Consider the following 55,888-nt stretch of genomic DNA (forward strand, 5'->3'; position numbering starts at 1 on the left):
ATGCCGGGCAGGTGCCGACCGGGCCGGGTTCCGTTCCTCGCGTCTTCCGTGCACAGGATGTGGACGGTGGGGCGCCGGGCCCGGCGATCGGACACGAGCCGGCCGCCACGCCCGCCCCCGCGGGTTCCCGAGATCGCCTGACTGGCGGTACGGCTCCGCGCGCTGCGGTGGGATCCATGCGGGCAGGTGTGCGGTGGTGCCCCTTGTGGGTTATTCGAGCCCTGTCCATTCGGGGGGAACGTCGGATGATCGACAATGTGAGTCTGATTATTTTCAGCGCTATTTCCCCCGTGGAATGTGTTTGTATTAATCCCCCCTCCGCACCTCGCTCATCATTGGTGCGTGAAATTTCCTGCGTAATATGCGGCAGCGACACACCAGGGCCTCCGAGCGAACGGTTCCGCCCGGTACGCCACGCCCCCACAGGAAATGGCCTCTTGATGAAGCTGAAAATCCAAGCGGCTCAGCGCCGCACTCTGTCCGGCTGGGTGTCCTCGGCCGTCGCCGTAACGGTTGCCGCTGTCATGGTCGCCGGGTTGCCGACGCAGGCCATGGCCATCGCGATTCCCGTACCGCTGGGTACCACCGCCGGCTATTCCGTCCTGTCCGGTCAGGGAGTCACGAACACCGGCAACTCGGTGCTCGACCACGACCTCGGAACGCACCCGAACCCGGCCATCACCGGGTTCCCGCCGGGACTGGTGCTCGGCGCGGTGCACCCCGCGGACGCCGCGGCCGCTCAGGCCAAGAGCGATCTGGTCGTGGCCTACAACCAGGCGGCCGGCCAGTTGGGCGGGCAGGCACCGGACTTCCCGCTCGCGGCGGGAATCGGCGGGGGCCAGGAACTGCTTCCCGGCGTGCACAGGGCCACATCGGGTGTCGGACTCACGGGCGACCTGGTCCTGAACGCCGGGGGGAACCCCAACTCGGTCTGGGTGTTCCAGATTCCCGAAGCCCTGACCACGGCGTCCAGCAGCCGGATCCTCCTCACGAACGGCGCTTCGCCGTGCAACGTGTACTGGCAGATCGGGAGTTCGGCGACCCTCGGCACCACATCCACTTTCGTGGGCACCATCATGGCTCTGACCTCGATCTTCGTGAACCAGGGGGCGAACATCGAGGGCCGGGCACTGGCGCGTAACGGCGAAGTGACGCTCAACAACAACAGGATCTTCCTCGGCGGGTGCGCCACCGGCGGCACGACGACCGGCACGACGACCGGCACCACCACGGGCACCACCACGGGCACCACCACGGGAACGACCACCGGCACCACCACCGGCACCACCACCGGAACGACCGCCGGCACGCCGACCGCCGGCACGACGACCGGCACGACCGTGGGTCTCATCGGTGGTGGCCTCCTGGGCGGACCGATCGTCGACCTCGTGTCCGGCGGCACCTCGGGGAACATCGCCGGCAACACCTCCGGGAACACCGCGGGCAACACGGCCGGGAACACCATCGGTGGGAACGTCACCGGCGGGAACGGCGGCGGGCCCGGCGGACCGGACCACGGCGGGCCCGGCAACGGCGGCCCGGACCACCACGGCCCGGACCACCACGGCCTGGAGCACGGCGGACCGCAGCACGGCGGCCCGGACCACGGCGGCCCGGACCACGGGCACGAGGGGGGACCCGGTAAGCCGGACCACGGCCACGACCACGGCGGGAAGCCCGGCGACCACTACGGCTACGGCAACAAGCCCGCGGGCCACGAGGGCTAGGCGACAGGCTGCCCGAAGCCCGTACATCGGATGAAGGCGCGCGGCGGAATCGTCATCGAATCCGCCGCGCGCCGTCCGTGGGAGTCGCAAAGACCTCAGGCGAACAGCAACATGAGAAAGACCGGGTGGGCGGTGTTGAGCGGAATCGAATCCGCGGGCGTGAAGGAAATCCATCAGTCCGATTCCGGTCCGGACCCCCAGGAGCGCCATGACGCCGCGGTCGGGCCGCCCGAATCAGCCGTGGGTTTTCGTGCGCTGAAAGCGGGGCTGCGCACCGCCGCTGCCCTCTGTCTGGTGACCGCTCTGGTCCACGTCGTCCTGGTCTTCCTTCATGTGGCCCCCTCCAACCCCGTATCGAAGCGGTACAGCTCGCAGGTCAACGGATGGGTGTTCCCGCTCTTCGAGCAGAACTGGCGGCTCTTCGCCCCGGACCCCGATTCCTCCAACCGGAAGATCCTGGCGCGAACCGCACACACCGCCCCCGGGGGATCGATGCGGGTGACCCCCTGGTTCGACCTGGCCGCCGTGGACCACTCGGCGGTCGACCACAACGTATTTCCGAGCCACACGTCCCAGAACCTCCTACGCCGCGCCTGGACCTCTTACGTCGAGACACACGGAGGGAGCGACACGGCACGCTCCGAACGGGCGGTGATGGTGCGGACGTACCTGCGCAACATCGCCGCGGACCGCTTCGCCGCCCACAACGACGGCGGCACTTTCGACTTCGTCCAGCTCCGCGTCGTCACCCTGCCCGTCGCCGGACCCGGCGCACCGGCCGGGAGCCGACCGCCGGCGCCCACCGAGGACCGGCTCCTGCCCTGGTGGAAGGTGACCTCCCATGGGAAATGAGCAGACCGCCCGGCCCGCTCCCGCGGCGGCCACGCCGCACCGACCTGCGGCCCATGAGCCTTCGCTCGCCGCAACGGCCCACCGGTGGCTCCTCGACCGGATCGGCGACCTGTGGGCGCTCCTCACCGACCGGCCGATCTCCCTGTACGCCGCGTCGACCCTGCGCATCGGCTACGGGCTGCTCTACCTGGTCTTCCTGCTGCGCGAGTTCCCGCACCGCGACGAGATCTGGGGCCCCGGCTCCCCCTGGACACCGGCGCTGGCACAACAGCTCTTCGACCAGACGGGCTGGAACAGCTTCCTGATCCTGTCCGACAGCCGCGCCTACTTCGAACTCTGCTACGTGACGGCGCTCCTCACGTCCGCGCTGTTCATGCTGGGTTGGCGGACCCGCGCCACGTCCTTCCTGTTCGCCGTCGTGGTGGCCTCGTTCCATGCCAGGTCGATCTTCATGACGGACGGGGGCGACAACCTGATCCTGCTGATGGCCCTCTACCTCGTCCTCACCGCGTGCGGTCGGCGCTGGTCCCTGGACGCACGCCGAGAGCGGCTCAGGAGGGCTCGCGCGGACGACGCGCCGGAGCCGGTGCGGCGCCCGTACGTACGGCAACTCCTCGACGCCCGAGTCACCTTGACCACGGTGGTGCACAACTGCGGCATCCTCGTCATCGCGGCACAGGTCTGCTTCCTCTACGGATCAGCCGGCCTCTACAAGATCCAGGGTCCCACCTGGGGCGGCGGCACCGCTCTCCACTACGCGCTGAACCTCGAACTCTTCCAGCCCTGGCCCGCACTCTCCCACCTCGTGGACGATTACCCGATGGTGATCGCGATCGCCGGCTACGTGACGGTTCTCCTGCAGGTCGCCTTCCCGTTCGTACTCTTCGGGAAGCTCAAGTACCCCGTTCTGACGGTGCTGTTGGGCATGCACCTCGGTATCGCGGTGCTCCTGGGACTGCCCCTCTTCTCCGGCGCGATGATCATCGCGGACGCCGTCTTCCTTCCCGACCGCTTCTACGCCTTCCTGCCCCACCTGTGGCGACGCGCCGCACGGCGCACGGGGATGTGGCGGCCCGCACCCGGCCGAGCGGCGGAATGCGGATCCGTACCACCGCAGGGCAGGCCGGGCGTCCCCGACGCCGAGCAGCGGGTCGCCCCTGCGCGGAGCGACACCGCGCCGACCACGAGGCTCGCGCCCGACCGGAGTTGAGCGGCCGGACCGCGGCACCGGTCACGGGCCGCACGGCACGGGCGGGAGCGGCCACGCCCCACTGACGGGGCGGCCGTTCGGCGCCGGGAACGCACCCGTCCCCGGCACCGAACGGCCGGCCCGGGCCCTTCCCACACACCGCGTCGGGCACGGGCATCACCCGCGTGCCTCGCCTCGCAGTCGAAATGATGCAGACCGCGACCGTGCGTGTCAGCGTCATCCGGGAGGAACCCGCACCCCACGCACCAAAAGGAGTCGACGTCATGGGCGGTACGCAGGACAAGCCCAAGGAGCCGGGCAAGGGCAGCGAGGCACAGGAGCACCATCGCTCCGGAGATCCCGCTCACCCCCAGCCGGGCAGGTCGTCCCGCGAGCAGGGACAGAAGCAGGGGCAGAAGCAGGGGCAGAAGGAGACCTCGCGCCGCCGCGAGGACGACCTGCTGCGCGAAGAGGACCTGCACGACGAGAACCTCTGACCGGAACGCCGTCGCACGCCCAGGGCCCGGCCACCGGTCCGCGGTCACCCCGGCCGGGCCCTGCCACCCTGTCACCCACCGCGCAGGACGACGGTGCTCACGGGTTCGGCGGGGACGGCGCGCGGGTGTCCGGCGACGGTTCGGGGCCGTCGGCGTACGCCTTGATGACTTCCTCGATGAAGATCCGGGTGCCGTCCGGGCTCAGCGCCTGGGCCTGTAGGTGCGCGTACACGTCGCCGTAGCGTCGTACGTCGGATCGTTTTTCCAGATAGAGGTCGCTGGTGAACCTCTCCAGATACACCACGCTCCCATCGGTGGTCTCGGCGAACTCGAGCAGCGTGAACTGTCCGGAGACACCCGGGTGCGCACCCACGTCGTGGGGAAGGACCTGCACGGTGATGTGGGGTTGGGCGCCGAGGTGGGTCAGATGTTCCAGCTGTTCGCGCATGACCTCGCGGCTGCCCACGACGCGGCACAGCGCCGATGCGTCCAGCACGACCCATACGCGCAGCGGGCTGCCCGGACCGCGCAGCCGGTCCTGGCGCCGCATGCGTACGGCGAGGCGTGTGGCGGCCTGTTCGCCAGTGGCATGAGGGATCGTTCCTGCGATGACCGCCCGCGCGTAGGCGGAGGTCTGCAGCAGACCGGGGACCACGTGGGGCTCGTAGCAGCGGACCGCGGCCGCCTCGGTCTCCAGGCCGATGTAGGCGCCGTACGGGATGTCGTCGTAGGCGTTCCACCAGCCCTGCCGACCCGATTCCCCGGCCATCCTCATCAGATCGTCGACACGCCGCTGATCCCGGACTCCGTACAGCCCGCAGAGATCTCGCACGTCGCGCGGCTTGATGTTGCGGCGGCCGTTCTCCAACAGACTGATCTTGGGTTGGGAAATCAGCAGGCTGGTCGACACCTCCCGCGTCGTCATACCGCTGATCTCCCGGAGCCGACGCAGCTCCGACCCCAGTCGGCGCCTGCTGACGGTGGGATTGACAGTGACACCCACGGGGTGCGTACCTCCACTCCAAGAACCTTGTGCTGGCGAGAAGACTGCCACGGCCGGGGCATGGGGATACGCCTTGGCCCCGCATCATGCACGGCGATTCGCGTCGGATCCGAACTCGTGGGGCAGCGCGCTCTGTTGACCATATTTTCCGGTTGTGGTGAAGGAGGGGTTCCGTGGGGTTCAGGGACGGGAGAAGCGGGTGCTCACCGCGGAGGTCGGGAGGTGGTGCGGGGGGAGTTTGCGGCCGTGGGCGATGAGGAGGAGGTCCTGGGCGGTGGAGTGGAGGGGGGCGCCGGCGCCGAAGGACCAGTCGAGGTCGGTGGCGCGCAGTTCGATCCCGGTGAGGTCCGTACGGAAGAACCTGAGCGTCCGGGCGTCGACGCCGGCGAGCAGGACGCGCAGGCGGTCCTCGGGCACCCGCCGGTCGAGGCCGAGCGCGACCGTGACGTCCAGGCCGTGCACGACGTCGTGGGCCAGCGCCATCGGGAGGCCGCCGACCGGCGGGGTCCAAGGGTGGTGCGCGTTGTCCTTCAGGAACGCGGCCAGTTGCCGGGGCGGGTACGCGGTCGCGTCCCGGCGGGCACAGGCGTCGGTCATCCGGTGGAGGCGTCCGCCCGCCCTGAGGAGTTCCCTCGCCGTCTTCGCGAGGGAGTACCGGAATCCCATCGTCATGTGGGCCGCGACCTCACGCACCCGCCAGCCCGCGCACAGGCTGGGGGCGTCCCAGCTCTCGACCGGGAGACCTGCCAACAGGTCTGCCAGCTCCCTGCGTTCGGCCGCGATGACCGTCCTGAGTTCCGTGGTGTCCACCATGCGTCCAGGGTGATCGCGAGGGACCTCGGAAGTCCAAGAGCCTGTTGTGCTCCCTTCTAGAATCGCTGGTTATGGAGCTCCGGCAGTTGCAGTACTTCGTCGCGGTGGTGGAGGAAGCGGGCTTCACGCGTGCCGCCGCACGACTGCACCTGGCCCAACCGGGCATCAGCGCTCAGATCCGGCAACTGGAACGGGAGCTCGGACAGACGCTGTTGGACCGCTCGGGCCGGTCGGTGACGCCTACGGAGGTGGGGCGGGCCCTGCTGCCGTACGCGCGGGCCGCGCTCGCCGCCGTCGAGGGCGCCCGCGAGGTGGCGGACGAGTTCGGGGGGCTGCTCCGCGGACGGGTCACCATCGGGGTGCTTTCCGGGGCCGCCGTCCACGAGTTCGACCTGGCCGCCGCGCTGGCCGCCTTTCACGCCCGGCACCCGCACATCGAGGTCGCGGTCACGGAGGACTCCTCGGAGCGGATGCTCGACGCGCTGCGGGACGGGGTGCTCGACCTCGCGCTGGTCGGGCTCGCGGACGAGGAACCGCCGGCGGGGGTCGCCCTCCAGGTTCTGATCGACGAGCCGCTGGTCGCCGCCGTCGCCCCCGACGACCCCCTGATCGCGCTCGCGGGCGACACCGGCGGAGGGGGCCTGCCGCTGGAGGCGCTGCGCGACCGGCCGGTGATCAGCCTGCCGCGCGGCACCGGCAGTCGCGGGGTGCTGGAACGCGCCTGCGCACGGGCGGGGTTCCGGCCGCGCGTGGTGTTCGAGGCAGCCGATCCGCGGTTCCTGGCCCAGCTCGCCGCCCGAGGGCTCGGGGTGGCCGCCGTACCGAGGATCGCGGAGGACCGGGCCTCGGCCCTCGGGCTGCGGATCCTGGCCTTCGCCGAACCGCAGCCGCGCGCCCGGGTCGCCCTCGCCTGGCGGACCGCCGGACCGGCCGGACCGGCCGCGACGGCGCTGCTGGGCCGGCTGCGTACCGACCTCGCCGCCGGCGGCTCCCGGGCCCGGCGGCGCTCCCGCCCGGTCGTGTCGGCCGACCCGGCCGACCCGGTCGAGCTCGTTGTGGAATAGTTGATTACCTCCCCATTCGGGTGATTCGGGCCCCCGCGCCCCCGGCCGGGGCGCCGGATCGCCGTGCACGAGGGCGAAGGCTGTGATGCCGGCATGAGGAACTCCCGGGCCGAGGACGAAGCCCCGTACCGCCGACCCGACCGGCCCCACCGGCTCCGGCGGCTCCGACGTCGTACGGCCGTGGTCACGCCGTGCGCCGCCCTGCTGATCGTGGGCTGCGCCCTGCCGGCCGGGGCAACGGGGGCGGCGGACCCGGCCGGTCCGACCGTCGCCACCGCGAGCCCCTCCCTCCCGGCGGACCTGAGGCCCATCGACCCGGCCGCGCTGCGGTCGGCCGTGGAGGCGGCGGCGAAGAAGCTGGGGGTCCCGGGCACGGTCGTGCTGCTCCGTACCCCGCAGGGCACCTTCCGTACGGCCGTCGGCACGACCGAGCTGGGCACCTCCGACCGCCCCACGGCGGCGGACCACTTCCGGATCGCCTCCAACACCAAGACCATGACCGCCGCGCTGATCATGCTGCTGGCGCAGGACGGCAGGTTGAAGCTGACCGATCCGGTGTCCGCGTACGTCGCCGGCGTGCCGAACGGCGAGCACATCACCCTCGCCGACCTGCTGAGGATGCGCAGCGGGCTCTACAACCACACCGACGCGCCCGAGCTCTCGGCGCGGATGGACTCCGAGCCCGGCAAGGCCGTCACACCGCGCGAGATGCTCGACCTCGCGTTCCGGCGCGCCCCGAACTTCGCCCCCGACGCGTCCTACGAGTACAGCAACACCAACTACGTCCTGCTGGGCCTGGTCGCCGAGAAGGCGGGCGGCCGACCGCTGGCCCGTCAGCTCCAAGACCGGCTGTACGCCCCGCTCGGGATGGCGGGGACCTCGCTGCCCGCCGCCGGCGACACCACCTTGCCGAGCCCGTACGCCCACGGCTACATGTACGGCGGATCGGCGTACGCGCTGGTCGACCAGCCCTACCCCGCCGAGCTGGCGGCGGCGGCGCGCTCCGGGAAGCTGAAGCCGGTGGACTACACCCACCAGAACTCGTCCTACGCCTTCGCGGCCGGCGGCGTCGTCTCCACCGCCGACGACCTGAGCACCTGGATCCGTTCCCTGGTCACGGGCAAGGTCCTCGACGCCGCCACCCAGAAGCAGTGGCTCGACAGCCCGCGGGCCGAGAACCCGGCCGCGCCCGACGGGCAGAAGTACGGGTACGGCATCTCCTACCAGCGCTTCGCCCCGAAGGCCGCGATGTACTACCACGGCGGCGAGCTGCCCGGCTTCAACTCCTTCATCGGCCACGACCCGGACAACGACGTCACGCTCGTCGTGTGGACGAACCTGACCCTGTCGCCCGACGGCAGGACGACCACCAACGCCCTGCTGCCCACCGTCCTCAACCAGGTCTACGGCCTCTCGCTGCCCACCGTCACCGACTAGCCGGCTAGGGCTGCGGCACCGGACACGTGGGGCGCGCGTGCACCCGATGGGCCCAACCGGACATGCGCGGGGCGGGGCGGCACGTGCCCAATGGCAGGAGGCGGCATTCCGCCCCAGCCGTTCCCGGGAGTGCCATGACCCTGCCGTCCGACCAGCCCGGCCCGCCCGCGCAGCCCGCGCCGCCGAACCCGCCCGCGGCACGCGAGCCCTCGCGTGCGGGGCGGATCGCGCGGAGCGCCTTCTCGGCGGTCCTGATCACCCTCGCCTGCCTCCTCGTCCCGTTGTCCCTGATCACCGTCTGGGTGCACGACATCGTGCTGGACACCGGCCGCTACGTGTCCACCGTCGCCCCCCTCGCCTCGAACCCGGCGATCGAGGCGGCCGCCGTGCACCGCATCGGCGAGGCGGCGGACGTACGGATCGACGGGGCCCGCATCACCGCCGACCTCGCGAAGTGGCTGGAGGAACAGGGGCTGCCCCCGAGGGTCGGTACGGCCGTCAAGGCGCTCGGACCCTCCCTGGACTCCGCCGCCGACGAGGCGGTCTCGAAGGTCGCCACCCGGTTCGTCGACAGCGACCGGTTCGAGACCGTGTGGACCCGCGCCAACCGCCTCGCCCACGGGGCCGTGGTCCGCGCGCTCACCGGCCACGGCCGGGGCGCGGTGGAGGTCGACGGCGGCACCGTCACCCTCGACCTCGGCACCGCCGTGGAGACGGTCAAGAAGGAACTCGTCGACGCCGGGCTCTCCCCGGCCGAGAAGATCCCGGACGTCGACAAGCAGATGGTCCTCTTCCAGTCCGACGAACTGAAGAAGATCAGGGGCGCCGTCCACCTCCTCGACGTCGTCGGCAACTGGCTGCCCGTGCTGACCGTGGCCCTCGCCGCGGCCGGCGTGCTGCTCGCCCGGCGCCGCCGCCGGGCCCTGGTGACCACCGCCCTCTGCGCGGCCGCCGGCTGCCTGCTGGTCGGCATCGCGCTGGTCGTCGCACGCCGCTACTACCTCGACCACCTGCCCGCGCAGGTCCAGTCCCCGGCGGCAGCGGCGGCGGTCTTCGACACGCTCGTCCGGTTCCTGCGGGTCGCCCTGCGGACCGCCCTGGTGCTCGGGGTCGTCGTGGCGCTGGGCGCGTACCTGACCGGGCCCGGCCGGCTGCCGCGCGGCGTGCGCGGTCGGGCCGAGCGCACCGCCGACTCCACCGCCCGGTGGGGCGCCGCCCACGGGGTGAGCGGCGGGCGCGCGGGCGCCTGGGTGGAGGCCAACCGGCGGTGGGTGACCACGGTGGTGGTGACCGTCCTCGCGGTCGTGTTCGCGCTGTGGAACCACCCGACGGTGCTCACCGTGCTGCTGCTGGTGCTGATCCTGCTCGCCGTCCTCGCCGTACTCGCCCTGCTGGCCGCCGCCGGCCGGGCCGCCGGCGCGACCGCGCCCCGGCACGGGGACGGGGGTGCGGCCCGTGCGGGCCCCTGACCGGCGACGCCGGCGGGGCGCGCTGTTCCAACGCCCGGCGCGCGCGGTCCGCCGGGACCTGTCGCAGCTGATCTGCGCGGTCCTCGGGCTGCTGCTGGGGCTGGTGACGCCGATGGTGCCGGCCGGGCCCCGGATCGACGCCGGACGCGCCGCGAACCTGCTGTTCACCATCGGGTTCGGCGTGATCAGCCTGGTCAGCATCATCTACTCGATGCTGTTCCTGGTCGTGCAGTTCTCGGCCGGCGCCTTCTCCCCGCGCCTGGCCCTGTTCCGGGACGAGCCGATCGTCTGGCGCGCCTTCGCCTTCACCGTCGGCGTGTTCGTCTTCTGCGTCACCTCGGGGCTGTCCATCGGCGCCGACGACGACGTCTCGGCCCTCGTCCCCTCCCTCGCCATGCTGGCCTCGCTGATCGCGATCGGCCTCATGCGGGCGTTGCAGACGAAGGCGTTCGACTCGATCCAACTCGGCCACTCGCTGACCGCCATCTGCCGCCGCGCCCACCGCCTCTTCGACGACCTCTACGACCGTCCGTACGACCCGGACCGGGCGACTCCTCCCCCGCCGGGAGACGGAGCTCCCGTCCGGTGGTCCGGGCCGGCGGCCGTGGTCCAGCGGATCGACGTGCGCGCGCTGGTCGCCCTCGCGGAGCGACACGACTGCACCATCGCGTTCCGCGTCACCCCCGGCATGCCCGTGTGGCGGGGCACGGTGCTCGCCGAGGTCTCGGGCGGCGCCGGGCCGCCCGCGCCGACGCTGCTCGACGCCGTGGCCACCGGGTCCGAGCGCACCCTGGACCAGGACCCCGACCTGCCCTTCCGGCTCCTGGCGGACATCGCGCTACGGGCGCTGTCCCCGGCCGTCAACGACCCGGCGACGGCGGTCGAGAGCATGGACCGTACGGAGGACCTGTTGACCCGGCTGGCCGACCGGGACCTCGGCATCGGCCACTTCCCCGACGGCGCGGGCCGGCCACGCGTGACGCTCCCGGTCCCCGACTGGGAGCAGTACGTCGCCACCGCGATCGACGAGCTCTCCTACGCCGCCGCGGGCTCCCCGATGGCCCTGCGCAGGCTCCGCGACCTGCTGGCCCGGCTGGAGGCCCGCTGCCCCCCGGAGCGGCGCGCGGTCGTACGGGAGCGGCTGCGCCGGGTCGACCGCACGGGCGCCGGGGCCCACCCGTTGGTGTGGGCCGCCCCGACGCCCCCGTAGCGGGTCGCCCGGGTCGCGCGGAACGCGTCGGCACCTTCTCCTGAAGCCATGGAACCCGAGGCGCCCGAGGCATCCGCGGCACCGGACCGGGAGAACGCCGGCCCCCGGCAGCTGCGCCGCATGCTCGTGGCGCCCCTGGCCCGCTCGGTGGCCTCGGCCGGTCTGCTCACCTGGCTGTTCTACGTGGCGCCGCTGGACCACGAGGCCGGGGTCACGACCGTGCTGCTGCTCGTCCTGGGCCTCGGCCTGTTCGGGGCGCTCGTCGTCTGGCAGGTCTTCGCCATCACCCACGCGCAGCACCCGCGGCTACGGGCCGTGGAGGCGCTGGCGACCGCCGTCCCGCTGTTCCTGCTGCTGTTCTCCGTGACGTACTTCCTGCTCTCGGAGAACGAACCGGGGTCGTTCTCCGAGCCGCTGAACCGGACCGACGCCCTCTACTTCACGGTCACCGTGTTCGCGACCGTGGGCTTCGGGGACATCGCGCCGGCCACCCAGACCGGCCGGGTGCTGACCACCGTGCAGATGATCGCCGACCTGATCGTGGTCGGCCTGATCGCCAAGGTGCTGTTCAGCGCGGTCAGGATCGGGGTCGCCCGCCGCGCGGCGGGCGCCACGCGCACGGACGCGGACGCGGACGCGGACGACGGGCCCTGACGGCAGGACCCGGCGGTGGGCGCCCCGACGGGCGGTCCGGGCGGCGGGCGCCGCCACCCGGGTGGACCATCGAGGAAGCGCGAAAGGAAGTGATCCATGGCGGAGCCGCGAACCCCTTCCGAGTCCGCTCCGGACGGCGGACAGCCGCTGGAGGCCGACGTCCTGCGGCACATCCTCCGCACCCCCGGCTACCTGAAGACGCTCGTCCTGTGCGCCCTCATCGGCATCCCGGTGTCCCTGGCCGCGTTCTGGTTCCTGGTGGCCCTGCACGAGCTGGAAAACGTCCTGTGGGCCGACCTCCCCTCGGCCCTGGGCCTGACGCGCCCGCCCTGGTGGTGGCCGTTCCCGCTGCTCCTCGTCGCCGGAACCGGCGTCGGCCTGGTCGCCAAGCACCTGCCCGGCGCGGGCGGCGACGTGCCGGGGGACGGGCTGCACACGGGGGTCGCCTCGTCGGCCGCGCTGCCCGGGATCCTGCTCGCGGCGGCGGCCTGCCTGCCGTTCGGCGCGGTCCTGGGCCCCGAAGCACCGCTGATCGCCCTGGGCGGCGGCCTCGCCCTGCTCTTCCGGGACCTGTCGCGGGCACCGGCGACCCCGCGCGGCATCGCGCTGCTGGGCGCGGCCGGATCCGCCGCCGCCATCTCCGCGATCTTCGGCAACCCGCTCATCGCCGCGGTCCTGCTGATCGAGGTGGCGGGCGTGGGCGGGCCCCAGCTGTTCGCCGTGATGCTGCCCGCCCTGCTGTCCAGCGGCATCGGGTCCCTGGTCTTCACGGGGCTCGGACGCTGGACGGGGCTCGGGACCGGGGACCTGTCCCTCGAGCTGTACGCGCCGCTCCCCCGGCTGGACGCGCCGGACGTGTTCTGGGCGGTGGCCATCGGGGCCGCCTTCGCCGTCGCCCTGCACCCCGTGTCGGTCGGGGCCCGGGCCGTCGCCCGCTACGTCACGGGGCGACCCTTCGTACGGACCGTGCTGTGCGCCCTCGGCGCCGCGGCCTGCGCCGCGCTCTACGCCCTGCTCACCGGCCGGTCCCCCGCCGAGGCCGCGCTGTCCGGGCAGGCCGCCCTCGCCTCGCTGGCGGCTGATCCGTACGCCTGGGGCGTCGGCGCGCTGCTGGCCCTGCTGCTGTTCAAGGGCGTCGCCTACGCGCTGTGCCTCGGCAGCCTGCGCGGCGGCCCCGTCTTTCCCGGACTGTTCCTCGGCGCCGCGGCGGGCGTGCTCCTGGCGCCCCTGCCCGGCCTGGGCATCGCCCCCGCGATGGCCGCCGGGATGGCGGCCGCCACGGCCGCCATGCTGCGGCTGCCGGTGAGCAGCGTGGTCCTCGTCGTCCTGCTGCTCGGCAGCGCCGCGATGATGCCCGTCGTGATCCTGGCGGTCGTGGTCGCCTTCGTCGTCACGGAGCTGCTGCCCTGGGGCGGGAAGGCGCCCGCGCCCGCGCCGGCGGGCGGATGAGGGCGTACGGGCGGGCGGCGGACGACGGCGCACGGATGTCGGCGGGCGGCGCACGGATGACGTGAAGGCCCCGCCCGGTCCTCCGGGCGGGGCCTTCACGCGTGGCGGGAGCGCGGCCTCGTCAGCACTTGAGGCCGGAGGAGGCGGACGTCGTGGCCTCGTCGAGGGTCTGGATCTTCGGCTGGAGCTGGGTGAGCGCGTCCTTGCCGGTGGTGTCGCCCGGGAGGCCCTCGTAGGCCTTCTTGAGGTCCTCGGCGGCGGCCTGCACCGCGGAGCGCTCGGCCTCCTTGAGCGCGGAGGTGTTCTCCTTCACGCCCTCCCAGTCCTTCTGGACGGCGTCGACGGCGTCCTTGACCTGGTCCTTGGTCGCGTTCGCGGGGCTCAGGGCCTTCAGCTTGGCGTTGTCGGCCTTCAGCGCGGCCAGATCGGTACAGAGGGCGGCTGCGGCCTGGGTGGCCTTGCTCGCCTCGTCGGAGGGCGAGTTGTCGCTGTCGTCCGAGCACGCGCTCAGACCGAACACCACGCTGACGCAGAGCACGCCGATCACCGGGAAACGCTTCATGGAGGGGGCCTTCCTCGACCAGACAACAGACAGGGCGGATGCCACGAGACTTATCAGTACATATGCCTGCATCCGTATCGATCGACACGTGACGCACCCGGACACCCTCCGTTCGGAGTCGCCTCCCACCCGCCTCCCACCCACCCGCCGGCGCGACCCGTTCGCCCGCCCGCACACACCCGACGCCGGAGGCGCGCCGCACGCCGCTCGAACCCTCCCTCCGGGGGTCTTCGATATCTGTCACCGCGAAGTGAGAATTAGCGACAAGGCCCGGTAAACATTTCTCACGCATGCGACGGGCCGAAATTATTCACCCCACGGAACCGCCCCCACCGTGCTACTGTCGATACCAGTTGCAGTTGTGGTTCCCAAAACTCCAAGTGCCTCCACCGGATTATTTCGGGTGGAAGCACTTCTGTATTTCCGGTGCGTTTTCCGGACGGGGCGATCATCGCGGCGACACGGAGTCGGCACAGTGCGGACTCCGGGCTTTGCCCCCGAAGGAGATTTAACATGGCATCTGGCACCGTGAAGTGGTTCAACGCCGAAAAGGGTTTCGGTTTCATCGAGCAGGATGGTGGCGGCCCTGACGTGTTCGCCCACTACTCGAACATCGCCTCCCAGGGCTTCCGCGAGCTCCAGGAAGGCCAGAAGGTCAACTTCGACATCGCGCAGGGCCAGAAGGGCCCGACGGCCGAGAACATCGTCTCTGCCTGACGCACGCGTTGGACGAGCCGGGTCCCGCACCTTGGGGTGCGGGCCCCGGCTCGTCCGTTTTTTCACACGGGGGCAGGGCCCACGGCTCCGGAATTGAATTCCGTAAGAGCCTCCGCGGCCCGCCCGGCCGCATCGTTCGGCCCACCCCGTTCCGAATTTTCATCCGGCCCGTTCTCGCTATTCTCCGCGCGGTGCGTTTCGCTGCGGGAATTCCTTGATACGCGCCGCATCAAGGAAGGTTCCCCATGAACCGCACACGTACGAATGAACGATCCTCCCGCGGCCGCTCCGGCGGCGGCTCCTGGTCCTCCTCCACCCGTTCGGGTGCCCCCGCACGCTCCGGCGGCGGTGGCGGCGGCGGTCAGGGGCGGTCGGGTGGCTACGGCCGTCCGAGCGGTGGCTACGGCCGTCGGCCCTCCGCCCCGCAGGGGGAGTTCGCGCTGCCCGAGACGATCACCCCGGCGCTGCCCGCCGTCGAGGCGTTCGCCGACCTCGGCATGCCGGGACCGATCCTCGCGGCCCTCGTGGCCGGGGGCGTGACCGTCCCGTTCCCGATCCAGGCCGCCACCCTGCCGAACACCCTCGCCGGCCGTGACGCGCTCGGCCGCGGACGTACCGGCTCCGGCAAGACCCTCGCCTTCGGCCTCGCGCTGCTCTCCCGTACCGCCGGGCGACGCGCCGAGCCCCGACAGCCGCTCGCGCTGGTCCTCGTACCGACCCGCGAGCTCGCGCAGCAGGTCACCGACGCGCTCACCCCGTACGCCCGCGCCGTGCGGCTGCGGCTGGCGACCGTCGTCGGCGGCATGTCCATCGGCCGGCAGGCCTCCGCGCTGCGCGGCGGCGCCGAGGTCGTCGTCGCGACGCCCGGACGGCTCAAGGACCTGATCGACCGCGGCGACTGCCGGCTCGACCAGGTCGACATCACGGTGCTCGACGAGGCCGACCAGATGGCCGACATGGGCTTCATGCCGCAGGTCACGGCCCTGCTGGACCAGGTCAGCCCGGGCGGGCAGCGGATGCTGTTCTCCGCCACCCTCGACCGCAACGTCGACCTGCTGGTGCGCCGCTACCTGCACGACCCGGTCGTGCACTCCGTCGACCCGTCCGCGGGCGCCGTCACCACGATGGAGCACCACGTGCTGCACGTACACGGCACCGACAAGCAGGCCACGACCACCGAGATCGCCGCCCGCGAGGGCCGCGTGATCATGTTCCTGGACACCAAGCACGCGGTGGACCGACTGACCCAGGACCTGCTCAACAGCGGGGTACGGGCCGCCGCGCTGCACGGCGGGAAGTCGCAGCCGCAGCGCACGCGCACCCTCGCCCAGTTCAAGACCGGTCACGTCACCGTGCTGGTCGCCACGAACGTCGCCGCGCGCGGCATCCACGTCGACAACCTCGACCTGGTCGTCAACGTGGACCCGCCGACCGACCACAAGGACTACCTGCACCGCGGTGGCCGCACCGCGCGCGCCGGCGAGTCCGGCAGCGTCGTCACCCTGGTCACGCCCCAGCAGCGACGCGCCATGACCCGCCTCATGTCGGACGCCGGGATCAGCCCCACGGTCACCCAGGTCCGCTCCGGCGAGGCCGAACTGCAGCGCATCACCGGCGCCCGAACGCCGTCGGGCGTGCCGGTCGTCATCACCGCGCCCCCGGCCGAGCGCTCGTCGCGCAGCGCCACCTCCCGCGGCGGCCGCGGCCGCCCCTCGCAGGCCCGTCGCCGTCCGGCCCGTACGCAGTCGTCGCTCGACGCCGCGGCGTAAGGCCACGACGCCCGACCGCGGTCCGACCGCGGTCCGGCTCGTGGCGTAGGGCCGGCGTACGAAGCCCGCGGTATGAGGCTTCGGGCTCCGGGCCCTACGGTTGAGGCCTGAGGGCCGAGGCTCCAGGTCGGGGCCCGGCCCCGGGCCGGGGTCCGACCACCGGGCCTTCCCCTTCTTCCCCTGCGATTCCCTGTGAGGTCCCATGCGCTGCGTCATCGCCCGCTTCCCGTTCGACCTGACCAAGAGCGGCGTGCTGGAAAAGATGAAGGGCGTCAAGCCCGAGCCGGTGACCGGTGACTCCGTGATCATCGGGCGCCGTACGTACCCCGTGAAGCAGGTCGGCGAGGTCGTCACCCGGCAGGACCGCCGCGACTTCAGCGCCGCCGAGGTCGTCCGGGCCATGACCGCCCTCGGCTTCACCTGCCGCACCCTTCCCGTCGAGCCGGCGCCCGCGCCCGCACCCGCCCTCACCCCCCTCCAGCGGGCCGAGGCGGCACTCGGAACGCCGGTGTCCGCCTGACCCACGGAACCCGCCCGCAGGTGGGGACGCCGGCGTTGCCCCGAGGGTGGGGCGACGACGGAACCTGCGGATGGTGTTGAATTTCCTTCGGGGCCCCGGTGCCGTACGGCGCCGGGGCCCCGTCACGTTCCCCGAGGAGGTGCGGATGACGGCGGACAACCCGCTCGGCGACCGACTGGAAGACGACGACTACCCCGCCTACACGATGGGGAGGGCGGCCGAGATGCTCGGCACCACGCCCGGGTTCCTGCGTGCCATCGGTGAGGCCCGGCTGATCACGCCACTGCGCTCCGAGGGAGGCCACCGCCGCTACTCGCGCTACCAGCTGCGGATCGCCGCCCGGGCCCGGGAACTCGTCGACCAGGGCACTCCGGTCGAAGCGGCCTGCCGCATCGTCATCCTGGAGGACCAGCTGGAAGAGGCCCAGCGCATCAACGCCGAATACCGGCGTGCCGCGGGACGGCCGGACGGCGACACCGGCTGACTCCCTGCGGCGGGTCCGCGCCGCGACGTCCCCCGGAGGCCTCCGGCACCCCCTGACGTCCCGTGCGCGCCCGCCCTGACGTCCCGTGCGCGCCCGGCTCCGGGCGGCCGTTCGGGGAATCCGCGCCACTTGTCGCGCCGATCGCCGGTTACCGTCGCCCGGACGGACCGGCCGGCCGACGGGCCGACCGGGCGACGGATCACCACGGGGGTGTGACCGATGAGCCGGGACGAGCGGAACGCCGAGCACGGCGGGGACGGCCGGGACGGCCGGGACAACCGGGACGGCCGGGACAGCCGGATCGCCCTGCACGGCCGGGCCGACGAGCAGGACCGGAACGGCGGGAGCGGGATGGACGGGGAGAGCATCCGGGCCGATCTTCTGGCACGGCGTTTCGAGGAGCACCGCCCCCACCTGCGGGCGGTGGGCTACCGCATGCTCGGATCGCTCGGCGACGCCGAGGACGCCGTCCAGGAGACGTGGCTCCGGCTGAGCCGGTCCGACACGAGCGGTGTGGCGAACCTCGGCGGCTGGCTGACCACGGTGACCGGGCGGATCTGCCTGGACCTGCTGCGCTCCCGCGCCACCCGGCGCGAGGAGCCGCTGGAGGTGGGCGACCGGCCGGTACGGCTGCCCGACCCGGTCGTCAGCGGCCCCCACCTGGTCGACCCCGAACAGGAAGTGCTGCTCGCCGACTCGGTCGGCATCGCGCTGATGGTCGTGCTGGACGCCCTGTCGCCGGCCGAGCGGCTCGCGTTCGTCCTGCACGACATGTTCGCGGTGACCTTCGAGGAGATCGCGCCGATCCTCGGCCGGACCCCGGCGACGACCCGGCAACTCGCCGCCCGCGCCCGGCGTCGCGTCCAGGGCGCGGCGCCCGCCCCCGACAGTGACCCGGCCCGGCGCCGGCAGGTCGTGGACGCCTTCCTCGCCGCCTCGCGCGGCGGCGACTTCGACGCCCTGGTCGCCCTGCTCGACCCGGAGATCGTGGCCCGCTCGGACGGCGGTTCCTTGCTGCCCGGCCTGCTGCGGCGCGGCGCGGCCGACGTGGCGTCGCAGGCGATCGCCTTCGCCCGGTTCGCCGAATCCGCCTACCCTGCGCTGGTCAACGGCACGCCCGGGGTGGTGTCGATGGCGGACGGCAAGCCGCTGTCGGTCATGGCCTTCACCGTCCGGGGCGGCCGGATCACCGCGCTGGACATCCTCACCGACCCCGAGCGACTCGCGCGGATCGACCTGAGCCCGGTCCTCGCGGGCTGAGCCGGCGACGTACGTACGCTCCCCGGTCCGGTCCGGTCCGGTCCGGTCCGGCCCGGTGTCGGGCGGAAGGGCGGTCCGGCCGGGCACCCCCGTGAGCGCGTCACACCACCGCGGGGGTGTGGGGCGGGGAGATCTCCGTCGGGGGCTTGAGCAGCGGGGGGTTGAGGCGGGCGAAGCCCTCCTGGCGCTCGTACGGGAAGTACGGGTACGGCGCCGGGCGGTGGCTCGCGGCGTCGAGGCGGGCCGTCTGCTCGGGCGACAGGGACCAGCCGACCGCGCCGATGTTCTGCCGCAGCTGCTCCTCGTTGCGCGCGCCGATGATCACGGACGAGACCGTGGGGCGTTGCAGCAGCCAGTTGATGGCCACCTGCGGGATGGTCCGGCCGGTCTCCCGGGCCACGTCGTCGAGGGCGTCGACCACGTCGTAGAGGTGCTCGTCGTCGACCGGCGGGCCGTAGTCGGCGGTGTCGTGCAGGCGGCTCCCGGCCGGCAGCGGGCGGCCCCGGCGCACCTTGCCGGTGAGCCGGCCCCAGCCCAACGGGCTCCACACGAGGGCGCCGACGCCCTGGTCCCGACCCAGCGGCATGAGCTCCCACTCGTAGTCGCGGCCGACGAGCGAGTAGTACACCTGGTGCGCCACGTAGCGCGGGAAGTCGTGCCGGTCGGCGGCGGACAGGGACTTCATCAGCTGCCAGCCGGCGAAGTTGGAGACGCCCACGTACCGGATCTTGCCTGCGCGGACGAGCTGGTCGAGGGCGGAGAGCACCTCCTCCACGGGGGTGGCGGCGTCGAAGGCGTGCAGCTGGAAGAGGTCGAGGTGGTCGGTGCCCAGCCTGCGCAGGGCGTCTTCGGTCGCCTTGATCAGGCGGGAGCGGGAGGTTCCGGCGTCCATGGGCCCGTCGCCCGTCGGCAGGCCGGCCTTGGTCGACAGGATCACCTGGTCGCGACGGCCCCGGACCGCCCGGCCCAGGACCTCCTCGGAGGCGCCCTCCGAGTACACGTCGGCCGTGTCGAAGAGGTTGATGCCCGCCTCCAGGCAGATGTCCACCAGCCGCCGCGCCTCCTTGGCGTCGGTGGTGCCCCAGGCCCCGAAGAGGGGGCCCCGGCCGCCGAACGTGCCGGCTCCGAAGCTGGGGGCGGGGACCTTGAGACCGGACGCGCCGAGCTGCCTGTATTCCATGACGTTCCCTCCAGAAAGCAGTAACGGAACCGCAGACCCTTTAAGGTGATCCCAACGTAACACCACGCCACCGCTAATGGAACCGGAGACCCGTTATGGCTTCGAGCGACGCCGCCGCCGAACCCGGAACCGTCCGCCCCGGGGGCCGCACGGCACGGGTCCGTACGGCCGTCCTGCGGGCGGCCGGGGACACCCTGGCCGAACAGGGCTTCCACGCACTGGACCTGGCCGAGATCGCCCGCCGCGCGGACGTCGGGAAGACCACCGTCTACCGACGCTGGGGAACCGTGGCCGCCCTGGTCGCCGACCTGCTGACGGACATGGCCGAACAGTCGCTGCCGCGCACCGAGACGGGCTCCCTGCTCGACGACCTCACGGCCAACGCCGACCTGGTCCGGCGGACGCTGACCGACCCGCGCCAGGGGGCCCTGTTCAAGGCGGTGATCGCGGCGGCCACGAGCGACCCGAGGACGGCGGAGGCCCTGCACCGCTTCTACGAGGTCCGCGTCGCGGAGTGGGCGCCCTGCGTGAGGGAGGCCGTGGAGCGGGGTGAACTGCCCGCCGGCACCGACCCCGCCGAGGTGATCCGGGCCGTCTCCGCCCCCCTGTACTACCGGTTCCTGACCACCGACGCCCCCCTGGACGGGGCCGCGGCCGGCCGCGCCGCCCGCGCCGCCCTGGCCGCGGCCCGCGCGGGGGCGTACGCCTGAACGGGGGCGCACGCGTGAACGGGGGCGCACGCGTGAACGGGGTTCGGGAGCCGCACGGGGGCGGGCCGATCCCGGTGAGGGGGCCGATCCTGGTGAGCGGGGCGGCGTCAGGTGCGGTCGACGAAGACGCTCGTCGACTTCACGCGGGCGGTGGCGCGCATGCCGACCGCGAGGCCCAGCTCTTCCACCGCTTCCCGGGTGAGCAGCGATACGACCCGGTGCGGGCCGGCCTGGATCTCCACCTGGGCGCCGACCGTGCCCAGCTTGATGCCGGTCACGATCCCCGGGAACGCGTTGCGGGCCGAGGTGTGCGCGGCGTCCTCGTCCTCGGCGCCCTCCTGCGCGACCTCGACGCAGAACACCGCCAGGTCCGGCCCGTCCACGATGCGCCGGTTGCCCTCACGGCGCGTGGGGAAGCGGCCTGCGTCGGCCCAACGGCGGGCGGTGTCACTGCTCACGCCGAGCAGCCGGGCTGCCTGGCCGATCGTGTAGGACTCCATGGGCCGCAGCCTAGTGCCGTGCCCCGCCACGGGCCGGAGCGGCCTCGGCGGCGGGCATCCGGAGCACGGGCCCCCGGTGGCGGGCCCCGTTCCCGGTCTCAGGCGGACGTCGCCCGTTCCGGGAGGCCCAGCGCGTGGTCCAGCAGCGCGGTCGACGGCATGCCCGTGGAGGTGGCGCCGTCCGGGAACCGCAGGAAGGGGATGCCGGGCAGGGCCTCGCGCCGGACCCGTTCCAGAGCGGAGCGCAGTGCGTCGGCGCCGTCGCCGCGGCGGACGACCGAGAACTCGGCGGCGACGCTCCGCAGGACCTCCGGGTCGGCGATGTTCAGGCCGTCGGTGTGGTGGGCCCGGAAGAGCCGCTCGACCACGTCCTCGGCGCGGCCCCGCGCCCCCGCGTCCGCGATCAGCCGGTGCGCCTCGAACGTGTTGGACCACAGGGCCCGTTCGTGGTCGAACTCCAGGCCTTCGGCGGCGGCGAGCGCCGTGACGCGGGCGACGGCGGCGTCCGCTCCCGACCCGAACGCCCGGCGGAGCACCGCCGATTTGGGTTCGGCATCGCTGCTCGTTCCGGGCGCCAACTGGTAGGGGTGGAAGACGAAATCGACCGTGGCTCCGGTGGCCCGGACCCGGGCGGCCGCCCGGCGCAGCCGGTTGAAGGCGAAGTACGACCAGACGCAAGGGATGTCGAGAGTGATTTCGATCTTCACCTGGGGCCTCCGAGTACGGTTCCCGTACAGGGAACGGCTGACGGCGCAAACGTAGGACCGCGAAGGCGTCGTGGTCATCTGTCGGATGACCGGGATCGAAGGGGGAACTTCCGTGCTGGTGGGGAGGGGCGAGGAACTCGCCGTCGTCGACGGGTTGCTGGCGGGAGCGGCGGCCGGGCGCAGCGGGGTCCTGGTCGTCCGGGGCGAGGCGGGCATCGGCAAGACCGCCCTGCTGGACGCCGCCGTGGCCGCGGCGGGGGACGGTCCACGCGTTCTGCGCGGCACCGGGACCGAGTTCGAGAGCGCGCTGCCCTACTCCGGGCTGCATCTGCTGCTGCGGCCGGCGCTCGGCCGGATCGACGCCCTCCCCGGGGCCCAGGCGGGGGCCCTGCGGACCGCGCTCGGAATGGGCGAGGCCGCGCCCAGCGGCGGGGACCGGTTCCTCGTCGGGCTCGCGGTGCTGACCCTGCTGGCGGAACTCGCCGAGGAGCGGCCCCTGTTCTGCGTACTGGACGATGCCCAGTGGCTGGACCTGGCCTCCGCCGAGGCGCTGGTGTTCGCCGCCCGGCGGCTGCACGCGGAGCGGATCGCGGTCCTCTTCGGCGTACGGGACCCGCACACCCCGGCGTTCCGGCCCGACGGCTTCGACGAGCTGCGGCTGCGCCGCCTCGACCCGGCGGCCGCGGGCGACCTGCTGACCCTGTACGCGGCCGACCTGCACCACCACGAACGGCAGCGCATCCAGCGGGAGGCGGAGGGCAACCCGCTGGCCCTCCTGGAACTCACCGCCGCGCGCCGGGAGGGGCACGGGCTGTCGTACGACGGCCCGCACGGCCGGATCGAGCAGGGCTTCGCCGCCCGGATCGGGGCGCTCCCCGAGGCGTCCGGAACCTTGCTGCTGGTCGCCGCCGCGGCCGACGAGGGGGACGCCGGGACGGTGTTCGAGGCCGCGGGGCTGCTGGGCGCGGGGGTCACCGACCTGGCCCCCGCCGAGGCGCAGGGCCTGGTCCGGCTGGACGGGGGCCGGCTCGTCTTCCGGCACCCGCTGATCCGTTCGGCGGCCTACCGGTCCGGCCCGGCGGCCCGGCGGCTCGCCGCGCACCGGGCCCTGGCGGACGCGGGCGGCGGGCACCGCGCCGCGTGGCACCGGGCCCAGGCGCAGGCCGCACCCGACGAAGGCGTCGCCGCGGAGCTGGAGCGCAGCGGCGAGCAGGTCCGCGCGCGGGGTGGTCACGCGGCGCTGGCCACGGTGTACGAGCGGGCGGCCGCCCTCAGTCCGGAGCCGGTCGAGCGGGCGCGCAGGCTGGGCTCGGCCGCCCGGGCCGCCCTCGATGCCGGGCAGTTGGACCGGGCGGGGGAGCTCGCGGAGGCGGCCCGCCGCGAACAGGGCGGCGACGCGACGGCGCGCGCCCGGGTGGCGGAGATCGCCGCCGAGGTCGCCAACGAGCAGGGGAACCTGTCGCGGGCGCACGTCCTGCTGCTGGACGCGGCCCTGCCGATCGCGGCGGCCGAGCCGCAGGACGCCGCGCGGATGCTCTTCCTGGCCGTGGGCAGCGCCTGGGTGGCCGGCGACCCGGTGGCGGCGGCCGGTGCGGCGACCGCCGCGGCCGAACTGGACCTGCCGGGCGGTCCCGCGATCCAGGCCCTGGCCCGGGTGTCCTCGTCCGACGCCGGCGTTCGCACGGCAGCGCTACGGGCCCTGCGGGAGGCCTCGTCCGGCCCGTTGGGGGATCTGCGCGAAGGCCTGAGGGCGGCGTGCTGGAACGGCCTGTTGGGCGATCACCGGGTCGCGTACGAGCGGGCCGGGGCCGTCGAGCGGGAGTGCCGGGCGCAAGGGGCGGTCGGGCTGATGCCGCGGGCCCTGCTGGAGGTGGCGCAGGCCCAACTGCGGCTCGGGCTGCACCGGGACGCGCTGGCCGGGGGGACTGAGGGGCTGCGGATCGCCTCGGACACCGGCCAGACCCGGACCCGGGCCCAGCTCGCGGCGGCGCTGGCCCAACTGGCCGCCGCACGCGGGGACGAGGCCTGGTTCCAGGAGCTCGGGGCGCTCTCGGACGCCGTGGACCTTCCCGACGTACGGCACTTGAGGACCTCGGCTGCGATCCTGCTGGACCTGGGGCTGGGCCGCTTCGAAGCGGCGGCGGACCGGGCCGCCGCCGCTCCCGCCGGGTCGGCGTGCACCTGTTGCGGCCGGGACGCCGACGAGGTGGAGGCGGCCGTCCGGGCGGGCCGTCCCGACCAGGGACGGGAGGCCTTCGACCGGCTGGCGGAGCTGGCTCGGCACCTGGACGGACCCGCCGTCCACGCGGTGCTGGCCCGGTGCGAAGGGCTGCTGGCGGGCGGCTCGGGTACCGGGGGTTCGGGCGTCGGGGGCGGTTCGGGCGTCGGGGGCCGTTCGGCGGCCCCGAGTCGGGAACCGGAGGAGCACTTCCGGCGGGCCCTGGACCTGCATGCCGCCCGGGACACCGACCGGTTCGAGGAGGCGCGTACGGGGCTGCTCTACGGGGAGTGGCTGCGCCGGAGCCGGCGGCCGGTGGACTCCCGGGGGCCCTTGCGGGCCGCACAGGAGGCCTTCGACCGGCTGGGGGCGCGCCCGTGGGCGGACCGGGCCGCCGCGGAGCTGCGGGCCTCGGGGGAGAGCCGGTCCGGGCCGGAGGCGGAGTCCCTCGCGGACCGCCTGACGCCGCAGGAGTTGCAGGTGGCCCGGCTGGCGGCAGCGGGTCTGACGAACCGTGACATCGGCTCGCAGCTCTTCCTCAGCCCCAGAACGGTCGGCTACCACCTCTACAACGCCTATCCGAAGTTGGGCGTGAGCTCCCGTGTGGAGCTGGCCCGGCTGGACCTCGCCACGTAACACCGCGCCGCGTAGCACGACGTAGCGCGACGCATCCGGCTCCGGCGCCGGCGATGCGGCCCCGCCGTACCGTCGGCCCGTGTTTCACGTGAAACCGATCGCGCCCGAACGCCGTTTCCCGGGGCGGTGTTTCACGTGGAACACGGGCCGGCACCGCATCCGCCGGTCGGTACCAGGTACCCCACCCCAGTCGTTCGACAGAGGCTCCGGTCGCACCGTCGACCCTAGGTTCGGAGCAAGGGATCACGGGCGGCACACCGCCCCTCCCGATCCGGCCGCCGCGGCCGGACCCGCCGGACCGACGAGGAGGCACACCATGAGCACGTCCCTGGCCGCCATCGGGGCACCCGCCCCCTCCCGGCCGAACCCGTCACCCATGGCGATAGCGATGGTCGTGATCATCGGCGCGTTCATGATCGTCCTCGACACCACGATCCTGGGTGTCGCCCTGGGCGGGCTCTCCCGGCACTTCGATGCCCCGCTCTCCACCATCCAGTGGACGGCGACCGGTTACACGCTGGCCCTCGCGGCCGTCATCCCGATCACCGCGTGGGCCTCGGGCCGGTTCGGCACCAAGCGGCTCTACATGCTCTCCATCGCCCTGTTCGGCATCGGTTCGGCGCTGGCCGGTATCGCCTGGAGCATCGAAACGCTGATCGCGTTCCGGGTCCTGCAAGGGCTCGGCGGCGGCATGGTGGTGCCGCTCGGGATGGTCATGGTGCTGAACGCCTCCGCCCCGGAGCACAAGGGGCGGATGATGGGCCTGTTGGGCCTTCCCGTCCTGGTGGCTCCGCTGATCGGGCCGGTGTTGGGCGGCTGGCTGGTCGACGCGGCCTCGTGGCGCTGGATCTTCTTCATCAACGTGCCGGTCGGTGTGCTCGCCCTGGTGCTCGCCGCTCGGATCTTTCCCCGGGACACCGTCCGCAGGACCGTCCGCCTCGACGTGATCGGCCTGCTCCTCCTGTCCCCCGGCCTCGCGGCGCTGATCTACGGGCTCGCCACCGGCGGTGAGCACGGTGACTTCGCCTCGGCGGGAACGCTGGTGCCGAGCGTGCTGGGCGCCGCCCTCGTGCTGGGCTTCGTCGTCCGGGCCCTGCGGACGCGCTCCCCGCTGCTGGACCTGCGGCTGCTGAAGGTGCGCGCCTTCGCCAGCGGCATCGGCACCCTGGCCCTGTTCGCCGGCGCCTACTTCGGGGCCATGATGCTGGTGCCGATGTACTACCAGTTGGTCCGCGGCGAGAGCGCGACGATGTCCGGACTGCTGGGCGTGCCGCAGGTGGTCGCCACCGGAGTCGCCCTCCAGATCACGAGCCGGTTGACGGACCGGATCCCGGCCGGACGGATCGTCCCCTTCGGGATCGTCCTCGCGGTCCTCGGGTACGGGCTGTTCACCCTGCGGCTCGGCGCGGACACCCCGATCTGGCAGTTGGCCGGCGCGCTGACCCTGGCCGGCGCCGGCGCCGGGATGACGATGATGCCGACCGTCACCGGAGCGACCCGGGGCTTCGCCGCCGAGCAGGTGCCCGCGGCCTCGACCCTCATCAACATCAACTCGCAGATCGCGGGTTCCGCCGGTACGGCGCTGCTGTCGGTCCTGCTCACCACGGCCGCGGCCGGAGCCGGCGGACTGGTCGAGGCCGGCCCGGCCTCGGCTCCCGCACTGGCCGCCGCCTTCCAGGACACCTACGTCTGGGTGGTCGCGCTGATGGCCGCCTCCCTGATCCCGGCCCTCTTCCAGCCCCGTCGCTGACCCGGCCCCCGCCCCGCGGCCGAGGAGCCTCCCGCTCCCCGGCCGCACCGGCACGTCGTCCCCGGGGATCTCCTACGCCCCCGGCCGCTCCTGCTGCTCCAGGAAGGTGCGCTGGTCCGCGAGGAGGCCGGGCGGGAAGAGGGACCGCGGGGCGAACAGGGCCGTCAGGGGCAGCCGCCAGGACGAACGCTCGACCGGGGTGCGGACCAGGGCGTGCGTGGCGCCGGGGTACCGGCGGACGGTGAGGGTGCCGGGGGCGAGCAGGTGCCGGTACACGGCTTCGGTCTCGGCCCCGTCCACGTTGAGGTCGTCGGCCCCGGAGAGCAGCAGCACCGGCACCGGGGGCATCGCGCGCAGGTCCGCGCTCGCGTCGGCGGTGTGGTTGCGCGCGATGAACGTCCAACGCTCGGGGCCGAGGCCGGGATCGGCGTCCGGGGACGCCCGGTACTCCTCGTACGTCGCCCCGCGCCGCAGCAGCGCCAGGGTGGCCTCCCGGGCGCGCAGGGCGTCCGCGACGCGGGCGGGGTCGGCGCCCTCGGCGCGGAGTTCGGACCGCAGGTGGTATTCGCCCTGCCGGTGCCAGTTGACGGCGGTGCCGACCGCGATCACGAAGGCGACGCCCGGCGCGGGGGTCCGCGCCACCACCTTGGGCAGCACCCAGCCGGCCTGGCTGGCCCCCCAAAGGCCGATCCGGGTCCCGTCGATCCCGGGGCGGGTCCGGGCCCAGGCGAGGGCGTCGGTCGTCTCGCGGGCCCGGTCGTCCATGGACCGGGAGAGCCAGTCGGCGGGTTTGTCCAGGGACAGCGAGGCGTATCCGGCGCGGGCGAAGGCCTCCCAGTAGGGCCGGTAGAACCCGTCGTGGGTGGCGTCCACGTCGCCGTCCCCGTGCACGAACACCACGAGGGGGAAGGGGCCCGTGCCCTCGGCGGGGGTGGCCAGGACACCCTCCAACAGGCGTCCGTCGGCGGGCACGGTGACCCGCTGTTCGCGCAGGTCGTAGCTGTTCTGCCAGAGCACGACGCCCACGAGGGCGGCGGCCACGAGGACGACGGCGGCCAGGGTGACGAGGAAGGCCTTGCGCATGCCCGCTCCTTCTCTGCTCGGTCTCGGCTCGATCTCGGCTCGACCCGGTCGGTCCGCCCGATTCGGTCCGCCCGGTTGCTCCATCCACTCATATTTCTATCACTTCAAAAACGATCGTAATGAGAATGAACGTATTAGACTTGCTCTCATGACGACCGAGAACGGACGCACCGAGGTGCGGCGCGGGGTGCCCGAAGGCGCCGAGGAGCGGGTGGCCGAGCTGTACTGGGAGGCCTTCGGCCGGAAGTTGGGCGCGGCCCTCGGCCCCGCCCCGGCGGGGCGCCGGTTCATCGCCTCCCACCTGCACCGGGACCGCGCCCTCACCGCCCTGGACGAGGCCGGCCGGGTCCTGGGAGTGGCCGGCTACCAGCTCGCCGGGCGGGGCCTCGTCGGCGGCGACGCCGCCGCCGTCAGGGCGCAGTACGGGCAGGTCAGGGGCCTGTACCGGGCGCTCCTGCTGGCCCTGCTGGAACGCACCCCGGCCCGCGGCGAGCTCGTCATGGACGGCATCGCGGTGGATCCCGCGGCGCGGGGGCGCGGCATCGGCGGGCTGCTCCTCGACGGGATCGAGGAAGTGGCGGCCGAGCAGGGATGCCGGCGGATCCGGCTCGACGTGATCGCCGAGAACCCGCGCGCCCGCGCCCTGTACGAGCGGCGCGGATTCCGTCCCGTCCTGGTGCGGCGCACCCCGTGGCTGCGGGACGTCCTGGGGTTCGGAGCGGTGACGACGATGCACAAGGCGGTGACGGTCCGATGAGCACGACGCGCCCGGCAGGGGCCGCGCAGACTCCCGAGGGGACGGCGGCGGCCCCCGCCGTCCCCACGCGGCTGGTGGTGCACGCCCTGGTCCGTGAGGACGGCTCCGTGGACGCCGGGGAGCTCTACGAGGTCGCCGGCGCACTCCGCATGAGCGACCAGCAGGTCCGGCTGTGCGTGAAGCGGCTCACGGCCGAGGGTCGCTTCACCCAGGAGGGCCGGGGCCGGCGGGCCGTCCTGCGGCTCACCGGTACGGCGCGGGCGGGGGCGGCCGGGCTGCCCATGGTCCCCGAGGTGGAGTTCGTCCGGCACGCCTACCGGCAGGACGCGGGGCTGGAGCCGTGGGACGGAGCCTGGCACCTGTTCGCCTTCGCCGTCCCGGAAGCGGCGCGGGGCGCGCGGGACGCGCTGCGGGACACCCTGACCTCCCTCGGGGCGGCCCCCGTCCAGGGCGGGCTGTACGTCACCCCGAACGAGGTCGGCCCGTACGTCAGGGCCCGCGCGGCGGACCTGGGCGTCCCCACCGGGCTGACCTGCCTGACCAGCCGGGACCTCGCCGTGGGCGGGATCACCGACCCGGCCGACCTCGCGGCCCGGCTGTGGCCGCTGGACGCGATCGCGCGGCGGTACGAGACCCTGCGCGCCCTCGCCGAGGGCCCGGGCGACGACCTCGCCCACGCCGTCACCCTGGCGGCGGCCTTCGCCGAGGCCATGGGCCCGGATCCGCTGCTGCCCCCCGAGCTGCTGCCCCGCCCCTGGCCCGGAGCGGCCGCCCGCACTGCGGCGGCAGCGGCCTGGTCCCGGCTCCGGTCCGCGGCGGCGCCCGACGGGCCGCGCCTCTTCCGGCTCTACGCCGAGGCGGTGGCCGATCCGGTGTGAAGCGGTCGCCGGTCGGGTTCCTTCGCTGGTCAGACGCGTGTTTCACGTGAAACGGCGCCCATGTTCGAAAAAACATGCGGATATGTGGCGTTTGATCCGGGTATATCCACCTGGATAGCAACCGAGTACGACCCCGGGCCCGGCCCGGGGTCAACGCCCTCGGAGGAGCGCAGAGCGATGGACCACACCGACCTCACCGACGTCGCCACGCACGAGGCCCGGTCCCTCTCGGTGGCCCTGTTCCGCAGGTTGGCCACGCTGCAAGAGGGGACGTCCGAGTACTCGTACGTGCGCAACACCCTCGTCGAGCTGAACCTCAGCCTCGTCAAGTACGCCGCCCGACGCTTCCGCGGCCGCAGCGAGCCGATGGAGGACATCATCCAGGTCGGCACGATCGGGCTGATCAAGGCCATCAACCGGTTCGATCCCGACCGCGGGGTCGAATTCACCACCTTCGCGATGCCGACGATCACCGGCGAGATCAAGCGGTTCTTCCGGGACACGAGCTGGGCGGTGAAGGTCCCCCGCCGGCTCCAGGAGCTGCGCATCGACTCCGCGAAGGCGCACGACGCGCTCGAACAGGACCTCGGCCGTGAACCCACGGACGCCGAGATGGCCGAGCAGCTGCACGTCACGCCGGAGGAGTTCTCGGAGGGCCAGAAGGCGGCCCGCGCCTACTCCGCCCGCTCGCTGGACGCGCCGGCGCCCGAGGACACCGACCGCGACCCGGTCGCCGAGCGGGCCTCGCTCGGCGAGGAGGAGGCCGCCTACGACACCATCGAGTGCCTGGAGTCCCTCAAGCCGATCCTGGCCGGCCTGCCCGAGCGGGAGCGCGCGCTGCTGACGCTGAGGTTCGGGCAGGAACTCACGCAGTCCGAGATCGGCGCCCGCCTGGGGTTGTCCCAGATGCACGTCTCCCGGCTGCTGAACCGCACTCTGAGCCGCCTGCGCTCCGGCCTCCTCACGGACGCCTGAGACCCCGACCACCCCGAGATGACCCCGAGATGCCGTGAGGGGCGGCTGCCCGGCCGGGCAGCCGCCCCTCACGGCTACGCCTCGGGGGCCGCGACCTCCAGCCAGACCGTCTTGCCGCCGCGGCCGTCCGCCGAGGGCTCCCAGCCCCATCCCTTCGCGAGCCGCCCCAGCAGCACGAGCCCGTGCCCGCCGGGCCGCGAGCGGCCACTGGCGGGTCGGGGGCTCGGCGGCTCGGGGTTGCCGTCGCTGACCTCGACCCGCAGGCGCCCCGGGGCGTGGCGCAGGACCAGCTCGCGCGGTCCGCCCGCGTGCAGGCAGGCGTTCGTGACGGCCTCGGACACCAGGAGGAGCGCGTCCTCCGTCTCCTCCGCGTGCGGCGGCCACAACCAGTCGTCCAGTGCGCGCCGGGTGAAGTCCCGGCATCGGGTGACCACCCCGGTCGTCGCGCCGCCCAGGACGAGCCTCCGCGTCTGCTCAGCCACAGGCTCTCCCGTCTCCGCCCTGCCCCTCGGCGCCGCACCTACCCGGCCCTGCCTCGGACAATCCCATTCTTTCCCCCACCTGGACACGTCCGGAACATACGGCGTACCGGCCCACGGCAGAAATGGCGACCCGAAACGAGCCCCAAGTCGGTACGAACAGGACACGCGGACGGCCCGATGACGGGCCCGGAGGCCGGCACCCGGGCCGGGCGCCGGGGCGAGCCCGGCCGAGGCGTCGCCGTTCTCCGTCCGCGCCGGGCCCGGTCGACCCCGGGTCCACATCCTGGACAACTACCCTCGATATATGAACGCAGAAGCCGACGCTCTCGCCACCGTGAAAGACGCCGACCGGAAGCACGTCTTCCACTCCTGGTCGGCGCAGGATCTCATCGACCCGCTCGCCGTGGCCGGGGCCGAGGGCTCCTACTTCTGGGACTACCAGGGCAACCGCTACCTCGACTTCTCCAGTGCGCTCGTCTACACCAACATCGGCTACCAGCACCCCAAGGTGGCCGCCGCCATCGCCGAGCAGGCCGGCAAGCTGTGCACCGTCGCCCCCGGCTTCGCCGTGGACGTCCGCTCGGAGGCGGCCCGGCTGATCGCCGAGCGCACACCCGGCGACCTCGACAAGATCTTCTTCACGAACGCGGGCGCCGAGGCGGTCGAGAACGCCGTACGGATGGCCCGGCTGCACACCGGCCGGCCCAAGGTGCTGTCCGCGTACCGCTCCTACCACGGCGCCACCTCCACCGCGATCAACCTGACCGGCGATGCCCGCCGCTTCGGCAACGACAGCGCGACCGCCGGAGTCGTGCACTTCTGGGGGCCCTTCCTGTACCGCTCGCCGTTCCACTCGGCGAACGAGACCGAGGAGAGCGAGCGCGCCCTGCGCCACCTGGAGGACACCATCGTCTTCGAGGGCCCGCAGTCGATCGCCGCGATCATCCTGGAGACCGTCGGCGGCGCTCCCGGCGTGCTCGTCCCCCCGCCCGGCTACCTCGCGGGCGTCCGCGCGCTCTGCGACCGCTACGGGATCGTGTTCATCCTCGACGAGATCATGGTCGGCTTCGGGCGGACCGGCAAGTGGTTCGCCGCCGACCACTGGGACGTCACCCCCGACCTGCTCTGCTTCGCCAAGGGCATCACCAGCGGCTACGTGCCGCTCGGCGGGGTGGCCATCTCCGCCGCCATCGCCGAGACCTTCGCCCGCCGGCCCTACCCGGGCGGTCTGACCTACTCGGGACACGTCCTGGCCTGCGCCGCAGCCGTCGCCACGGTCAACACGATGGTCGAGGAGGGCATCGTCGAGCAGTCCGCCCGGACCGGCTCGGAGCTGCTGGGTCCGGGCCTGCGGGCGTTGGCCGAGCGACACCCGTCGGTCGGCGAGGTCCGGGGCGCGGGCACCTTCTGGGCCCTGGAACTCGTCCGCGACCGGGAGACGCGCGAGCCGCTGGTCCCGTACAACGCCTCCGGCGGCGACAACGCTCCGATGACGGCGTTCGGGGCGGCCTGCAAGAAGGGCGGCCTGTGGCCGCTGATCGCCGGCAACCGCATCCACATCGCCCCGCCCTGCAACATCTCCGCCCAGGACGTGGCGAAGGGCCTCGCGATCCTCGACGAGGCGCTGACCGTGGCCGACGCGCACACCGCCTGACCTGCGAAATTGTAGGGTCGCCCAATCCGTGGGTGCTGGTGTTCGGATGATCCGTACGGTGGTTGAACCGTCGTACACATGCTGCAATCCGTGCAGGAACCGCAACGAGCGACACATTGCGGGCCCGAGCACCTACGGACCGGGATGCACGTCAGTCCCGGGGCGGCCCCTCGGGGCCGAACGGCGGGGAGCGGGACGTCCTTCAACGGGCGGGCGCTGGACGCCGGGCGTACGGGATCCAGAAAACCGGACTCCGTGTTCCCGAGACCCGAAGGAAGACAGCATGAGCAAGCACGTCCTGGCGCAGAACCAGTACGGCAAGGCCGAGAACCGCATCGTCAAGGTCACCCGCAAGGGCAGCGACGGTTCCTGGCACGAGATCCGCGACCTCAACGTCTCGGTCGCGCTCCAGGGTGAGTTCCGCGACGTCCACCTCACCGGCGACAACGCCAACTGCCTGCCGACCGACACCACCAAGAACACGGTGTACGCCTTCGGCAAGGAGCACGGCATCGCCTCCCCCGAGGCCTTCGGCATCCTGCTCGCCAAGCACTTCGTCTCCTCGCAGCAGCCGATCCGCGGGGCTCAGATCCGCATCGAGGAGTACGCCTGGGAGCGGATCCCGGTCCCGACGCGCAAGGAGCAGCACTCCTTCGTCCTCAAGGGCCAGGAAGTGCGCACCGCGCAGATCACCTACAGCGAGACCACCGGTCTCCAGGTCATCTCGGGCCTCAAGGACCTGACGGTGATGAACTCGACGAACTCCGAGTTCCACGGCTACATCAAGGACAAGTACACGACCCTCCAGGAGGCGTACGACCGCATCCTGGCGACCAAGGTCACCTCGCGCTGGGCGCACTCCGCACTGGCCGCCGACGACCCGGAGTACGACTGGGACCGGTCGTACAAGAAGGTCCGCAAGCACATGCTGGAAGCCTTCGCCGAGACCTACTCGTACTCGCTCCAGCAGACGCTGAACCAGATGGCCGAGCGGGTGCTCGACAACTGCCCGAAGGTCAACGAGGTCCGGCTGAACCTCCCCAACAAGCACCACTTCCTCGTCGACCTGGAGCCCTTCGGCCTCAAGAACGACAACGAGGTCTACTTCGCGGCGGACCGGATGTACGGCCTCATCGAGGGCACCATCCACCGTGACGGGGTGCAGCCGGTGATCGCGACGTCCGACTGGATCGTCGCCTAGGTCATCCGGCCGGCCGGGTCGTCGACCGGGCAGTGCCGTCGCAACGGCCCGGACCGCGTCGCGGGGTCCGGGCCGTCGTGCTGTCCCGGGCCGGGGCGCCGCCGCGGGCCGGGGCGCCGTCCTACGTGGGCTCCGCGTCCGGCGGCTCCGCCTCCGGCGCGCCCAGCAGCAGGTTCCAGCGGCCCGCGCGACCGCTGAGGGTGGTGACCGTCTCCGGTCGTACGTCGAGGCGCCAGAAGGTGGCCGGCGGCAGGTCCAGCGCCGCCACCACGACCGCCCGTACGACGGCCTGAGCGACCACCGCGCGGTGCGTCCCGGGGGCCAGGGCGGCCAGGTGATCGCCCGTACGGGCGATCAGCGCGGCCACCGACTCCCCGCCGCCCGGAGGGGCGTACTGCGGGTCGGTCAACCAGCGGCGGACGGCCTGCGGGTCCTCGGCGGCGACCTCGTCCAGGGTGCGGCCCGCCCACGCGCCGGTCGCGGGTCCGGCCAGGCCCGCGTGGCCGGGGCAGGGGTCCCCGTACCCGAACCGGGCCCGGCGGGCGTCGGGGTCGAGCGGCGGGGTGGTCAGGTGCAGGCGTACGGACGACATGGGGGGAGCGTAGGGCTCGCGGGCGGGGCGTGGGGCGGGGTGCGCGCGCCGTGGCGTTCGAGCCACCCGCGCGGTACGTTCTCGGACGACATGACGAAGGTACGACGGAAGCACGGTGAAATTCCGGCACGGTCGCGCCACTGTGAACCCCTCCCGCACGCCGGAAGGGGAAGTCAGACCCGCCGCCTTCGTCGCGAGCACCACTGACCGGGACGCGTGTTCCCCAGGAGGTTCTGCCATGGCCCACTCCGCCGTGCCCACGACGGCTCCCGCCGCCATCACCCCGATCTCCCTCTCCGCGCTGGCGCCCTGGGCCGTCTTCGCGGGCGTACTGACCCTGGTGCTGCTGTACTTCGTCGGCGTCGAGCAGGGCGCCACCGCCCTCTTCGAGGGCGAGACGATCCACGAATGGCTGCACGACGGGCGCCACCTCCTCGGCTTCCCCTGCCACTGAGCCCCGCCGACCGCTCGCCCGCACCGGCGCCGTCCGCTTCCGCGTCGCCGGCTTCCGCGTCGCCCCCACCCGCGTCGCCGGCTTCCGCGTCGCCCCCACCCGCGTCGCCGGCTTCCGCGTCGTCCGCACCCGCGCAAGGGAACCCAAGTGAACATCGTCTCCCCCCGTGTCCTGCTCGTCCGGGGCATGCTCGCCGGCCTGCTCGCCGGAGTCGCCGCCTTCCTCGTCGCCTACCTCCTCGGTGAGTCCAAGGTGGACGCGGCGATCGCCATCGAGGAGGCGGGCGCCGCCGTGGGCCACGACCACGGCGACGAGCCGCCGGTCAGCCGGGCCCTGCAGGCCACGGCGGGCCTGGGCACCGGCGTCCTGCTGTTCGCCGTCGCACTCGGCGGCATCGCCGCGCTCGTCTTCTGCTTCGCTCTCGGCCGCATCGGCCGCTTCGGCCCCCGGGCCACGGCCGCCCTGGTCACCGGCGCCCTCTTCGTCACCGTGACGCTGGTGCCGTTCCTCAAGTACCCCGCCAACCCGCCGGCCGTCGGGGACCCCGACACCGCCGCCCGACGCACCGCGCTCTACCTGCTGATGATCGCCCTGAGCGCGCTCCTCGCGGCGGGCGCGCTGCTCCTGGGGCGGCGCCTGGCACCCCGGCTCGGCAACTGGAACGCCTCGGTGGTCGGTTCGCTCGCCTTCGTCGCCGCCGTCGCCCTGGCGTACGTCCTGCTGCCCGGGATCAACGAGGTCCCGGAGGGCTTCCCGGCCGCGTTGATCTGGGAGTTCAGGCTGGCCTCGCTCGCCATCCAGACCACCCTGTGGGCCACTTTCGGCCTGGCCTTCGCTTTTCTGGTCGACCGCGCTATTGCCCCCGCCGCCGCTCCCAAGGAGGCTGTACAGCCAACGAGTTGAGGAAGTCACGCGTGACTCCCGTGGTGCGGTTGGTGCGACGGGGCGGAGAGTGCGCGTGCCGAGGGTGTTGAGGGTGGGAGCCGGGACATGCATACCGCGATCTGGGAGTGGCGGGGCTGGACCGGCGCCACGCCCTTCTGGCTGAACTCGTTACTCCTGCTCCTGGCCCCGTTCACGGCCGTCACCCTGCTCGCCCAGATCGGCGTCATCACCGTCCTGGCCGCTCTGGGCGGCCTCGCCCGCCAGCTCTGGTACGGCGACCACGGCCACTCCGCCATGCACCTCGCCGCCGCCCTCATGGGGGCGGCGGCCGTGGTTTTCGTCGTGCTGTGAGCCCCGCGGTCAGGGTCGGTGACCGTGCGCGCCCGCGCCGTGCGGGGCCCCCTGCGGGGTGCCCGCGGCTCCGCCCGGCTCCACGACCACGAACTGCCCCATCATCCCCTGGTCCTCGTGGTACAGCAGGTGGCAGTGGTACATGTACGGGGTGTCCGGGTCGGCCGCCCCGTCGAAGCGCATCGCGAGGCGCATCGTCGTTCCGGAGGGTACGAAAACGGTGTCCTTCGGCCCGCGCAGCGAGGGCGGCGGGGCCGCGCCGTTGACGTCGAGGACGCGGAACTGCACGTCGTGGACGTGGAAGTTGTGCGGCATCCCGTTGCCGTTGCGCACCGTCCACACCTCCGAGGTGCCGCGCGTGACCGTCTCGTCGACCCGTGCCATGTCCATCTTCCGGCCGTTGATGCCGGACATCCTCAGCTCGAAGAACCGGTGGCGCGCCGCGTCCTGCCCGGTCGGCAGTTCCGAGGGCGCGAGGGCCTGCGGCAGCGGGGGCGAGGGGCGCAGGACGGCCGCCGCCCGCAGCTCCAGTACGTCGAAGGAATCGTCACCGCCGCCGAACCGCTGGTTCCAGAAGTCCGGGCCGACGGCCGTCTCGAAGCTGCGCAGCACCGCCCGTTCGCCGGGCCGTACCCGTACGACGATCTCCGCGCGCTCCCCCGGGGACAGCCGGATCCGGTCGGTGGTGTGCGGGGCCTCCAGGAGGCCGCCGTCGGAGGCGATCCGGTGGACCTCGCGGCCGTCGGCGAAGCCGAAGTCGTACACGCGGGCGGTGGAGGCGTTCAGCAGGCGCAGCCGCACCAGTTCGTCCTTGACCTCCAGGTAGGGGTCCAAGGTGCCGTTGACCATCGTGCGGTCGCCGAGGAAGCCCGCGCTGCGCATCAGCTGGTGGCCGTGGTCCAAGCGGGTCCCGTCGAAGCGGACGTCCTGGACGATGACGGGGACGTCGTCGACGCCGTACGTCCTGGGCAGGGTCAGGGTCCGCGTCCGCTCGTCGTCGAGCAGGAACATGCCGGCCAGCCCGCGCTGGACGTGGGTCTCGGTCGCCCCGTGGGGGTGCGGGTGGTACCAGAGGGTGGCCGCCGGTTGGTCGACCGTCCACTGCGGGGACCAGGCGCCGCCCGCCGGGACCGTCTGGTGGGGACCGCCGTCCATCGCCGCGGGCAGGTGCATCCCGTGCCAGTGGACCGTGGACGCCTCCGGCAGCGTGTTGGATATCCGGACCCTGACCTTCTCGCCGCGCTCCGCCCGCAGCGTGGGGCCCAGGTAGCCGCCGTTGAAGCCCCAGGTCGGCGTTTTCCCGCCCGGCACGAAGTCCGTCTCCCCCGCCTGCATGCGCAGGTCGAAGACGCGGGTCCCGTCGGGCTCCACGGTCGAGGACGCCAACGGGGGCACGGCGAGGGCCCGGTGGAAGCCCGCGCCGACGGTGGAGATCCGGGCCCCCGTGTACAGCCAGGTGAACAGCGTCCCGACGGTCACGGCGAGGACGGCCACGATCGACGCGAGCACCAGCACGATCCGCTTCCAGCGCGGCATCCGCCGCTTCCCGGTCTTCGACATGCTCCTGACGCTACGAACGGCGCGGTGCGCCGGGCATCGGGGACGGCCCCCGGGCGGACCCGGAGCCGCCCCCGAGCCGTCCTCGGGGGAGGTGGGAACCGCCCTCGGGGACGTCCGCCGGGCGACGGGTGAGAATGGGTGCTTCGAGCGAACGCGGGGGCTGGTGTGACGTCAGGGCAGGACATACCCGAGGAGTACCTGAGCGGGTACGTACGGATCCTCGAAGGCGTCGCGGCGACCGGCCGCCGCCCCGGACGGGACGAGCTGGACGCCCGCCGGGCTCTGGGCGAGAAGGCCGCCGAAGCCGGCTACGGGCTGCGCGGCCTGGTCGGCGCCCACCTCGCCGCCACCCGGACGGTGCTGGGCGGCCGGCTCACCCCGGACCACCTGCTGGCGGCGGTGGAACAGACCGTCGACGCCTTCGCCGAAGGGCACGAGCGCGCACAGCGGCTGGCGATCCGCCAGGAGGAGGCCGCACGGCGCGAGTTCATCGACGACCTGCTGCTCGGACGCAGCGACCTCGGCCGGCTCAGCGAACGAGCCGCCCGCTTCGGACTGCACCTGGCGCACGAACACGCCGTCGCCGTCGCCCGGGGCTCCGAGGCGTACGAGGACACGGGCCCGGCGATCCGGCAGGTGGAACTGGCCCTGACCGGGCGGTTCGGCAACCGGACGTTCCTCCTCGCCACCAAGGACGGGATGCTGATCTGCGTGGCCCCGGGCGACCAGGACGACGTACTGACCCACTTCGCCAAGCAGGCCTACGCGACGGCCGGCACGCCCGGCCTCGTCGGGATCGGCCGGGCGCATCCGGGCGCGGGCGGCGTCGTCACCTCGTACGAGGAAGCCCTCGGCGCGCTCGACCTCGCGGACCGGCTCGACCTCGAAGGGCCGGTGCTGCGCTCGGCCGACCTGCTGGTCTTTCCGGTGCTGGCCCGGGACCGGGCCGCGATGGCCGATCTGGTGCTCAGTGTGCTGGGGCCGCTCCAGGCGGGCCGCGGCGGGGCCGGGCCCCTGCTGGAAACGCTCACCGTGTACTTCGACTCCGGGTGCGTGGCGGCCGAGGCGGCGCGGCGGCTGAGCCTGAGCGTGCGGGCGCTGACGTACCGGCTGGAGCGGATCCACCGGCTGACGGGGGCCGACCCCGGGGATCCGGTGCACCGGTACACCCTCCAGACGGCGGCGATCGGGGCCCGACTGCTGGACTGGCCGGCTCAGGAGTTCTAGGCGGGTGCCGGAGCGGGCTGCGGCTGTCGGGCGGTGCGGAGGGTCGCTCGGTCGGGGTGGTGACCGGCGCCGGAGGTGACCGTTTGTCAGCCGACGGGGGTGTCTTCGTCCTCCGGTCGGGGGCTTCTTGGGCTCCGGTGGGGAGTTGACCGGTGTGTCGGGGCACAAAGCGGGGCATGAGCGGTGCGCGATTCGCACGGGCAGTGGCGGCGAGGGCCCTGACAGTGGCCTGCGTCGCGCTGCTGTGCCTGTTCGGCGCCGGTCCGGCGGCCGCGACGGTCGCCGAGATCCGGCCCGCCTCCTCCGCCCCGGCCGAACCCACCGAGGGACAGTCGGATCCGGCCTCGGACCCCGAGGCCCGCGCCGCCCTGCGGGCCCCGGCCCGCGCGCTGCCGTCGGTACGGCAGCTGCCCCCGAGGGTGTTTCACGTGAAACACGCGGGCTCGCCTTCCCGCGTGACCTCGTACGGGCCGGCCGGACCGGTCGCCTCACTGATCGTCGTGCGGAGTGTGGTCCTGCGCTGCTGAGCGGGCCGAGCAGCGGAGCGACCCCCCACACCCCCCTCGAACACCGTGAGGTTCCGCCATGCCCATCGACCCCTACGCCGCCCTGAACGCCATGCTCCGCGCCGAGGCCGCCCGCTTCACCCCGCCGGCCCGCAAGCCGGAACGCTCCGCGCCGCAGGCCGTCACCACCGAGCCCAAGGCCGAGAGCGAACACCAGCCGGCCGTGGCGGCGGGGACGCCCGACACGGCCGCGTAGCCCGCGCGGACAGCCCCGGACCGAGACAGAGACATGGGGGGCGCCGGTTCCCACGCCCTCGGCGTGCAGCAGTGGTCACGTGAGGTTCGACCACGGGCACGGGAACCGGCGCCGCCGCCAGTGTCCGGCAGCGGCGGCGCGCAGCGCTTCGTGCGCGCGGCCGAGGCGCGTCCGCCGAAAGGACGGGCCGTGGCGGGGTGGGCTCCGGGTTCGCGCGCATTCGATCGGGGTCGGCTCTCGCCCACTCGATCAGGGTCGGTTCGCGCGGACTCGATCAGGAACGGTTCGTGCGGACTCGATCAGGAACGGTTCGTGCGGACTCGATCAGGGTTCTCGCGTGTAGTAGCGGTAGAACGCCCCGAGTCCGACGCCCACGCCGACCGCCAACCCGACGCCGGTGGCACGGAGCACCGATTCGTTCGTCAGGCTGTGCAGGTAGCCGGCGGCGACACCGCCGAAGACGCCGTAGGCGGCGGCGTGCACCTCGCGCTTCAGCCGGGGGCCCACCCGGGCCAGGGCGAACATGATCGCGGCGAAGAGGACTCCGCACAGGATCCCGTAGAAGACGTTGCCCGCGTCGACCGGGCCCATCTGGCGCTTGATGAAGGCCGCCCACACCCCGTAGACGAGGCCGGCCAGCAACGGGCGGAGCAGCGCGCTCCTGCTCGTGTGGTGCGCATCGGCCGACCTCGCCGGTCGGCGCCGCCTGGAGACGGTAGGTGCCGCATGTGCCATGACGGGCTCCTCTCTTCCAGCCTCCAGAGCACACCCGCCACCCCCACCCGGCAAGTGGATCACCCGTCCGGCCGCCGGCGGGGCGGTGTCGGCCGGGCCGCTCCCACCCACTCGCAGCAGCAGCGGTGGCGCCGCCCCGCGCCCCGCCTTTCCCTGGTGACGTGCGCACCTTCCTGTCGGCGACCCTGATCGTCCTCGTGACCCTGCTCGTGCCCGCGAGCGCCGTCGCGTACTGGGCCGATCACGAACTGGGGAACGCCGACCGGTACACCGCGGCCATGTCCCCGCTCGCCGAGGACCCCGCCGTCCAGGGAGTGGTCGTCACGCAGGCGGGCCGCGCCCTCGCCGGACAGATCGACGCAGGCCCCTTCCAGGACACGGTCGACGACCTCATCGGCGAGGCCCTGCGCTCCTTCGCCGGCACCCCCGCCTATCGGACGGCCTGGGACGCCGCGAACCGCGCCGCCCACGCCGCCTTCCTCGACGCCCTCACCACCGGCCACGGCGACGCCCTCACCATCGACCTCGCCCCCGTGATCGCCCAGGTCAAGAGCGAACTCGTCGGGGACGGCGTGCCCTTCGCCGACCGCATCCCCGAAACCCACCTGTCCGTGAAGGTCATGGAGTACGACAACCTCGGCGCGCTCCGGAAGGGCTTCCACATGCTCCAGATCGCGGGAGTCTGGCTGCCCCTGCTGACGCTGGCGCTCGCCGCGGCGGCCATCGCCGTCGCCGTCCGGCGTCGGCGCGCCGTCCTCGCCACCGGGATCGGGCTCGCCGTCGGGGCCGGACTCCTGTGGATCACGGTGACCCTGTGCCGCAGGCTCGCCCTCGACGACCTGCCGACCGATGTCGACCGGCCCGCCGCCGCCGCGGTCTACGACGCGCTCACCGCCTGGCTGCGGACCACCGCCTGGATCGTGCTCGCCATCGGCCTCGCCGCGGCGCTCGGCGCCTGGCTGGCAGGCCGGCTCCGCCGCACCCCATAAGCTCGGAAGGTACCCATCCTCCGCAGAACTCCCCAGAAGAACCGATTCGCGAGCGGCGACACGGAAGCGGAATGACCACCGAACGACGCACCGAGCACATACCCCCCGGCCGGGACCGGCCGAACCCCCTCGCACCCCCCGCCTGGCTGCTCGCGGGCCTGCGGCCGACGGCCGCCCCCATCCCGTGGGCCGCCGTCCTGCGCGCCGGCGTCGCCCTCTCCGTCCCGCTGGCCGTCGGCTTCGCCCTGGACGAGCCCGAGTACGGTGCGCTCGTCTCCATGGGCGCCCTCTCCGGAGTGATCGGCGACACCGCCGACGCCTATCGGATGCGCGTCCTCAACATCGCCGTCCCGCAGCTCTTCGGCGCCGTCGGAGTGGCGCTGGGCACCCTCGTCTTCGGGCACGGCTGGCTCGCCGTCGGCGTCCTCACCCTGATCGCCCTCGTCTCCGGCATGATCTCCTCGATCGGCACCGTCGCCTCGGTGTCCGGGCTGCTGCTCCTGCTCAACGCCGTCGTCGGCGCCGGGCTGCCCATGCCCCGGCCCTGGTGGATCGCGCCCCTGCTCCTCGCGGCGGGCGGGCTGTTCGTCCTGGCGCTCACCCTGCTCGGCTGGCCCCTGCGCGGCCGCCGGCCGGAACGGGCCGCCGTCGCCGCCGCCTACCGGGCCCTCGCCGACGGCCTCGAAGCGGCGGGCGGGCCCGGGTACGAGGACCGCCGCCGCCAGGTCACCCTCGCCCTGAACCACGCCTACGACCTGGTCCTGGGTCGGCGCGCCCGCGTCCACGGGCGCAGCCCGTCCCTCGTGCGGATGCTCGCCCAGCTGAACGTGCTCATCCCGCTCGTGGAAGCGGCCCCCGCCGCGCACCTGCGGCGTCGGCCCCTGGCGCCCGAGGTGCCGGCGGCCGTCCGTGAGCTGGCCGACGCGGTCGAGGAGGGGCGCACCGGAGCCCACGTCCTCGTGCTGCCCGCCCCGCACAGCCAGTCCGAACGGGCCATCGACGCCGCGCTGCGGCACGCGGCGGCCATCGTGCACCTCGCCGAGCCGGAGACCCACAACGTCGACGACCGGCTCGGCCGGCCCGCCGCGTTGCGGGTGCGGGCGCGGCGCGCCGTGCGCGACATGATGCTGTCGTCGGCGTCCTGGCGGTACGGGCTGCGGCTCGCGCTGTGCATCGGGCTCGCCCAGTCGCTGGTCTCGCTGATCGAGGTCGAGCGCTCGTACTGGGTGGCGCTGACCGTCACCTTCGTCCTCAAGCCGGACTTCGGCTCGGTGTTCTCCCGGGCGTTGCTGCGGGCGCTGGGCACGGCGGCGGGGTTGGTGCTCGCGGCGGCGGTGCTCGCGGAGGTGCCGCGCGGTTGGTGGGACGTGCCGGTGATGTTCGCGCTCGCCGCGCTGATCCCGGCGTTCTCGGCGAAGGGGTACGCGTTCCAGACGGCGGCGATCACGCCGGTCATCCTGTTGCTGTCCGACCTGCTCAACCACCAGGGGTTCGACCTGATCCGGCCGCGGCTGCTGGACAGTCTGATCGGGTGCGCGATCACCCTGCTGGCCGGGTACCTGCTGTGGCCGGAGAGCTGGCGGACCCGGCTCGGGGACCGGCTCGCCGACTGCGTCGACGACGCGGCGCGGTACGTGGAGCGGTGCTTTGCGCCGGTGGCGGACGAGGCGGCGGTGCGGGTGGCTCGGCAGGCGCGGTTGCAGGCGCGGCGGCGGATCTATCGGGACCTGTCCGGGGTGCGGAGCGAGTTCCAGCGGGCGTTGACGGAGCCGCCGCCGACCGGGGCGCGGGCGGCGGCGTGGTGGCCGTTGGTGGTGGCCGTGGAGCGGATCGTCGACGCGACGACGGCTGCGCGGGTGCGGGTGAACCACGGGGCGGAGCCGCCTGCCGCGGAGGAGGTCGAACGGATCGCGCGGGAGCTGCGGGGGCTCGCCGAGGGGGTCCGCAGCAGCGTGACGCCGGTCCGGGTGGAGGTGCCCCCGGCACCGAACGCGTCGAGCGTCCTGTCCCCGGTCCACCAGGAGGTGGCGGCGGCTCGCGCGATAGCGCAACCCACGCGGTAGCCGTGGCCGGGCTGGGTGGACAGCCCGGGGCTGCGGGGTCGGGGTGGCTGCGGGTGGGTCGGGGCCGGTGCGCGGGGGTGCGGGGTCGGTCCCGGGCTGCGGGCGGGTGCCGGGCGGGTGCCGGTTCGGGGCTGCGGGTGGGTCGGGGCCGGTGCCGGGGTGGGGTGCCGTCCGGGACGGGCATGATTTATGGCGCCCTGTCCAGGCTGCGCTGGTGGACGGTACCGGGCGCCAACAAATCACGTTTTAGTCCCGGACGACACCCCACCCCGTCCCCGACCCCGACCTGCGCGGCCCACCCGGGCCGACGGTGCCCCCGTCGATTCAGCCTCGGCGTAGGTGGCCCCGCCAATCCAGCACCGCCAATCCAGCACCGCCGGTGCCATCCCAGCCTCGCCGGCTTTTGAGGCGCGGGGGCCGGGGCGGAGTCCCGGGGGCCCGCGCCACGCGGCAGTCGACCCGGCCCCGGGCCGCGCATCGAGCCCGGTCGGAGGGGGCCCCGCCCATTCAGCCTCGCCGGCGTTTGAGGCGCGGGGGTCGGGGCGGAGTCCCGGGGGTCGGCGCCACGCGGCACTCGAACCGATCCCGGCCCGCGGACCCGGCGCCGCCAGGAGGTGCCGTACGCCCGGGGCGGGGGTCGGGTCGCTCCAATGGGTCAGTGTGCGGGCCCGGGGGCTGGGGTGGGGGGAGCATCGGGGGTATGGACTCGGTGCGGCGGGCGCGGTGGGCGGCGGGGCTCGTCGTGCTGGTCGGGGTGTGCGCCGGGTGTGCCGATGTGGAGGGGTTGCAGAGCGTCGGCGACTACGGGACCGTGCACGCCCCGCAGAGCCTGTGGCGGGAGATCCGGCCCGATCCCGCCGCCCCGGGGCAGGAGCCGGGCGCGGCCGCCGTCGTGCCGGGGCTCCCCAAGGTGACCACCGGCAGCATGCGCGGCGTGAACGCGGTGGACGTCGTACGGGCCGACGTCACCGCCGCCACCGCCCAGGACGGCGGGACGGGCCGGCTCGTCGACCCGCGCGCGGCCCAGCGGCTGACGCTCTGCACACAGGCTGTGGACGGCGGTCCGGACTGCCCCGTGCGGCCCCCCGTCCTGCACGACGTGACGGGCAACGGCAAGGACGAGTTGATCACCGCCCTCGACATCGACGGCCGGCTGAGCGAGCTGCGCGTCTACACCGTGCGGGACGACGGCAACATCGCCCGGATCCTGTCGCGCCGCGCGGTGCTGGAGGGGGTGGAGGTGGCCGCCGAGCACCTGGCGGTCCGTGAGCCCACCTCGAACCCCGCATACATCTCCGTCTCCGACTACGTGTGGGACCCGGAGGCCGGGATCATGAACCTGTCGCAGCTGACCCTCGACGAGTGCTCCGAGCTCGCGAACGCCCCCCTCGGTGAGGACGGGACGCGATGCGCGCGCTGAGCAGCCTCCGCTGGAAGATCGCGCTGACCACCACCCTGGTGTGCTGCGCGGTCGCCGCCGTGCTCGGCGTACTGGTGCACAACGTGGTCGCCGAGCAGATCTCCGGGGAGGTCCGCAAGGACGTCTACCGGGACCTCGACCACGCCCTCGGCCACTACGAGTACGGCACCGCGCACGGTGACATCGCGGTCGCCCTGGACCCGCCCGCCCTGCCCGTACCGCTGCGCCGGCTCGTCGGGCGCGGGCAGACCGGCAGCATGGTCGGCGAGTACCGGGGCGAACCCGTCATGTGGGGGGCCGGGCCCGCCGACCGGAAGGCCCTCGCGGTGTGGATCCCGTACGAGGGCACGCGCGAGCGGCTCCGGGACATCGACACCGCGATCCTCGCCTCCGCGGCGCTCGCCGCGGGCGTGGTGGCGCTGGCCGGCCTCTTCCTGGCCGACCGGATCAGCCGCCGGCTCGCGCGGACGGCGGCCGTCGCCCGCCGGATCAGCGGCGGGGACCTGGACGCCCGGGTCGGTTTCCCCCCGCGCCGCGCCGACCCCCGCCGGGCCGGCGACCGCGACGAGGTGCGGGACGTGGCGCAGGCGCTGGATCTGATGGCCTCGTCCCTGCAAGGCCGGCTGGAGGCCGAGAAGCGGTTCACCGCCGACGTCGCGCACGAACTGCGCACCCCGCTGACCGGTTCGCTGGCGGCCGCCGCCCTGCTGCCCGACGGCCGCCCCAAGGAAATGATCAACGACCGGCTCAAGGCCCTGCACCTGCTCACGGAGGACCTGCTGGAGATCTCCCGGCTCGACTCCGGGGTGGAGCGGGCGGAACTGGCCCGGATCGACCTCGGCCGGGCCGTCCGGCGGGCCGTCGCCGGGACCGGGCTGGCCGCGTCGGTGGAGGTCGTACGGGACGCGGTCGTGCTCACCGACCGGCGGCGGTTGGACCGGATCGTCAGCAACCTGCTGGTCAACGCCCACAAGCACGGGCAGCCGCCGATCGAGGTCACGGTCGAGGGGCCGGTCGTGGTGATCCGCGACCACGGGGCCGGCTACCCGGCCGAACTGATCGAGCAGGGTCCGCAGCGCTTCCGCACCGGGGACCCCGGGCGGGGCCGCGGACACGGGCTGGGACTGACGATCGCCGCCGGTCAGGCGGCCGTCCTGGACGTGTCGCTGACCTTCTCCAACGCCCCCGACGGGGGCGCCGTGAGCACGCTCCGGCTTCCGGTGGGGCTGCTGACCGCGGACGGTTGACGGGGCGACCCAACGGAGCGGGGCCGTGTTCCACGTGAAACACGGCCCCGCTGGGCGGCTCAACTCGCGTTTTCAGACGCCGATGTTGCGGCCGTCCTTGCGCCACACGGAGACCACGGACGGACGGACGATCTTGCCCGGCCCATCGGGCCACACCGACTGCGGCTTCTCGACGGACGCGCCGTCGATCTCACCCGGGTGCTGGACCGCGACGAGGACCCGCTTGTCCTGGATGATCGGGCCGCAGGTCTCCGCGCCGCGCGGCACGGTGAGGAACTGCTTCAGCTCACCGCGGCGGTCACCAGCGGTCGCGACGCCGAACAGGCCGTCGTGGGAGCCGAGCTGGTTGCCGTCCGTGGAGATCCACAGGTTGCCGTGCGGGTCGAACGCCACGTTGTCCGGGCAGGAGATCGGGCTGACCTTGTCCTTCGGGAACCCGGCGAAGTAGGTGGACGGATCGTTCGGGTCGCCCGCGACCAGGAACAGCCGCCACGCGAAGCCGTCGCCGGCCGGGTCGTCGAAGTTCTCGGCGAGCTCCAGGATCTGGCCGTGCTTGTTCAGGTTGCGCGGGTTGGACTCGGTGGCGCCCTCCTTGCCGGGCTTGCCACGGTCGGTGTTGTTGGTGAGCGCGATGTAGACGCGGCCGGTGCGCGGGGACGGCTCGACGTCCTCGGGGCGGTCCATCTTCGTCGCGCCGACCTTGTCGGCGGCCAGCCGCGTGAAGACGTAGACCTCTTCCGCCGTCATGCCCTCGACGTGCGAGACGTTGCCGGTGGCGAGCTTGATCCAGACACCGGAACCGTCGAACTCGCCGTCGGCCGGCAGCTTGCCCGAACCGTCGAACTGCTCGACCGGGGAGTCACCGGTGAGCTTGGCGACGTACAGGGTTCCCTCGTCGAGCAGCGTGAGGTTGTGCTCCTTGGCCGCGCGCGAGTTGCCCTTCTTCATCTGCTTCGACGAGACGAACTTGTAGAAGTAGTCGAAGCGCTCGTCGTCGCCCATGTAGACGACCGGACGGCCGTCCTCGGTCAGGCGGGGCTGAGCGGCCTCGTGCTTGAAGCGGCCGAGCGCGGTGCGCTTGCGGGGCACGGAGTTCGGGTCGTACGGGTCCAGCTCGACGACCCAGCCGAAGCGGTGGGACTCGTTGGGCTCCTGGGCCACGTCGAAGCGCTTGTCGAACCGCTCCCACTTGCGCTCGGTGGCGCCCGAGGTCACGCCGTAGCGCTTCAGGCGGGCGGCCGCGGTGGGGTCGGTGACCTGGCCGGCGTTGGCGAAGTACTGGTTGAAGTTCTCCTCGCCGTGCAGGGTGGTGCCCCACGGGGTGGTGCCGCCCGCGCAGTTGTTGAGCGTGCCGAGGACCTTCGTACCGGTCGGGTCCACGGAGGTCTTCAGGAGCGCGCCGCCGGCGGCCGGGCCGGTCATGCGGAACTCGCTCTTGGTGTGCAGGCGCCGGTTGAGCTGGTGGCGGGTGACCGCGGTCAGCTTGCCGCCGCGGTGGTCCTCCTGGACGACGACCACGGACAGGCCGTGCGCGGCCCAGGCGATCTCGACCTGCTCGCGCGTCGGGTTCGCGGGGTCGTAGCCCTTGAACATGAGGATCTCGTCGGTGTACTCGTGGTTGGCCACGAGCAGCTGCTGGCGCTCGTAGTCACCACCGAGCGGGAGCAGGCTCAGGAAGTCGTTGTTGTAGCCGAACTGACCGGCCTGGGCGGCGGCGGTCTGCTTGTCGGCGTTGAACCCCGGTGCGCCCTTGACGATCGGCTCGCCCCAGCGGATGACGACGTTCTGCTCGTAGCCCCCGGGGACGGTGACCTTGTCGTCGGTGTTCGGCGCGACCGACGCGAAGCGCAGTCCGCGGGCGGCCTCGCCGCCGCGCTGGGCGTCGGTGACGGGGGTGGCGTTGGCGCTCTGGCCTCCGCTGCCGCCGAGGGTGACGGCGGTGCCGGCGGCGGTCGCCACCGTGACGACCGCGGCGGAGCGCAGCATCGAGCGACGGGAGTAGGCGCGGGCTATGACGTCCCCCGCGTACTCGTTGTCACTGGTGTTGGGCACCTCGTTGAAGCATGCGTCGCCGCAGCGGTAGCGGCAGGTGAGAGCGGAACGGCCGCTCCCATGCGGGTTGCCGATGAGCGGCAGGAGCTTGCGCACGAGGTGTCCTCCGGAAGGTGCACGGTGCCGACAACGCGTCGGAACGAATCCAGCCGTGACGCTAGGCCCGGGTTGCGCCGATGCGGCGGCGCGGGGATGAACGCTGGATGAACCCGGCACGGCGGAGGGGGAGTTCGACCGCGGGCACGTTTGCCTGGACAGTCGGGCGCCACGAAAGGCGCCCCTGCCGAAGATCCAGCCGGGCGGCCGATAACCTTACGTGTCCACTCTGGGCAGGGATCATCCGCGCAGCACGGACAAATGACTCACGCACTCATGCGAAAGGCCTGGCCCATGGGTATTCGGAGCTTGTTGCGCAAGGTGTTCGGACGGTCTGCGGAACCGGTTCCGGAGACGTCGGACGCCCCTTCGGCGGCCCTTCCAAGCCAGACGGAACGCACTCCGCTGGACGTGGCCGCCGAATTGGTGGCGGCGTCCTTCGACAACCCGACGGTTCCGCCGCAGCCCGCATCGCGGGACCGCGAGCCGGGGACGGTCATGACCGCCCCCGTGCCCGCCACGGACCCGACGGTTCCGGAGGCGCGCCGCCCGGTGACCCCGCAGGCGCCGCAGGGCGGCGGCGAGGGCCCGACGACGACCGCGGCGGAGCCGGCGGCGAAGGAACCCCCGGCCGTCGCCGCGGAGCCCGAGCCCCGGCCGAACGCCGAGGTGGAGCCGGCCACGGAGCCGGCCACGGAGCCGGCTGCCGATCCCGACGTCGCGGCCGTTGTCGTGGCCGAGGCGCCGGCGGACGCTGCCGAGCCCGTCGTCGCGCCCGTTGTCGTGACCGAGGCGGAGACCGCTGTCGAGCCCGTCGCCGTGGCCGCGGTTCAGCCCCCGGCCGCCGTCGAGCCCGAGGCCGAGGTGGCCGTACCGGCCGTGGCCGAGGACTCCGCCCCCGTGGTCGAGGCACCTGTCGCGGAGGCTCCGGACGCCGTCGCGGCCGACGCCGCGGCCGACGCCGAACTCCGGGCCGCTGCCGCGGTCGAGGTCGCGCCCGAGGCCGAAGTGGCCCTCGTGGCACCGGCCGTCGAGGCCGTCACCCCGGAAGCCGAAGCGGAAGCCGAAGCGGAAGCTGCTGCCGAGCCCGAGTCGGCCGTACCGGCCCCGGCTGCGGAAGTCGCCCCCGGGGCCGAGGCACCCGTCGCGGAGCCCGTACCCGCCGCCGCCCCCGTGGAACCGGTGACCGAGCCGGTGGCCGAGCCGGAGCCCCTGCCCGCGGCTGCCGCGGTCACCGCCGACGCCGGCTCCGCGCCCGAAGCGGAACCCGTGGTTGCCGAGGTCGCGCCCGAAGCGCCCGAGCCCGTGGCGGAGTCGGTGACCGCCGAGCCGGCATCCGAAGCCCCCGCGCCCGTGGTCCCCGTGGCCGCCGAGCCCGTGCCGGCGGAAGCCGTGGTTCCGGTGGCGGCGGAAGCCGTCCAGCCCGCAGCCGAGCCCGTGGCGGCGGAAGCCCCCGAGCCCGTAGCCGTGCCCGTGGCCCCGGAAGCCGTCGAGCCCGCCGACATCGCCCCCGCGGCGGCCGTCGGCGTGCTCGGGTCCGCCGTCGCGGCGGCAGCCGTGCGGCGGCGGGCGCCCGGGGTGAGCGGTGCGTACAAGACCGCCGGCCAGGTGCTGCGCGGCAAGGGGCGGGTCGGGGCGCGGGCCAAGGTGTACCTCGTACTGGACCGTTCCGGCTCGATGCGCGGGTTCTACAAGGACGGCAGTGCCCAGCACCTCGCCGACCACGCGCTCGCGCTGGCCGCGCACTTCGACGAGCAGGCCACCGTCCACACGGTGTTCTTCTCCACGGAGGTGGACGGCACCGCCGACCTGACCCTGGACGCGCACGACGCGACCTGGGTCGGGGCCCGGCACTCCGAGCTCGGCCGAATGGGCCGCACCAGCTACCACGCGGCCGTCGAGGCCGTCCTGGAGCGGTACCAGAAGGACGGCGGCGAGGGTCCGGCCCTGGTCGTCTTCCAGACGGACGGCGCGCCCGACAACCGTCAGCCCGCCCGGCAGGCCCTCGCGGACGCCGCGACCGCCGCTCCGGACGTCCGCTGGCAGTTCGTCGCGTTCGGTGACCTCGACGCGAAGGGCTTCGACTTCGTGCGCAGGCTGGACCTCGGGAACGCCGGCTTCTTCCACGCCGGCCCCACGCCCGCCGCATTGCCCTCGACCACGCTCCTCAAGGGCCTGCTCGACGGTTTCTAGCAGCGCGGCGGTACCCGAACGAACGAAGGCGGCGCCCCCTCCGACCGGAGGGGGCGCCGCCTTCGCGTGTCACGGGGTTCAGCCGCGCGGGGAGCCCGCGTCAGGGATGACCGCGTCGGAGACGGGACGCTCCGAGGCCTTGGTCTCGACCGGCTTGCGCAGCGCGATGTTCAGCTCGCGCAGGCGGGTCTCCTCCAGCACCGTCGGGGCGCCCATCATCAGGTCCTGGGCGTTGCCGTTGAGCGGGAACGCGATGGTCTCGCGGATGTTCGGCTCGTCGGCCAGCAGCATCACGATGCGGTCGACGCCCGGGGCGATGCCACCGTGCGGCGGGGCGCCGAGGCGGAACGCGCGCAGCATGCCCGCGAACTCGCGCTCGACGGTCTCGGCCTCGTAACCGGCGATCTCGAAGGCCTTCAGCATGACCTCGGGCTCGTGGTTGCGGATGGCGCCGGAGGACAGCTCGATGCCGTTGCAGACGATGTCGTACTGCCAGGCCAGGATGTCGAGCGGGTCCTTCTCCTCCAGGTCCTTCATGCCGCCCTGCGGCATGGAGAACGGGTTGTGCGAGAAGTCGATCTTGCCGGTCTCCTCGTCCTTCTCGTACATCGGGAAGTCGACGATCCAGCAGAAGCGGAAGACGTTCTCCTCGAACTGGCCCGCGCGCTTGGCCGCCTCGACGCGGACGCCCGACATGATCTTGGAGACCTCGTCGAACTCGCCGGCGCCGAAGAACACCGCGTGGCCGGCCGCGAGGCCGAGGCGCTCGGTGAGGACCTTGACGTTCTCCTCGGTGAGGAACTTGGCGATGGGGCCGGTCAGGGCGCCCTCCTCGCCGACGCGGACCCAGGCCAGGCCCTTGGCGCCGAGGGAGATCGCGTACTCGCCGAGGCCGTCGAAGAACTTGCGGGGCTGGGCGGCCACGTCCGGGACGGCCAGCGCGCGCACGTGCTTGCCGGCGAACGCCTTGAACTCCGAGCCCTCGAACACGTCGGTGATGTCGACGAGCTCCAGCTTGGAGCGCAGGTCGGGCTTGTCGTTGCCGTACTTGAGCATCGACTCGCGGAACGGGATCCGCGGGAAGGGCGAGGTGACCTCGCGGCCCTGGCCGAACTCCGTGAAGATCTCGGTCATCAGGCGCTCGATCGGCTGGAAGACGTCCTCCTGCTCGACGAAGGACATCTCCACGTCGAGCTGGTAGAACTCGCCCGGCGAGCGGTCGGCGCGGGCGTCCTCGTCGCGGAAGCAGGGCGCGATCTGGAAGTACCGGTCGAAGCCGGAGATCATCAGCAGCTGCTTGAACTGCTGCGGCGCCTGCGGCAGGGCGTAGAACTTGCCCGGGTTCAGACGCGACGGGACGACGAAGTCACGGGCGCCCTCGGGGGAGGTCGCGGTGAGGATCGGGGTCGCCATCTCGTTGAAGCCGAGCGCCACCATCTTCGAGCGGATCGACGCGATCACGGCCGAGCGCAGCATGATGTTGCGGTGCATGCGCTCGCGGCGCAGGTCGAGGAAGCGGTACTCCAGGCGGCGCTCCTCGTTCACCCCGTCGTCGGTGTTGATGGTGAAGGGCAGCGGGGCGGACGCGCCGAGCACCTCGACGGCGGTGACCTCGACCTCGACCTCACCGGTGGAGAGCTCGGGGTTCACGTTGTCGGCGCCGCGGGAGACGACCTTGCCGTCGATGCGGACGACGGTCTCCTTGGTGACGCTGCTCAGCGCCTCGTTCGCGGCGGTGCCGGGACGGGCGACGAGCTGCGTGATGCCGTAGTGGTCGCGCAGATCGATGAAGAGGATGCCGCCCAGGTCTCGACGATTGTGGAGCCAACCGCTCAGCCGGACGTCGGAGGCGACGTCGGAAGCACGGAGCTCGCCGCACGTGTGGGACCTGTACCGATGCATCAGTCATCCAGTTCTACGCGATACCAGGGAGGATTCAACCGTCCCCAGGTTACCGCCCGGGCGGTGACGGCGTGGGCGCGCCCGGAGAGGGCGGCGAACAGGCAGGTCCATGGGATGACCTGTAAAGATGACCGGGTGCGCACCGAGGACGTCCTGGCCGCCATCGCCACCGGCCTGTGGCGATGGGACAACGCCTCCGGGAAGGTCACGCTCGACGGCGAGGCCGCCCGGCTGCTCGGGCTGCCCGCCGAGCCCGTCGTACTGCCCGAGGTCGCCGTGCGGTCGCGGTTCCATCCGGTGGACTGGAACGAGATCAACGGCATCATCAACCTGGCCGTCGCCGAGGACACCCTCGCGGAGGCCCGTCTGCGGATCATGGACGAGGACGGCCGGGTCCTGCGCACCGTGCGCAGCCGCTCCAAGCCGCTGGAACGCCGCACCCCGGACGGCCTGGTCGACTTCGAGCTGATCGGCACCCTCCAGGAGATCGCCGAGCCGCAGCCCGGCACGACCGCCGCGCACACCCCGATCACGGGCGACTGGCGGCGCTCGCGCGAGGCGTTCCTGCTGGACGCCGGCCGGGCGCTCGCCGAGGCGCGCTCCACGTCGGAGGTGCTGCGGGTGGCGGCCTCGCTGTCCATGCCGGGGTTCAACCCGGACGGGCTGGCGGTCTTCGGCGTCGAGGGAGACCGGCTGTCGGTCATCGGGCACCACGGGCAGGGGCCCGGGGACGAGGGCCCCTTCACCGACATGGGGCTGGAGACGGACTACCCGGCCGCGGAGGTCGTCCGGACCGGGCGGGCGATCTACCTGCCGACCCCCGAGGACTACAAACGGCGCTTTCCGGCCGCCTGGCCGCTCGCCCAGCGGTTCGGCAGGGTCTCCTGGGCCTTCCTGCCGCTGATCGTCGCCGGGCGCACCATGGGCGCCTGGATGGCCGCCTTCAAGTACCCGGTGTCCTTCTCGCCCGACGAGCGGTCCGTGCTGACGACGGTGGCCCGGATGCTGGCCCAGGCCCTCCAGCGGGCAGGGGTGGCCGAATCCGAGCGGGAACTCACGACGGGGCTCCAGCGGTCGATGATGCCGCAGCTGGGTCCGGAGGTCCCCGGGATGACGATCGCGGCCCGCTACGTCCCGACCGGCGGCGGGCTCCAGGTCGGCGGCGACTGGTACGACATGATCCCGCTGCCCTCGGGCCGCTTCGCGCTGGTGATCGGCGACGTCCAGGGGCACGACGTACGGGCCGCCGGGCTGATGGGCCAGCTCCGGATCGCGGTCCGCGCGTACGCCTCCGAGGGCCACCGGCCGGACGCCGTGCTGTCGCGGGCCTCCCGCTTCCTGGCCGGGCTGTGTTCCTCGCAGGAACGCGAGGAGGACGCCGGTCAGGACACCGGCCCGCGCTTCGCGACCTGCCTGTACGTGGAGTGCGACCCGGAAACCGGAATGCTGGAGGTGGCCCGCGCCGGCCACCCCGATCCGGCCGTCCGGATGACCGACGGCACCGTACTGATGCGGCCGACGGCGGGCGGGCTGCCGCTCGGGATCATCCCGGACCCCGACTACCCGACGACCCGGTTCGCCCTGGAGCCGGGCGAGACGATGATGCTGTGCACCGACGGGCTCATCGAGACCGGCGGGCACGACCACGACACGGGCTGGGCCCGGCTGCGGGCGATCCTGGAGTCCGAGCCCGCGCGGCCGGCGGGCGGCGACGCGAGCGCCCCGGGCTCGGCGCACCTGGAGCGGATGGCGGACCTCCTGGTCCAGGCCGTGCACGGGCCGTCCTCGCACCACACCACGGGGCCGCTCGCCGACCGCCGCGAGGACGACATAGCGGTGGTGCTGCTGTGCCGCGAGGGCTCGGGCTGCGGCTGCGGCACCACGGACGCGCACCCGGCGCGGCCCGCCCGGCGCACCATGCTGACCGTGGCCCAGGCCGAACCCGGCCGGATCGCGGGGGCCCGCCGGCAGATCCGGGAGCTGCTGCACGACTGGGCGGACCCCGACCAGGTGGACTCGGCGGTGCTGATGGTCTCCGAGATGGTGACGAACGTACTGGTGCACACCGACGGCGACGCGCTGCTGGTCGCCGAGGCGGCGGGTGACCTGGGCACCCGGCGGCTGCGCGTGGAGGTGGCCGACGGGAGCGACGAGCTGCCCCACAAGCGGCAGCCCGGCGAGATGGCGTCGAGCGGGCGCGGGGTGCTGCTCATGGAGATGCTCGCCGACGACTGGGGCGTCGATCCGCGGGGCGAGGGCAAGTCCATCTGGTTCGAGTTGCACGAACGGTCCAAGCCGGACGCCGACGCGCTCGACTGAGCCGGGCCGGCGCGGGCCACCGTGGTTCGATGCAGCGGTGCCGACCCCGACTCCGCTGCTGCCCGAGGCCGTACGGCGGCTCGCCGCCTGGTGCGCCGTCGTCCTGCTCGTCACCGCCGTGCTCGCCGTCGTCGTGTGGCTGTGCCACGTCCTGCGGACCGTCGTCACGCCCGTGCTGCTCGCCGTGCTCGGCACGGCCCTGCTCGGGCCGATGCACCGACGGCTGATCGGCATGAAGGTCAACCGTTCGCCGGCGGCGGCGCTGACCTGCCTCGCCGTGGTCGGGGTGGTGGGCGGCGCCTCGTACATCGTCGTCCTCGCGCTCATCGAGACGGGCGACCAGATCGTGGATTCGCTCCAGCGGGCCGGCCGGAGCCTCGCGGAGCACTTCGGGGCGGTGGGCACCTCGTTGGAGGACGTCGCGAAGAACTCCCGGGACCTGCTCTCCAAGTTCGGCGGAACGGCGGCCTCCGGGGTGGTCTCCGGGATCGGCGTGGTGGCGACCATGCTGGCGACGGCCCTGCTGGCGCTGGTGCTGATCTTCTTCTTCCTGCGCGACTCCGACCGGGCCGTGGGCACCCTGCGCTCGGTGGTCCCGGTCCGCTCGGGCGACCTGATGGAGGCGATGGGCCGGCGCGCGTTCGTGGCCGTCGAGGGGTTCATGCGCGGCACCACCTTCGTCGCGCTCGTCGACGCCGTGCTGATCGGCATCGGCCTGCTGATCCTGCGGGTGCCGGGCGCGCCGGGCCTGGCCGCCCTGGTGTTCGTGACGGCGTACATCCCCTACCTCGGCGCCTTCCTGTCGGGCGCGGTCGCGGTGCTCGTCGCCCTCGCCGACCGGGGCTGGGTCATCGGCCTGTGGGTGCTCGGCGTGGTGCTGCTGGTCCAGATGATCGAGGGGTACGTCCTCCAGCCGATGGTGCAGAGCCGCACGGTGCAGATGCACCCGGCGGTGGTCATGCTGGCCATCACGGCCGGCGCGAGCGTCGCCGGCATCCTCGGCATGCTGCTCGCGGTGCCGCTGACGGCGGCGGCCTTCGGGGTGGTGTCCGAGCTACGGGCCCGGTACGGCGCGGCGGCCCCGGCGACATCGGGGCCGGCGGGGACGGCGGGGACGGGGCCGACACCGGCGGCGGGGGCCTGACCCGGACGCCCGGCCGCGGGGGCGTCAGCGCAGGTCAGATCGGTGTTCTGAGGGGCCGTCGGCTTTCCTTGGCGTGTGAGGTGTCTCACCCACCGGGATTTTGCCCTCCCGTTACCCGATGCATACGATCGCATTTCGAACAGTCCATCGGGGGAGAGTGACTGCTTTGCACACCATGGAATCCGTGCGCCCATCCATCGCCGACCAAGTGCCTGACCAGCACGCCGAGTTGACGAAAATGGACGGCCACGACACGGGAACCTGCGACTGCGCCCAACTGCGCGGCGCCGTCCACGATCCACGGGGGATCGGGACGCTCACCGGGCGCGAGCGCCAAGTGCTCGCCCTGCTCGGCCACGGCATGCCCAACCGGCTCATCGCCCGACAGTTGGGCGTCGTGGAACGGACCGCGAAGGCCCACGTGGCCAGCATCGTGGACAAGCTCGGCGTCAGCTCCCGGCTCGAAGCCGCGCTGATGGCCCACCTGCAC

Annotated in this window: 50 protein-coding genes and 1 riboswitch (1 of these 51 only partly in view); of the genes, 37 read left to right on the forward strand and 13 right to left on the reverse strand. The window is 73.1% G+C overall.

What is annotated here, in order from left to right:
- The first annotated feature begins 440 nt into the window (after nt 1–440).
- The 4 genes from ACFY0I_RS06305 (at nt 441) to ACFY0I_RS06320 (ending at nt 4,265) form a co-directional block, all read left to right on the forward strand.
- A complete protein-coding gene (locus tag ACFY0I_RS06305) occupies nt 441–1,727 on the forward strand; it encodes an ice-binding family protein (RefSeq protein WP_388890938.1) in 1,287 nt (428 codons plus the stop codon).
- 111 nt (nt 1,728–1,838) lie between these two features.
- Nucleotides 1,839–2,579 carry a DUF5819 family protein gene (locus tag ACFY0I_RS06310; RefSeq protein ID WP_388890941.1) on the forward strand — a complete coding sequence of 247 codons (741 nt, stop codon included), beginning with the start codon at nt 1,839–1,841 and terminating at the stop codon, nt 2,577–2,579.
- Nucleotides 2,569–3,789 (forward strand): HTTM domain-containing protein, encoded by a 1,221-nt coding sequence (locus ACFY0I_RS06315; RefSeq protein ID WP_388890944.1) that lies wholly within the window; start codon nt 2,569–2,571, stop codon nt 3,787–3,789. Before ACFY0I_RS06310 ends, ACFY0I_RS06315 begins: the two co-directional genes overlap by 11 nt.
- Before the next feature lie 263 nt (nt 3,790–4,052).
- Nucleotides 4,053–4,265 (forward strand): hypothetical protein, encoded by a 213-nt coding sequence (locus tag ACFY0I_RS06320; protein ID WP_388890947.1) that lies wholly within the window; start codon nt 4,053–4,055, stop codon nt 4,263–4,265.
- Between the two features lie 97 nt (nt 4,266–4,362).
- On the opposite strand, the gene ACFY0I_RS06325 is transcribed toward ACFY0I_RS06320, so the two are convergent.
- Together ACFY0I_RS06325 and ACFY0I_RS06330 are read right to left on the reverse strand one after the other, a co-directional pair.
- A complete protein-coding gene (locus ACFY0I_RS06325) occupies nt 4,363–5,268 on the reverse strand; it encodes a helix-turn-helix domain-containing protein (protein WP_388890949.1) in 906 nt (301 codons plus the stop codon).
- A 180-nt stretch (nt 5,269–5,448) separates the two neighbouring features.
- Complete coding sequence (locus tag ACFY0I_RS06330; RefSeq protein WP_388890952.1) at nt 5,449–6,081, reverse strand: maleylpyruvate isomerase family mycothiol-dependent enzyme; 633 nt, start codon at nt 6,079–6,081, stop codon at nt 5,449–5,451.
- Nucleotides 6,082–6,152: 71 nt separating this feature from the next.
- Here ACFY0I_RS06330 and ACFY0I_RS06335 point away from each other — a divergent pair, with 71 nt between their 5' ends.
- The 6 genes from ACFY0I_RS06335 (at nt 6,153) to ACFY0I_RS06360 (ending at nt 13,364) form a co-directional block, all read left to right on the forward strand.
- Nucleotides 6,153–7,145, forward strand: coding sequence for a LysR family transcriptional regulator (locus ACFY0I_RS06335; RefSeq protein ID WP_388890955.1), 993 nt, complete (start codon nt 6,153–6,155; stop codon nt 7,143–7,145).
- Nucleotides 7,146–7,238: 93 nt separating this feature from the next.
- A complete protein-coding gene (locus tag ACFY0I_RS06340) occupies nt 7,239–8,582 on the forward strand; it encodes a serine hydrolase domain-containing protein (RefSeq protein WP_388890957.1) in 1,344 nt (447 codons plus the stop codon).
- Between the two features lie 134 nt (nt 8,583–8,716).
- Complete coding sequence (locus ACFY0I_RS06345; RefSeq protein WP_388890960.1) at nt 8,717–10,051, forward strand: hypothetical protein; 1,335 nt, start codon at nt 8,717–8,719, stop codon at nt 10,049–10,051.
- Nucleotides 10,038–11,261 (forward strand): DUF2254 family protein, encoded by a 1,224-nt coding sequence (locus ACFY0I_RS06350; RefSeq protein WP_388890963.1) that lies wholly within the window; start codon nt 10,038–10,040, stop codon nt 11,259–11,261. The genes ACFY0I_RS06345 and ACFY0I_RS06350 overlap by 14 nt, the downstream gene beginning before the upstream one ends.
- Nucleotides 11,262–11,309: 48 nt before the next feature.
- A complete protein-coding gene (locus ACFY0I_RS06355; protein WP_388890966.1) occupies nt 11,310–11,915 on the forward strand; it encodes a potassium channel family protein in 606 nt (201 codons plus the stop codon).
- 96 nt (nt 11,916–12,011) lie between these two features.
- Nucleotides 12,012–13,364 carry a chloride channel protein gene (locus tag ACFY0I_RS06360; RefSeq protein WP_388890969.1) on the forward strand — a complete coding sequence of 451 codons (1,353 nt, stop codon included), beginning with the start codon at nt 12,012–12,014 and terminating at the stop codon, nt 13,362–13,364.
- 121 nt (nt 13,365–13,485) lie between these two features.
- Here the strand turns inward: ACFY0I_RS06360 and ACFY0I_RS06365 are convergent, their stop codons facing one another.
- A complete protein-coding gene (locus tag ACFY0I_RS06365; protein WP_388890972.1) occupies nt 13,486–13,926 on the reverse strand; it encodes a hypothetical protein in 441 nt (146 codons plus the stop codon).
- A gap of 513 nt (nt 13,927–14,439) precedes the next feature.
- Between ACFY0I_RS06365 and ACFY0I_RS06370 the strand changes: the two genes are divergently transcribed.
- The 5 genes from ACFY0I_RS06370 to ACFY0I_RS06390 all read left to right on the forward strand — a co-directional run bounded on the left by ACFY0I_RS06370 (nt 14,440) and on the right by ACFY0I_RS06390 (nt 18,676).
- On the forward strand, nt 14,440–14,643 hold the full coding sequence (locus tag ACFY0I_RS06370) for a cold-shock protein (RefSeq protein WP_030206327.1): 204 nt from the start codon (nt 14,440–14,442) through the stop codon (nt 14,641–14,643).
- A 245-nt stretch (nt 14,644–14,888) separates the two neighbouring features.
- Nucleotides 14,889–16,412 (forward strand): DEAD/DEAH box helicase, encoded by a 1,524-nt coding sequence (locus tag ACFY0I_RS06375; protein ID WP_388890975.1) that lies wholly within the window; start codon nt 14,889–14,891, stop codon nt 16,410–16,412.
- A gap of 202 nt (nt 16,413–16,614) precedes the next feature.
- Entirely contained in the window at nt 16,615–16,932 is a 318-nt protein-coding gene (locus ACFY0I_RS06380; protein WP_388890978.1) for an SCO5918 family protein, read from the forward strand.
- 145 nt (nt 16,933–17,077) lie between these two features.
- Complete coding sequence (locus ACFY0I_RS06385) at nt 17,078–17,416, forward strand: MerR family transcriptional regulator (protein WP_388890980.1); 339 nt, start codon at nt 17,078–17,080, stop codon at nt 17,414–17,416.
- Nucleotides 17,417–17,767: 351 nt separating this feature from the next.
- The gene (locus ACFY0I_RS06390) at nt 17,768–18,676 is read left to right on the forward strand and encodes a sigma-70 family RNA polymerase sigma factor (RefSeq protein WP_388891792.1); all 909 of its coding nucleotides are present in this window, start codon (nt 17,768–17,770) and stop codon (nt 18,674–18,676) included.
- 100 nt (nt 18,677–18,776) lie between these two features.
- Here ACFY0I_RS06390 and ACFY0I_RS06395 read toward each other — a convergent pair whose 3' ends face one another.
- Entirely contained in the window at nt 18,777–19,856 is a 1,080-nt protein-coding gene (locus tag ACFY0I_RS06395; protein WP_388890983.1) for an aldo/keto reductase, read from the reverse strand.
- Nucleotides 19,857–19,951: 95 nt separating this feature from the next.
- On the opposite strand from ACFY0I_RS06395, the gene ACFY0I_RS06400 reads away from it, so the two are divergent.
- Entirely contained in the window at nt 19,952–20,566 is a 615-nt protein-coding gene (locus ACFY0I_RS06400) for a TetR/AcrR family transcriptional regulator (protein WP_388890985.1), read from the forward strand.
- A gap of 107 nt (nt 20,567–20,673) precedes the next feature.
- Here the strand turns inward: ACFY0I_RS06400 and ACFY0I_RS06405 are convergent, their stop codons facing one another.
- Nucleotides 20,674–21,066 (reverse strand): molybdopterin-binding protein, encoded by a 393-nt coding sequence (locus ACFY0I_RS06405; protein ID WP_388890988.1) that lies wholly within the window; start codon nt 21,064–21,066, stop codon nt 20,674–20,676.
- Nucleotides 21,067–21,164: 98 nt separating this feature from the next.
- Nucleotides 21,165–21,773 (reverse strand): DsbA family protein, encoded by a 609-nt coding sequence (locus tag ACFY0I_RS06410; RefSeq protein ID WP_388890991.1) that lies wholly within the window; start codon nt 21,771–21,773, stop codon nt 21,165–21,167.
- A 112-nt stretch (nt 21,774–21,885) separates the two neighbouring features.
- On the opposite strand from ACFY0I_RS06410, the gene ACFY0I_RS06415 reads away from it, so the two are divergent.
- Together ACFY0I_RS06415 and ACFY0I_RS06420 are read left to right on the forward strand one after the other, a co-directional pair.
- Nucleotides 21,886–24,627: an AAA family ATPase gene (locus ACFY0I_RS06415; protein ID WP_388890993.1), complete on the forward strand. Its 2,742-nt coding sequence runs from the start codon at nt 21,886–21,888 to the stop codon at nt 24,625–24,627.
- Nucleotides 24,628–24,943: 316 nt separating this feature from the next.
- A complete protein-coding gene (locus ACFY0I_RS06420; RefSeq protein ID WP_388890995.1) occupies nt 24,944–26,377 on the forward strand; it encodes a DHA2 family efflux MFS transporter permease subunit in 1,434 nt (477 codons plus the stop codon).
- Between the two features lie 72 nt (nt 26,378–26,449).
- Here ACFY0I_RS06420 and ACFY0I_RS06425 read toward each other — a convergent pair whose 3' ends face one another.
- A complete protein-coding gene (locus tag ACFY0I_RS06425; protein WP_388890998.1) occupies nt 26,450–27,460 on the reverse strand; it encodes an alpha/beta hydrolase family protein in 1,011 nt (336 codons plus the stop codon).
- Nucleotides 27,461–27,608: 148 nt separating this feature from the next.
- Between ACFY0I_RS06425 and ACFY0I_RS06430 the strand changes: the two genes are divergently transcribed.
- From ACFY0I_RS06430 to ACFY0I_RS06440, 3 genes are read left to right on the forward strand one after another with little or no spacing between them, the layout of a single operon-like run.
- The gene (locus ACFY0I_RS06430) at nt 27,609–28,217 is read left to right on the forward strand and encodes a GNAT family N-acetyltransferase (protein ID WP_388891000.1); all 609 of its coding nucleotides are present in this window, start codon (nt 27,609–27,611) and stop codon (nt 28,215–28,217) included.
- Nucleotides 28,214–29,095 carry a PaaX family transcriptional regulator C-terminal domain-containing protein gene (locus ACFY0I_RS06435; protein WP_388891003.1) on the forward strand — a complete coding sequence of 294 codons (882 nt, stop codon included), beginning with the start codon at nt 28,214–28,216 and terminating at the stop codon, nt 29,093–29,095. The genes ACFY0I_RS06430 and ACFY0I_RS06435 overlap by 4 nt, the downstream gene beginning before the upstream one ends.
- A gap of 60 nt (nt 29,096–29,155) precedes the next feature.
- A complete protein-coding gene (locus ACFY0I_RS06440; protein ID WP_388891005.1) occupies nt 29,156–30,070 on the forward strand; it encodes an RNA polymerase sigma factor SigF in 915 nt (304 codons plus the stop codon).
- Between the two features lie 74 nt (nt 30,071–30,144).
- Here the strand turns inward: ACFY0I_RS06440 and ACFY0I_RS06445 are convergent, their stop codons facing one another.
- Nucleotides 30,145–30,552, reverse strand: a complete 408-nt coding sequence (locus ACFY0I_RS06445) for an ATP-binding protein (RefSeq protein ID WP_388891007.1) — start codon at nt 30,550–30,552, stop codon at nt 30,145–30,147.
- A gap of 304 nt (nt 30,553–30,856) precedes the next feature.
- Here ACFY0I_RS06445 and ACFY0I_RS06450 point away from each other — a divergent pair, with 304 nt between their 5' ends.
- Together ACFY0I_RS06450 and pucL are read left to right on the forward strand one after the other, a co-directional pair.
- Nucleotides 30,857–32,206, forward strand: a complete 1,350-nt coding sequence (locus ACFY0I_RS06450) for an aspartate aminotransferase family protein (RefSeq protein WP_388891010.1) — start codon at nt 30,857–30,859, stop codon at nt 32,204–32,206.
- A gap of 283 nt (nt 32,207–32,489) precedes the next feature.
- Nucleotides 32,490–33,407 (forward strand): factor-independent urate hydroxylase, encoded by a 918-nt coding sequence (gene pucL, locus ACFY0I_RS06455; protein WP_388891013.1) that lies wholly within the window; start codon nt 32,490–32,492, stop codon nt 33,405–33,407.
- A gap of 121 nt (nt 33,408–33,528) precedes the next feature.
- On the opposite strand, the gene ACFY0I_RS06460 is transcribed toward pucL, so the two are convergent.
- The gene (locus ACFY0I_RS06460) at nt 33,529–33,999 is read right to left on the reverse strand and encodes a histidine phosphatase family protein (RefSeq protein ID WP_388891016.1); all 471 of its coding nucleotides are present in this window, start codon (nt 33,997–33,999) and stop codon (nt 33,529–33,531) included.
- Between the two features lie 54 nt (nt 34,000–34,053).
- A riboswitch (cobalamin riboswitch) is annotated at nt 34,054–34,201 on the forward strand.
- 36 nt (nt 34,202–34,237) lie between these two features.
- Here ACFY0I_RS06460 and ACFY0I_RS06465 point away from each other — a divergent pair.
- The 3 genes from ACFY0I_RS06465 to ACFY0I_RS06475 all read left to right on the forward strand — a co-directional run bounded on the left by ACFY0I_RS06465 (nt 34,238) and on the right by ACFY0I_RS06475 (nt 35,689).
- Complete coding sequence (locus ACFY0I_RS06465; protein ID WP_356873467.1) at nt 34,238–34,453, forward strand: CbtB-domain containing protein; 216 nt, start codon at nt 34,238–34,240, stop codon at nt 34,451–34,453.
- A 147-nt stretch (nt 34,454–34,600) separates the two neighbouring features.
- The gene (locus ACFY0I_RS06470) at nt 34,601–35,356 is read left to right on the forward strand and encodes a CbtA family protein (protein ID WP_388891019.1); all 756 of its coding nucleotides are present in this window, start codon (nt 34,601–34,603) and stop codon (nt 35,354–35,356) included.
- An 87-nt stretch (nt 35,357–35,443) separates the two neighbouring features.
- Complete coding sequence (locus ACFY0I_RS06475; protein ID WP_388891022.1) at nt 35,444–35,689, forward strand: hypothetical protein; 246 nt, start codon at nt 35,444–35,446, stop codon at nt 35,687–35,689.
- Between the two features lie 9 nt (nt 35,690–35,698).
- On the opposite strand, the gene ACFY0I_RS06480 is transcribed toward ACFY0I_RS06475, so the two are convergent.
- On the reverse strand, nt 35,699–37,249 hold the full coding sequence (locus tag ACFY0I_RS06480) for a multicopper oxidase family protein (RefSeq protein ID WP_388891025.1): 1,551 nt from the start codon (nt 37,247–37,249) through the stop codon (nt 35,699–35,701).
- 165 nt (nt 37,250–37,414) lie between these two features.
- Between ACFY0I_RS06480 and ACFY0I_RS06485 the strand changes: the two genes are divergently transcribed.
- The 3 genes from ACFY0I_RS06485 to ACFY0I_RS06495 all read left to right on the forward strand — a co-directional run bounded on the left by ACFY0I_RS06485 (nt 37,415) and on the right by ACFY0I_RS06495 (nt 39,238).
- Nucleotides 37,415–38,476: a PucR family transcriptional regulator gene (locus tag ACFY0I_RS06485; protein ID WP_388891027.1), complete on the forward strand. Its 1,062-nt coding sequence runs from the start codon at nt 37,415–37,417 to the stop codon at nt 38,474–38,476.
- Between the two features lie 176 nt (nt 38,477–38,652).
- Entirely contained in the window at nt 38,653–39,003 is a 351-nt protein-coding gene (locus ACFY0I_RS06490; RefSeq protein WP_388891030.1) for a hypothetical protein, read from the forward strand.
- Between the two features lie 58 nt (nt 39,004–39,061).
- Nucleotides 39,062–39,238, forward strand: coding sequence for a hypothetical protein (locus ACFY0I_RS06495; RefSeq protein WP_388891033.1), 177 nt, complete (start codon nt 39,062–39,064; stop codon nt 39,236–39,238).
- A gap of 324 nt (nt 39,239–39,562) precedes the next feature.
- Here the strand turns inward: ACFY0I_RS06495 and ACFY0I_RS06500 are convergent, their stop codons facing one another.
- Complete coding sequence (locus ACFY0I_RS06500) at nt 39,563–39,973, reverse strand: hypothetical protein (RefSeq protein WP_388891035.1); 411 nt, start codon at nt 39,971–39,973, stop codon at nt 39,563–39,565.
- 161 nt (nt 39,974–40,134) lie between these two features.
- Here ACFY0I_RS06500 and ACFY0I_RS06505 point away from each other — a divergent pair, with 161 nt between their 5' ends.
- The 4 genes from ACFY0I_RS06505 to ACFY0I_RS06520 all read left to right on the forward strand — a co-directional run bounded on the left by ACFY0I_RS06505 (nt 40,135) and on the right by ACFY0I_RS06520 (nt 45,692).
- Nucleotides 40,135–40,962, forward strand: coding sequence for a hypothetical protein (locus tag ACFY0I_RS06505; protein ID WP_388891038.1), 828 nt, complete (start codon nt 40,135–40,137; stop codon nt 40,960–40,962).
- A gap of 71 nt (nt 40,963–41,033) precedes the next feature.
- A complete protein-coding gene (locus ACFY0I_RS06510) occupies nt 41,034–43,025 on the forward strand; it encodes an FUSC family protein (protein WP_388891041.1) in 1,992 nt (663 codons plus the stop codon).
- A gap of 700 nt (nt 43,026–43,725) precedes the next feature.
- Nucleotides 43,726–44,445, forward strand: a complete 720-nt coding sequence (locus tag ACFY0I_RS06515; protein ID WP_388891044.1) for a hypothetical protein — start codon at nt 43,726–43,728, stop codon at nt 44,443–44,445.
- Nucleotides 44,433–45,692 carry a sensor histidine kinase gene (locus ACFY0I_RS06520; RefSeq protein ID WP_388891047.1) on the forward strand — a complete coding sequence of 420 codons (1,260 nt, stop codon included), beginning with the start codon at nt 44,433–44,435 and terminating at the stop codon, nt 45,690–45,692. The genes ACFY0I_RS06515 and ACFY0I_RS06520 overlap by 13 nt, the downstream gene beginning before the upstream one ends.
- A gap of 72 nt (nt 45,693–45,764) precedes the next feature.
- Here ACFY0I_RS06520 and ACFY0I_RS06525 read toward each other — a convergent pair whose 3' ends face one another.
- Nucleotides 45,765–47,840, reverse strand: a complete 2,076-nt coding sequence (locus tag ACFY0I_RS06525; protein WP_388891050.1) for a PhoX family protein — start codon at nt 47,838–47,840, stop codon at nt 45,765–45,767.
- A 411-nt stretch (nt 47,841–48,251) separates the two neighbouring features.
- Here ACFY0I_RS06525 and ACFY0I_RS06530 point away from each other — a divergent pair, with 411 nt between their 5' ends.
- A complete protein-coding gene (locus ACFY0I_RS06530) occupies nt 48,252–50,033 on the forward strand; it encodes a VWA domain-containing protein (RefSeq protein WP_388891053.1) in 1,782 nt (593 codons plus the stop codon).
- Between the two features lie 78 nt (nt 50,034–50,111).
- Here the strand turns inward: ACFY0I_RS06530 and aspS are convergent, their stop codons facing one another.
- Nucleotides 50,112–51,935 (reverse strand): aspartate--tRNA ligase, encoded by a 1,824-nt coding sequence (gene aspS / locus ACFY0I_RS06535; protein ID WP_388891055.1) that lies wholly within the window; start codon nt 51,933–51,935, stop codon nt 50,112–50,114.
- A 135-nt stretch (nt 51,936–52,070) separates the two neighbouring features.
- On the opposite strand from aspS, the gene ACFY0I_RS06540 reads away from it, so the two are divergent.
- The 3 genes from ACFY0I_RS06540 to ACFY0I_RS06550 all read left to right on the forward strand — a co-directional run.
- Nucleotides 52,071–54,254 carry a SpoIIE family protein phosphatase gene (locus tag ACFY0I_RS06540; RefSeq protein WP_388891794.1) on the forward strand — a complete coding sequence of 728 codons (2,184 nt, stop codon included), beginning with the start codon at nt 52,071–52,073 and terminating at the stop codon, nt 54,252–54,254.
- A 37-nt stretch (nt 54,255–54,291) separates the two neighbouring features.
- Nucleotides 54,292–55,398, forward strand: a complete 1,107-nt coding sequence (locus tag ACFY0I_RS06545; protein ID WP_388891058.1) for an AI-2E family transporter — start codon at nt 54,292–54,294, stop codon at nt 55,396–55,398.
- 184 nt (nt 55,399–55,582) lie between these two features.
- Nucleotides 55,583–55,888, forward strand: the 5' portion of a protein-coding gene (locus ACFY0I_RS06550; RefSeq protein ID WP_388891061.1) for a helix-turn-helix transcriptional regulator. 114 nt of this gene lie beyond the right edge of the window; 306 of the gene's 420 nt are visible here — the first part of the coding sequence; its start codon is at nt 55,583–55,585; its stop codon lies off the right edge, out of view.

This window comes from Streptomyces sp. NPDC001568 (assembly GCF_042893755.1).
Classification (GTDB): domain Bacteria; phylum Actinomycetota; class Actinomycetes; order Streptomycetales; family Streptomycetaceae; genus Streptomyces.

Excerpts from the sequence above, each read along its gene's own strand:
- ACFY0I_RS06310 (WP_388890941.1), top strand. The coding sequence starts at position 1,839 with ATGAGAAAGACCGGGTGGGCGGTGTTGAGCGGAATCGAATCCGCGGGC.
- ACFY0I_RS06335 (WP_388890955.1), top strand. The coding sequence starts at position 6,153 with ATGGAGCTCCGGCAGTTGCAGTACTTCGTCGCGGTGGTGGAGGAAGCG.
- ACFY0I_RS06345 (WP_388890960.1), top strand. The coding sequence starts at position 8,717 with ATGACCCTGCCGTCCGACCAGCCCGGCCCGCCCGCGCAGCCCGCGCCG.
- ACFY0I_RS06330 (WP_388890952.1), bottom strand. The coding sequence starts at position 6,081 with ATGGTGGACACCACGGAACTCAGGACGGTCATCGCGGCCGAACGCAGG.
- ACFY0I_RS06320 (WP_388890947.1), top strand. The coding sequence starts at position 4,053 with ATGGGCGGTACGCAGGACAAGCCCAAGGAGCCGGGCAAGGGCAGCGAG.
- ACFY0I_RS06480 (WP_388891025.1), bottom strand. The coding sequence starts at position 37,249 with ATGTCGAAGACCGGGAAGCGGCGGATGCCGCGCTGGAAGCGGATCGTG.
- ACFY0I_RS06460 (WP_388891016.1), bottom strand. The coding sequence starts at position 33,999 with ATGTCGTCCGTACGCCTGCACCTGACCACCCCGCCGCTCGACCCCGAC.
- ACFY0I_RS06495 (WP_388891033.1), top strand. The coding sequence starts at position 39,062 with ATGCCCATCGACCCCTACGCCGCCCTGAACGCCATGCTCCGCGCCGAG.
- ACFY0I_RS06430 (WP_388891000.1), top strand. The coding sequence starts at position 27,609 with ATGACGACCGAGAACGGACGCACCGAGGTGCGGCGCGGGGTGCCCGAA.
- ACFY0I_RS06380 (WP_388890978.1), top strand. The coding sequence starts at position 16,615 with ATGCGCTGCGTCATCGCCCGCTTCCCGTTCGACCTGACCAAGAGCGGC.
- ACFY0I_RS06435 (WP_388891003.1), top strand. The coding sequence starts at position 28,214 with ATGAGCACGACGCGCCCGGCAGGGGCCGCGCAGACTCCCGAGGGGACG.
- ACFY0I_RS06515 (WP_388891044.1), top strand. The coding sequence starts at position 43,726 with ATGGACTCGGTGCGGCGGGCGCGGTGGGCGGCGGGGCTCGTCGTGCTG.
- pucL (WP_388891013.1), top strand. The coding sequence starts at position 32,490 with ATGAGCAAGCACGTCCTGGCGCAGAACCAGTACGGCAAGGCCGAGAAC.
- ACFY0I_RS06305 (WP_388890938.1), top strand. The coding sequence starts at position 441 with ATGAAGCTGAAAATCCAAGCGGCTCAGCGCCGCACTCTGTCCGGCTGG.
- ACFY0I_RS06440 (WP_388891005.1), top strand. The coding sequence starts at position 29,156 with ATGTTCGAAAAAACATGCGGATATGTGGCGTTTGATCCGGGTATATCC.
- ACFY0I_RS06520 (WP_388891047.1), top strand. The coding sequence starts at position 44,433 with ATGCGCGCGCTGAGCAGCCTCCGCTGGAAGATCGCGCTGACCACCACC.
- ACFY0I_RS06385 (WP_388890980.1), top strand. The coding sequence starts at position 17,078 with ATGACGGCGGACAACCCGCTCGGCGACCGACTGGAAGACGACGACTAC.
- ACFY0I_RS06395 (WP_388890983.1), bottom strand. The coding sequence starts at position 19,856 with ATGGAATACAGGCAGCTCGGCGCGTCCGGTCTCAAGGTCCCCGCCCCC.
- ACFY0I_RS06490 (WP_388891030.1), top strand. The coding sequence starts at position 38,653 with ATGAGCGGTGCGCGATTCGCACGGGCAGTGGCGGCGAGGGCCCTGACA.
- ACFY0I_RS06465 (WP_356873467.1), top strand. The coding sequence starts at position 34,238 with ATGGCCCACTCCGCCGTGCCCACGACGGCTCCCGCCGCCATCACCCCG.
- ACFY0I_RS06510 (WP_388891041.1), top strand. The coding sequence starts at position 41,034 with ATGACCACCGAACGACGCACCGAGCACATACCCCCCGGCCGGGACCGG.
- ACFY0I_RS06315 (WP_388890944.1), top strand. The coding sequence starts at position 2,569 with ATGGGAAATGAGCAGACCGCCCGGCCCGCTCCCGCGGCGGCCACGCCG.
- ACFY0I_RS06425 (WP_388890998.1), bottom strand. The coding sequence starts at position 27,460 with ATGCGCAAGGCCTTCCTCGTCACCCTGGCCGCCGTCGTCCTCGTGGCC.
- ACFY0I_RS06355 (WP_388890966.1), top strand. The coding sequence starts at position 11,310 with ATGGAACCCGAGGCGCCCGAGGCATCCGCGGCACCGGACCGGGAGAAC.
- ACFY0I_RS06405 (WP_388890988.1), bottom strand. The coding sequence starts at position 21,066 with ATGGAGTCCTACACGATCGGCCAGGCAGCCCGGCTGCTCGGCGTGAGC.
- ACFY0I_RS06390 (WP_388891792.1), top strand. The coding sequence starts at position 17,768 with ATGGACGGGGAGAGCATCCGGGCCGATCTTCTGGCACGGCGTTTCGAG.
- ACFY0I_RS06450 (WP_388891010.1), top strand. The coding sequence starts at position 30,857 with ATGAACGCAGAAGCCGACGCTCTCGCCACCGTGAAAGACGCCGACCGG.
- aspS (WP_388891055.1), bottom strand. The coding sequence starts at position 51,935 with ATGCATCGGTACAGGTCCCACACGTGCGGCGAGCTCCGTGCTTCCGAC.
- ACFY0I_RS06360 (WP_388890969.1), top strand. The coding sequence starts at position 12,012 with ATGGCGGAGCCGCGAACCCCTTCCGAGTCCGCTCCGGACGGCGGACAG.
- ACFY0I_RS06370 (WP_030206327.1), top strand. The coding sequence starts at position 14,440 with ATGGCATCTGGCACCGTGAAGTGGTTCAACGCCGAAAAGGGTTTCGGT.
- ACFY0I_RS06340 (WP_388890957.1), top strand. The coding sequence starts at position 7,239 with ATGAGGAACTCCCGGGCCGAGGACGAAGCCCCGTACCGCCGACCCGAC.
- ACFY0I_RS06500 (WP_388891035.1), bottom strand. The coding sequence starts at position 39,973 with ATGGCACATGCGGCACCTACCGTCTCCAGGCGGCGCCGACCGGCGAGG.
- ACFY0I_RS06420 (WP_388890995.1), top strand. The coding sequence starts at position 24,944 with ATGAGCACGTCCCTGGCCGCCATCGGGGCACCCGCCCCCTCCCGGCCG.
- ACFY0I_RS06400 (WP_388890985.1), top strand. The coding sequence starts at position 19,952 with ATGGCTTCGAGCGACGCCGCCGCCGAACCCGGAACCGTCCGCCCCGGG.
- ACFY0I_RS06475 (WP_388891022.1), top strand. The coding sequence starts at position 35,444 with ATGCATACCGCGATCTGGGAGTGGCGGGGCTGGACCGGCGCCACGCCC.
- ACFY0I_RS06375 (WP_388890975.1), top strand. The coding sequence starts at position 14,889 with ATGAACCGCACACGTACGAATGAACGATCCTCCCGCGGCCGCTCCGGC.
- ACFY0I_RS06365 (WP_388890972.1), bottom strand. The coding sequence starts at position 13,926 with ATGAAGCGTTTCCCGGTGATCGGCGTGCTCTGCGTCAGCGTGGTGTTC.